The organism is Candidatus Methylomicrobium oryzae (assembly GCF_016745425.1).
Lineage (GTDB): Bacteria > Pseudomonadota > Gammaproteobacteria > Methylococcales > Methylomonadaceae > Methylomicrobium > Methylomicrobium oryzae.
In genome coordinates this window covers 167723-225393 of the sequence record NZ_JAERVK010000001.1, presented here as the reverse complement: position 1 = coordinate 225393, position 57671 = coordinate 167723, and the positions used below count along the sequence as shown (strand labels likewise).

The 57671-nt window shown below is 56.1% G+C and carries 46 protein-coding genes and 1 riboswitch (1 of these 47 cut by a window edge); of the genes, 17 read left to right on the top strand and 29 right to left on the bottom strand.

Features of this window, described 5'->3' with window-relative positions:
* The 8 genes from JJL52_RS01110 to JJL52_RS01075 all read right to left on the bottom strand — a co-directional run.
* Positions 1 to 351: the 5' end (the start) of a DmsC/YnfH family molybdoenzyme membrane anchor subunit gene (locus JJL52_RS01110; RefSeq protein ID WP_202050540.1), read on the bottom strand. 1548 nt of this gene lie to the left of the window's left edge; only the first 351 of its 1899 coding nucleotides appear in the window; the start codon lies at positions 349 to 351; the stop codon falls past the left edge of the window.
* Between the two features lie 12 nt (positions 352 to 363).
* A complete protein-coding gene (locus tag JJL52_RS01105; protein WP_202050539.1) occupies positions 364 to 2559 on the bottom strand; it encodes a molybdopterin oxidoreductase family protein in 2196 nt (731 codons plus the stop codon).
* An 83-nt stretch (positions 2560 to 2642) separates the two neighbouring features.
* Positions 2643 to 3554, bottom strand: coding sequence for a PhzF family phenazine biosynthesis protein (locus JJL52_RS01100; protein ID WP_202050538.1), 912 nt, complete (start codon positions 3552 to 3554; stop codon positions 2643 to 2645).
* A 3-nt stretch (positions 3555 to 3557) separates the two neighbouring features.
* Positions 3558 to 3890, bottom strand: coding sequence for a nitrite reductase small subunit NirD (gene nirD, locus JJL52_RS01095; RefSeq protein WP_202050537.1), 333 nt, complete (start codon positions 3888 to 3890; stop codon positions 3558 to 3560).
* Positions 3887 to 6454 carry a nitrite reductase large subunit NirB gene (gene nirB / locus JJL52_RS01090; RefSeq protein WP_202050536.1) on the bottom strand — a complete coding sequence of 856 codons (2568 nt, stop codon included), beginning with the start codon at positions 6452 to 6454 and terminating at the stop codon, positions 3887 to 3889. The genes nirD and nirB overlap by 4 nt, the downstream gene beginning before the upstream one ends.
* Positions 6455 to 6835: 381 nt before the next feature.
* A complete protein-coding gene (locus JJL52_RS01085; protein WP_202050535.1) occupies positions 6836 to 8572 on the bottom strand; it encodes a bifunctional protein-serine/threonine kinase/phosphatase in 1737 nt (578 codons plus the stop codon).
* Between the two features lie 22 nt (positions 8573 to 8594).
* On the bottom strand, positions 8595 to 10073 hold the full coding sequence (locus JJL52_RS01080; protein ID WP_202050534.1) for a NarK family nitrate/nitrite MFS transporter: 1479 nt from the start codon (positions 10071 to 10073) through the stop codon (positions 8595 to 8597).
* A 79-nt stretch (positions 10074 to 10152) separates the two neighbouring features.
* Positions 10153 to 10587 (bottom strand): hypothetical protein, encoded by a 435-nt coding sequence (locus JJL52_RS01075; protein WP_202050533.1) that lies wholly within the window; start codon positions 10585 to 10587, stop codon positions 10153 to 10155.
* Between the two features lie 20 nt (positions 10588 to 10607).
* Here JJL52_RS01075 and JJL52_RS01070 point away from each other — a divergent pair, with 20 nt between their 5' ends.
* A complete protein-coding gene (locus JJL52_RS01070; protein WP_202050532.1) occupies positions 10608 to 11024 on the top strand; it encodes a glycine zipper family protein in 417 nt (138 codons plus the stop codon).
* A 165-nt stretch (positions 11025 to 11189) separates the two neighbouring features.
* Here JJL52_RS01070 and JJL52_RS01065 read toward each other — a convergent pair whose 3' ends face one another.
* The 5 genes from JJL52_RS01065 to JJL52_RS01045 form a co-directional block, all read right to left on the bottom strand.
* The gene (locus JJL52_RS01065; protein WP_236993964.1) at positions 11190 to 13310 is read right to left on the bottom strand and encodes a putative bifunctional diguanylate cyclase/phosphodiesterase; all 2121 of its coding nucleotides are present in this window, start codon (positions 13308 to 13310) and stop codon (positions 11190 to 11192) included.
* A gap of 164 nt (positions 13311 to 13474) precedes the next feature.
* Entirely contained in the window at positions 13475 to 13810 is a 336-nt protein-coding gene (locus tag JJL52_RS01060; protein ID WP_202050530.1) for a hypothetical protein, read from the bottom strand.
* A 628-nt stretch (positions 13811 to 14438) separates the two neighbouring features.
* On the bottom strand, positions 14439 to 15410 hold the full coding sequence (gene hflC, locus JJL52_RS01055; RefSeq protein ID WP_202050529.1) for a protease modulator HflC: 972 nt from the start codon (positions 15408 to 15410) through the stop codon (positions 14439 to 14441).
* Positions 15407 to 16387, bottom strand: a complete 981-nt coding sequence (gene hflK, locus JJL52_RS01050; RefSeq protein WP_202050528.1) for an FtsH protease activity modulator HflK — start codon at positions 16385 to 16387, stop codon at positions 15407 to 15409. Before hflK ends, hflC begins: the two co-directional genes overlap by 4 nt.
* A gap of 469 nt (positions 16388 to 16856) precedes the next feature.
* Positions 16857 to 17141, bottom strand: a complete 285-nt coding sequence (locus JJL52_RS01045; protein WP_202050527.1) for a hypothetical protein — start codon at positions 17139 to 17141, stop codon at positions 16857 to 16859.
* Between the two features lie 458 nt (positions 17142 to 17599).
* Here JJL52_RS01045 and JJL52_RS01040 point away from each other — a divergent pair, with 458 nt between their 5' ends.
* Positions 17600 to 18367 carry a GntR family transcriptional regulator gene (locus JJL52_RS01040; RefSeq protein ID WP_202050526.1) on the top strand — a complete coding sequence of 256 codons (768 nt, stop codon included), beginning with the start codon at positions 17600 to 17602 and terminating at the stop codon, positions 18365 to 18367.
* Here the strand turns inward: JJL52_RS01040 and JJL52_RS01035 are convergent.
* The 4 genes from JJL52_RS01035 to queF form a co-directional block, all read right to left on the bottom strand.
* Positions 18351 to 19292 carry a PfkB family carbohydrate kinase gene (locus JJL52_RS01035; protein WP_202050525.1) on the bottom strand — a complete coding sequence of 314 codons (942 nt, stop codon included), beginning with the start codon at positions 19290 to 19292 and terminating at the stop codon, positions 18351 to 18353. The two genes, JJL52_RS01040 and JJL52_RS01035, sit on opposite strands and share 17 nt — an antisense overlap.
* A gap of 75 nt (positions 19293 to 19367) precedes the next feature.
* Entirely contained in the window at positions 19368 to 19715 is a 348-nt protein-coding gene (locus tag JJL52_RS01030) for a hypothetical protein (RefSeq protein WP_202050524.1), read from the bottom strand.
* Positions 19716 to 20068: 353 nt separating this feature from the next.
* Positions 20069 to 20923 (bottom strand): archaetidylserine decarboxylase, encoded by an 855-nt coding sequence (gene asd / locus JJL52_RS01025; RefSeq protein ID WP_202050523.1) that lies wholly within the window; start codon positions 20921 to 20923, stop codon positions 20069 to 20071.
* A 7-nt stretch (positions 20924 to 20930) separates the two neighbouring features.
* Positions 20931 to 21320, bottom strand: a complete 390-nt coding sequence (gene queF, locus JJL52_RS01020) for a preQ(1) synthase (RefSeq protein WP_202050522.1) — start codon at positions 21318 to 21320, stop codon at positions 20931 to 20933.
* A 698-nt stretch (positions 21321 to 22018) separates the two neighbouring features.
* Here queF and JJL52_RS01015 point away from each other — a divergent pair.
* The gene (locus JJL52_RS01015; protein WP_202050521.1) at positions 22019 to 26674 is read left to right on the top strand and encodes an EAL domain-containing protein; all 4656 of its coding nucleotides are present in this window, start codon (positions 22019 to 22021) and stop codon (positions 26672 to 26674) included.
* Here JJL52_RS01015 and yoaA read toward each other — a convergent pair.
* Positions 26667 to 28586 (bottom strand): DNA repair helicase YoaA, encoded by a 1920-nt coding sequence (gene yoaA, locus JJL52_RS01010; RefSeq protein ID WP_202050520.1) that lies wholly within the window; start codon positions 28584 to 28586, stop codon positions 26667 to 26669. The two genes, JJL52_RS01015 and yoaA, sit on opposite strands and share 8 nt — an antisense overlap.
* A 242-nt stretch (positions 28587 to 28828) precedes the next feature.
* Between yoaA and galE the strand changes: the two genes are divergently transcribed.
* From galE to JJL52_RS00995, 3 genes are all read left to right on the top strand, one after another.
* Complete coding sequence (galE, locus tag JJL52_RS01005; RefSeq protein WP_202050519.1) at positions 28829 to 29845, top strand: UDP-glucose 4-epimerase GalE; 1017 nt, start codon at positions 28829 to 28831, stop codon at positions 29843 to 29845.
* 5 nt (positions 29846 to 29850) lie between these two features.
* Positions 29851 to 30258 carry a VanZ family protein gene (locus tag JJL52_RS01000; protein WP_202050518.1) on the top strand — a complete coding sequence of 136 codons (408 nt, stop codon included), beginning with the start codon at positions 29851 to 29853 and terminating at the stop codon, positions 30256 to 30258.
* A gap of 240 nt (positions 30259 to 30498) precedes the next feature.
* Positions 30499 to 31281 carry a M90 family metallopeptidase gene (locus JJL52_RS00995; RefSeq protein WP_202050517.1) on the top strand — a complete coding sequence of 261 codons (783 nt, stop codon included), beginning with the start codon at positions 30499 to 30501 and terminating at the stop codon, positions 31279 to 31281.
* 34 nt (positions 31282 to 31315) lie between these two features.
* Here JJL52_RS00995 and parE read toward each other — a convergent pair whose 3' ends face one another.
* The 4 genes from parE to JJL52_RS00975 form a co-directional block, all read right to left on the bottom strand.
* Entirely contained in the window at positions 31316 to 33208 is a 1893-nt protein-coding gene (parE, locus tag JJL52_RS00990; RefSeq protein WP_202050516.1) for a DNA topoisomerase IV subunit B, read from the bottom strand.
* A gap of 63 nt (positions 33209 to 33271) precedes the next feature.
* Complete coding sequence (locus JJL52_RS00985; protein WP_202050515.1) at positions 33272 to 33739, bottom strand: MEKHLA domain-containing protein; 468 nt, start codon at positions 33737 to 33739, stop codon at positions 33272 to 33274.
* Positions 33740 to 33859: 120 nt separating this feature from the next.
* A complete protein-coding gene (locus tag JJL52_RS00980; RefSeq protein WP_202050514.1) occupies positions 33860 to 34672 on the bottom strand; it encodes a flagellar motor protein MotB in 813 nt (270 codons plus the stop codon).
* On the bottom strand, positions 34669 to 35436 hold the full coding sequence (locus tag JJL52_RS00975; RefSeq protein WP_202050513.1) for a flagellar motor protein: 768 nt from the start codon (positions 35434 to 35436) through the stop codon (positions 34669 to 34671). The genes JJL52_RS00980 and JJL52_RS00975 overlap by 4 nt, the downstream gene beginning before the upstream one ends.
* Positions 35437 to 35711: 275 nt before the next feature.
* On the opposite strand from JJL52_RS00975, the gene JJL52_RS00970 reads away from it, so the two are divergent.
* The gene (locus JJL52_RS00970) at positions 35712 to 36170 is read left to right on the top strand and encodes an EVE domain-containing protein (RefSeq protein ID WP_202050512.1); all 459 of its coding nucleotides are present in this window, start codon (positions 35712 to 35714) and stop codon (positions 36168 to 36170) included.
* Between the two features lie 111 nt (positions 36171 to 36281).
* The gene (gene rpiA / locus JJL52_RS00965; protein ID WP_202050511.1) at positions 36282 to 36935 is read left to right on the top strand and encodes a ribose-5-phosphate isomerase RpiA; all 654 of its coding nucleotides are present in this window, start codon (positions 36282 to 36284) and stop codon (positions 36933 to 36935) included.
* 109 nt (positions 36936 to 37044) lie between these two features.
* Here the strand turns inward: rpiA and JJL52_RS00960 are convergent, their stop codons facing one another.
* Together JJL52_RS00960 and JJL52_RS00955 are read right to left on the bottom strand one after the other, a co-directional pair.
* Complete coding sequence (locus tag JJL52_RS00960) at positions 37045 to 38163, bottom strand: ribonucleotide-diphosphate reductase subunit beta (RefSeq protein WP_202050510.1); 1119 nt, start codon at positions 38161 to 38163, stop codon at positions 37045 to 37047.
* A complete protein-coding gene (locus tag JJL52_RS00955; RefSeq protein WP_202050509.1) occupies positions 38160 to 40967 on the bottom strand; it encodes a ribonucleoside-diphosphate reductase subunit alpha in 2808 nt (935 codons plus the stop codon). The genes JJL52_RS00960 and JJL52_RS00955 overlap by 4 nt, the downstream gene beginning before the upstream one ends.
* Before the next feature lie 117 nt (positions 40968 to 41084).
* Positions 41085 to 41306: riboswitch (cobalamin riboswitch) on the bottom strand.
* Positions 41307 to 41616: 310 nt separating this feature from the next.
* Here JJL52_RS00955 and JJL52_RS00950 point away from each other — a divergent pair.
* Together JJL52_RS00950 and JJL52_RS00945 are read left to right on the top strand one after the other, a co-directional pair.
* Positions 41617 to 41832 (top strand): PIN domain-containing protein, encoded by a 216-nt coding sequence (locus JJL52_RS00950; protein ID WP_202050508.1) that lies wholly within the window; start codon positions 41617 to 41619, stop codon positions 41830 to 41832.
* A 177-nt stretch (positions 41833 to 42009) separates the two neighbouring features.
* The gene (locus JJL52_RS00945) at positions 42010 to 42201 is read left to right on the top strand and encodes a helix-hairpin-helix domain-containing protein (RefSeq protein ID WP_236993963.1); all 192 of its coding nucleotides are present in this window, start codon (positions 42010 to 42012) and stop codon (positions 42199 to 42201) included.
* An 89-nt stretch (positions 42202 to 42290) separates the two neighbouring features.
* On the opposite strand, the gene JJL52_RS00940 is transcribed toward JJL52_RS00945, so the two are convergent.
* Entirely contained in the window at positions 42291 to 43289 is a 999-nt protein-coding gene (locus tag JJL52_RS00940; protein ID WP_236993962.1) for a LysR family transcriptional regulator, read from the bottom strand.
* A 139-nt stretch (positions 43290 to 43428) separates the two neighbouring features.
* On the opposite strand from JJL52_RS00940, the gene JJL52_RS00935 reads away from it, so the two are divergent.
* Positions 43429 to 43797 (top strand): hypothetical protein, encoded by a 369-nt coding sequence (locus JJL52_RS00935; RefSeq protein ID WP_202050507.1) that lies wholly within the window; start codon positions 43429 to 43431, stop codon positions 43795 to 43797.
* A gap of 429 nt (positions 43798 to 44226) precedes the next feature.
* Positions 44227 to 45393: a fatty acid desaturase family protein gene (locus JJL52_RS00930; RefSeq protein WP_202050506.1), complete on the top strand. Its 1167-nt coding sequence runs from the start codon at positions 44227 to 44229 to the stop codon at positions 45391 to 45393.
* Positions 45394 to 45791: 398 nt separating this feature from the next.
* Here the strand turns inward: JJL52_RS00930 and JJL52_RS00925 are convergent, their stop codons facing one another.
* Complete coding sequence (locus JJL52_RS00925; protein WP_236993961.1) at positions 45792 to 46676, bottom strand: LysR family transcriptional regulator; 885 nt, start codon at positions 46674 to 46676, stop codon at positions 45792 to 45794.
* Between the two features lie 123 nt (positions 46677 to 46799).
* On the opposite strand from JJL52_RS00925, the gene metE reads away from it, so the two are divergent.
* The 3 genes from metE to JJL52_RS00910 all read left to right on the top strand — a co-directional run bounded on the left by metE (position 46800) and on the right by JJL52_RS00910 (position 50262).
* Positions 46800 to 49094, top strand: a complete 2295-nt coding sequence (metE, locus tag JJL52_RS00920; RefSeq protein ID WP_202050504.1) for a 5-methyltetrahydropteroyltriglutamate--homocysteine S-methyltransferase — start codon at positions 46800 to 46802, stop codon at positions 49092 to 49094.
* A 118-nt stretch (positions 49095 to 49212) separates the two neighbouring features.
* Positions 49213 to 49959, top strand: coding sequence for a methylenetetrahydrofolate reductase (locus JJL52_RS00915; protein ID WP_202050503.1), 747 nt, complete (start codon positions 49213 to 49215; stop codon positions 49957 to 49959).
* 90 nt (positions 49960 to 50049) lie between these two features.
* On the top strand, positions 50050 to 50262 hold the full coding sequence (locus JJL52_RS00910) for a hypothetical protein (protein WP_236993960.1): 213 nt from the start codon (positions 50050 to 50052) through the stop codon (positions 50260 to 50262).
* On the opposite strand, the gene apbC is transcribed toward JJL52_RS00910, so the two are convergent.
* A complete protein-coding gene (gene apbC, locus JJL52_RS00905) occupies positions 50250 to 51341 on the bottom strand; it encodes an iron-sulfur cluster carrier protein ApbC (protein WP_202050502.1) in 1092 nt (363 codons plus the stop codon). The two genes, JJL52_RS00910 and apbC, sit on opposite strands and share 13 nt — an antisense overlap.
* Before the next feature lie 181 nt (positions 51342 to 51522).
* Here apbC and metG point away from each other — a divergent pair, with 181 nt between their 5' ends.
* Positions 51523 to 53544: a methionine--tRNA ligase gene (gene metG / locus JJL52_RS00900; protein ID WP_202050501.1), complete on the top strand. Its 2022-nt coding sequence runs from the start codon at positions 51523 to 51525 to the stop codon at positions 53542 to 53544.
* A gap of 74 nt (positions 53545 to 53618) precedes the next feature.
* On the opposite strand, the gene JJL52_RS00895 is transcribed toward metG, so the two are convergent.
* The gene (locus tag JJL52_RS00895) at positions 53619 to 55760 is read right to left on the bottom strand and encodes a cytochrome-c peroxidase (protein WP_202050500.1); all 2142 of its coding nucleotides are present in this window, start codon (positions 55758 to 55760) and stop codon (positions 53619 to 53621) included.
* 77 nt (positions 55761 to 55837) lie between these two features.
* Entirely contained in the window at positions 55838 to 56557 is a 720-nt protein-coding gene (corA, locus tag JJL52_RS00890; RefSeq protein WP_202050499.1) for a copper(I)-binding protein CorA, read from the bottom strand.
* 549 nt (positions 56558 to 57106) lie between these two features.
* Here corA and JJL52_RS00885 point away from each other — a divergent pair.
* Positions 57107 to 57646, top strand: a complete 540-nt coding sequence (locus tag JJL52_RS00885) for a hypothetical protein (protein ID WP_202050498.1) — start codon at positions 57107 to 57109, stop codon at positions 57644 to 57646.
* The last annotated feature ends 25 nt before the right edge of the window (positions 57647 to 57671 follow it).

Genomic DNA, 57671 nt, shown 5'->3' with positions numbered 1-57671 from the left:
ATGATTGCAGGCCATCGAGATGTTGATGCGCTGGTAGTCGGGATAAGTCCCTCCCTCGACGAAGCCGACCGACCGGTAGGCCAAATGGATCGGCACCTCGTTCTTCTCGCTGCAGGCCGATTCGCAGGCATGGCAGCCGATGCAGTTGTCCGCGTTGAAATAGAAGCCGTGTTGCTTGTAGCGGTTCGGGTTGTAGCCGATCGATGCATCGTTGTTGATCTTCAGGCTTTGGTTTCTCAACGCGCTGCCCGGTTCGGTCAGTTCGATACTTTGGCCGTAGCGGCTTTTTTCCGAAATGTTCTTAGGGTTCAGAAATGCGTATTTCGGCTCGTCGTTGCGTACTTCAAACATAGTCAACCCCGATTAATATTCGCGCGCTTCTTTATTGATCCGCGCGGCCAGTTCCTGGTCGACGTGTTCGATCCTGACCGCCTGCTGCTTGAAGGCGGGCTGGCGCGAATGCGGGTCCAGAAGCCCCAAAGTCAGGCGGTTCGCGCAGTCGAAAAAGTGGAACGGGATGAACACCATGTTGCGCGGCACGCGCTGGGTCAGCATCGCCATCACGACCGCATCGCCGCGGCGCGAGACGACTCTTACATAGGCCTGGTGCTTGACGCCCATTTCGGCCGCCGCATCCGGATTCATTTCCATGAATGGGATCGGGCTGAACTTGTTATTGTTGCCGATCTTGCCGGTCTTCGTGCGGGTATGCCAATGCTCGACCAACCGCCCCGAATTGAGCCAGAACGGATATTCCTCGTCCGGCACTTCGTTGTTGTTCACGAACGGCAGCGGAATCAGCTTGGCCTTGCCCTCCTTATAGCGGAAGGAGGCGGTTTCGGTATAAAGCCGCTGATTGCCCTTGGCGATGCCCTGTTTCGCGTGCGCTTCGGTATAAGGCCACTGAATCCCGCGCTGCGCCTCGATCAGCTCGTGCGACATGCCGGAAATATCGACCAGCCGGCCTTTCGAAAGCTGCTTCATTTCCTCGAACACCTCGCTCGGTTTTTCCGGAAACTTGATCTTTTGCCCCTGTTCGAAACGCTTGGCTAGTTCGTTGAAAATCTGCAGGTCCGATTTCGAATCGGCATAGGGCTTGCGCACCTGGCGAGTCAGATTGACCCGGCGCTCGGTATTCGTGAAGACGCCTTCCTTCTCGGCCCAGGTCGCGGCGGGCAGATAGATGTGCGCATATTTCGCGCTTTCGACGTCCTGATAGGAATCCTGCACGACCAGGCATTCGAGTTTTTCGAGCGTCTTCCGAATCCGCGCGGTGTTCGGCATCGAGGTGATCGGGTTCGTTGCGACCAGCCACAGCCCCTTGATCTGGCCGGTCTCGATCGCGGGGAAGATATCGGTTTCGGTCAGGCCGCGCTGTTTCGGGAAAAATTCCGGATCGATGCCCCAGAATTTCGCGATTTCCTCGCGTTCTTCGGACTTTTCGAGCACCCGGTAGCCCGGCAAACCGGAGCAGGACGACCATTCGCGCGTGCCCATCGCATTGCATTGCCCGGTGATCGACAGGCTGGTGCCACCCGGTTTGCCGATATTGCCGGTCACCAGGTTCAGGTTATTGATTCCGACCACCCCGTCCGAGCCGTGCGTGCTCTGGTTGATCCCCATCGTCCAAATGCTCATCGCCCTCGGGGCCTTCGCGTACAACCGCGCGACAGTCCGGATCGTATCCTCGTCGATCCCACAGATTTTCGAGGCGGTGATCGGGTCGTAGTTTCGGACCTCTTTCGCGAGATCCTCAATGCCGGTCGTGTTCGCCTCGATGTAGGCGCGGTCCTCCAGCCCTTCGGCCAGAATCACGTGGATCAGCGCATTCTGCAGCACCACGTCGGTGCCCGGCGTGATCGGCAGGTGGATGTCCGCGAACTGCGCCAGCATGGTCACGCGCGGGTCGACCACGATCAGCGGAAACTTGCGTTTTTCGAGTGCTTCCTTCAACCGCCAATAAATGATCGGATGCTGTTCGGGCAGATTCGAGCCCCAGGCAATCAGACAGTGGGTATGCTCAAAGTCTTCATAGCAGCCGGGCGGGCCGTCCGAGCCGAACGAGCGCTTGTAGCCGGACACCGCCGAAGCCATGCACAGGGTCGTGTTGCCGTCGTAATTGTTGCTGCCGATCACCCCGCGCGCGAGCTTGCCGAGCGTATAGAACTCTTCGGTCAGCAACTGCCCGGTCGAGACGACCGCAAACGCATCGCGGCCGTAAGCCGCCTGGATGCGCTTGATTTCGGACGCCATCTTGTCCAGCGCATCGTCCCAGCTTGCCTTTCGGAACGGCTCGAACGGCGCGTTGCGCACCAACGGGCGTTCGCCCCGGCCTTGGGCCTCGAATAACTGGTATTCGAAAATGCCTTTCAGGCACAATTTGCCGCGGTTCACGTCCGCACCGCCGACGCCGCGCGTCGCGACCGCGGCTCCCTCCGCATTGCTGCCGACTTCGATCGAACAGCCGGTCGAACAGTAGCCGCAGGTCGTGTAAGTCCATTTGACGACACCCTTGTCGACCATTTTGATCGGATTCTTTTTGTTGCGTCCAAATAGCATAAAATCGCCAACCCTGATGTGTATGTCATTATTATTATTTTTTAAGGCCTCTCATCCGTGTGCCGAGGCCCGCAGCGATTGCGTCAATCCGGTAAAAATACCGTACCCTGAGCAAATATCGCCGCGCTGCCCCCGACCCGGAGGGTCAATTGCGCCTTGCCTTTGTGATCCATTTCGATGTTCAGTAGGCTGCGGCGCGAGTCCGCATCGCCGCGGTCCACCGCGAAAGTATGGGTGCCTTTGCGCGTATGTTCGAACGAGCACAGATAGGAGGCAAAGGCCGGCACCGCTGCGCCGACCGGCGGGTCGTCGTCGTGACCGATGTGCGGCCCGAGCAGGCGCAGGTTGAAATCGGAATCGGAATACGGCGTTTTCGGTGCGAACAACAGGATTTCCTGCGCGGCGGTCTGGGGCGCGGCGGACCGGCTCCAGGCCGCGTAATCGAAGCGCGCCTTGCGCACCGTTTCGTACTTCCAGACCGGCACGATCAGATACGGCATCCCGCAGGCGACCAATCGCGCCGAATATTTGATGCGGTCGAGATCGGCCTGCGGAATCGACAGCACGGACGCCAGTTCCTCGTCGTTCGGCGCAAAGCGGTCGACGATCGAGGAAACTTTGTTGGTGAACTGCACGAACGCCGGCTTACCGTTTTCGGCGGTAATGTTCACCTCGACCGGCCCCGCATTCTGTTCGAACACAACCGGCGTGACCGGCGCGTCCAGCGTAATGTCCCCGCACAGGCCCAGCACGTAGGCGGCCGCAATGATCGGATGGCCGGCGAAATCGACCTCGGCCTTCGGCGAAAACATCCGCAATCGGCGCAGATCGCCGCCGGGATGGAACACGAATACGGTTTCCCAGAGATTCAACTCGTTGGCGATTTTCTGCATCGTCCGGTCGTCAAGCCCGTCCGCGTGCGGGAACACCGCGATTTGCGCACCGTTGAAAACCTCGCGGGTAAAGACGTCGGCAATATAGTATTGATAATTCATGCGTTAGCCTCCGACGCCGACTTCGACCCGGCCGTTTTCGATCCGGATGGGATAAACGGGTACCGATACCGCCGCATCCTCCACACAGACACCGGTTTCCAGGTTGAAATGCTGTTTATACAAGGGCGAGGCAACCACCGGCTGACCGCTGAGATCGCCGATCATCCCGCGCGACAGCACATTCGCCCGGCCGATCGGGTCGTAGTTGCCGACAGCAAACAGCGCCTTTTCTTTCGGCAGGTAAAAAATCGCCACCTGCCGCCCTTCCACCAGTGCGCAAATGCCCGAGTCGGGCTGCAGATCGTCCGCGCCGCACACATCGATCCATTCGGTCATTCCACCTCTCCCGTTACGGTTTCTTTTTCGGTTTCTACATTCAATTTGAAATGCTTGCGTTCGTTCTCGAGCGCCGGCCGGAACTGGCCGCGCTCTTCGACGAACAGCACGTTATCGTCCTGCGCGTCGCTGTTGATGAAGTGGCGGAAGCGCTTCAGGCGGGTTTCGTCGTTGATCGTGGTCTTCCACTCGCATTGGTAGGTGTCGATCACATACTTCATCTGCTGTTCGAGCTGTTCGCAGATGCCCAGCCTGTCGTCGATGATCACCGACTTCAGATAGTCGAGGCCGCCCTCCATGTTTTCCATCCACACCGAAGTCCGCTGCAGGCGGTCGGCGGTGCGCACATAAAAGATCAGGAAGCGGTCGATCAGCTGGATCAGGGTTTCCTTGTCGAGCCCGGTCGCGAACAGGTCGGCATGCCGCGGCTTCATCCCGCCGTTGCCGCAGACGTACAGGTTCCAGCCGGTTTCGGTCGCGATGACGCCAACGTCCTTGCCTTGCGCTTCCGCGCATTCGCGGGTGCAACCGGACACCGCAAACTTTAGTTTGTGCGGCGAACGCAGCCCCTTGTAGCGGTTTTCGAGCTCGATCGCGAGGCCGACGCTGTCGTCGACGCCGTAGCGGCACCAGGTACTGCCGACACAGGATTTGACCGTGCGCAGCGACTTGCCGTAGGCATGGCCGGATTCGAAACCGGCGTCGATCAGGTCCTTCCAGATCGACGGCAGCTGATCCACGCGCGCACCGAATAAATCGACACGCTGGCCGCCGGTGATCTTAGTGTAAAGCTGGTAATTTTTGGCGACCTGACCCAGCGCGATCAACATGTCCGGCTTGATCTCGCCGCCGGTGATGCGCGGCACGACCGAATAGGTGCCGTCTTTCTGCATGTTCGCCAGGAAAGTATCGTTGGTATCCTGCAGGCCGACATGCTCGTTCTTCAAGATGTAGTCGTTCCAGTAGGAGGACAGGATCGACCCGACCGCCGGCTTGCAGATGTCGCAGCCCCGGCCCTTGCCGTATTTTTCGAGCAGTTCGTCGAAAGTCCGGATCTGCTTGACCATAATAAGGTTGTATAGATCCTGGCGGGTATAAGGAAAGTGTTCGCAAAGGTCGGTGTTGACCTCATAGCCGTGCTTGGCCAGCTCCGAGTTCAATACCGATTTCAACAGCGCCGCGCAGCCGCCGCAGCCGGTCGAGGCCTTGGTTTCGGCTTTCAGGCCGGCGATCGTGGTGCAGCCGCCGTCGATCGACTGGCAGATGTCGCCTTTGGTCACGTTGTAGCAGGAGCAGATCGTCGCGGACATCGGCAACGCGTCCGGCCCCAGGCCGACCGATTCGTCGGAGCGGCTCGGCAGGATCAGCGCATCCGGATTTTCGGGCAGATCGATTCCGTTCAGGCAGTATTGCAGCAGGGTGCCGTAACCGGAGGCATCACCGACCAGCACCGCGCCGAGCAGCTTTTTCCTGTCCTGGCTGACCACGAGCCGTTTGTAGACTTCGCTGGCCCCGTTCTGATAGGTATAGACCATCGCCCCCGGCGTCTTTGCATGCGCGTCGCCAATGCTCGCGACGTCGACACCCATCAGCTTCAATTTAGTGCTCATATCCGCGCCGGTGAAGCTGCCTTCGCCGCCGGTCAGGTCGGCGACGACGGTCCGCGCCATCGCATAGCCGGGGGCGACCAGGCCGTAGATCATCCCGTTCCAGAGCGCGCATTCGCCGATCGCATAGATGTCCGGATCGGAGGTTCTGCACTGATTGTCGATCGCGATGCCGCCGCGCGGCCCCATCTCCAGCCCCGAGGCACGCGCCAGTTCGTCGCGCGGGCGGATGCCGGCCGAGAACAGAATCAGGTCGGTTTCGAGCTCGGTGCCGTCCGCGAAGCACATCTTGTGCCGGCAACCGTCGCCGTCCTTGATCACGCTGGTGTTCTTGCCGGTATGCACGGCCACCCCGAGGGCTTCGATCTTTTGCCGGAGCATCGCGCCACCGGCCTCGTCCAACTGCACCGCCATCAGCCGCGGCGCAAACTCGACCACATGCGTTTCGAGGCCCAGATCGGTCAGCGCCTTGGCCGCCTCCAGGCCGAGCAGACCGCCGCCGATCACCACCCCGACCTTGCCGTCCTTTGCGGAAGCGGTGATCGCCTCCAGATCCTCGATCGTGCGGTACACGAAACAGTGAGGACGCTCGTGTCCCGGTACCGGAGGCACGAACGGATAGGAACCGGTCGCCAGGACCAGCTTATCGTAGTCAATGATGGCCCCTTTCGCGGAAGTGACCGTTTTGGCGGCTCGGTCGATATGCGCGGCTTTATCGCCAAGGTGCAGGGTAATGCCGCTCCGCTCGAAGAAGCCTTCTTCGACCAGGGATAAATCTTCGGCCGTCTTGCCGCTGAAGAACGAAGAAAGGTGTACCCGGTCGTAAGCCGCTCTCGGTTCTTCACAAAAAGTTACGATGTCATAATCGGTATGCTTGCCGCTGGAAACCAGGCCGGCCAGAAAATTCTGCCCTACCATACCGTTGCCGATCACGACGATGGTTTGCTTTGTACTCATGGCACCCTCAATCAACAGGTTAATGCTCAGTCAACAAGAATCAGCAAAATACGCGCCACTTTTTACATACATTTGTTTTTTATGTGTATTTTATTAATCCTATAATTTTGATAAAGAATTCCTGCGCAAAAATGCACGATAACAGTGCATCGATTCGGCGATCTCCCGCCTCGCACACCGTTATAGTGCGCGTCAATCGCCTTTAGTGCGAAAGCCGCCATCACCTAAACCTCTGAAGGCAGGCCCATCCGAAAAAATTCAGGGTTGAAAAAATCGGTATGAACATAGGGTGGATAAGCAAAGCGCATCCACCGGCACAGAATGGTGGATGCGCTTTGCTTATCCACCCTACTTCTGAGCCTAGGCAAATTGATGCGTTAGTCAGTGCGCCTTCAGCAGGGAATACAAGGTCACCAAGTTGGTGACAAGCAAAACGATAGCCAGCGTTTTCCAGGCCAGCAAAGGATTTCGCTGCATCAGCGGCAGGGCTTCCTCGGCGGTCAGAAAATTCGGGTTCGGGGTGGAAAGGTCGTAAAGAAATTCGGAAAGATCGTCGTAGCGGAATTCGTGCCGTATCGCCGTCGCTTTTTTCAGCGCGCCGTCGATCCAGAGCGGCACCATCGGATTACATTGGATGCTCGGCACGTAGCGGAGCTTATCCAGATTCGTTTTGTTCGGTTTTTCCGGCATCGACCGGCCGAACGGCAGCGCGCCGTTGATCATTTCGTAGGCGATCACACCGAGGGAAAACAGATCGGACTTGATCGTGCCACGCAGGCCCAGGTGATATTCTGGCGCGGTATAGTTCAGCGTGCCGAGCAGGTTTTCGGCACTGCCGTGATCGAGCGGAGTGATTTCGGCGATGCCGGCGATCTTGACCGAACCGAAATCGATGATCTTGACCGTGCCGTGCCGGTCGAACATGATGTTTTCCGGCTTCAGGTCCTGATGCAGCATTTCCATCCGGTGAAACGCCCGCAGGCCCTGCGCGATCTGTTCGACGATTTTCCTGACCTCCCTGATCTCGGGCTGCGGATTTGCCCGTATCCATTCGGCCAAGGTCGGCCCTTCGAGAAATTCGGTCACATAATACAGGCAGCTTTTATCGCGGTCGGAGCCGAGCGTTTTGACCACGTGCTCGCTGTGGATGCGCTTGCCGGCCCATTCCTCGTGCAGGAAATGCTCGATGTAATGGGTGTCGTCCTCATACAGCACAGAGGGCGTTTTCAAGATCACCCGGACGCCGGTTTCGGTATCGAAAGCGCGGTAAATCTGCGTGCGCTTGCTCGCGTGCATTTCCTCCTCGATCCGGTAGCCGTCCAGAATCATGCCGAGCTTCAAAGGCGGCGGAAAGGGTCGCTGGCTGCGATCGCGCAAAATCTCGTCTTCCCTGAGCAGCGGCAAGCCTTCGATCCGGAGCAACTGGCAGGTCAGGTTGTCGTCGCTCCGGTTGTCCGCGGCCTTCTTGATGATGTGGTTCGCGACGGCAGTCAAATCGCCGCCCTCCGCCAGCAATTCTTTTAAGGATTTCTCGTCGATAAAATCGTGTACACCGTCGGTCGTCATCAGAAACAGATCGCCGCGCTTGAGCGGCAGAGCCTGATAATCGACTTCCAGGCGCGGCTCGATCCCCATCGCCCGATTCAGGTAGTTGCGTTCGCTGCCAGCCCAGACCCGGTGATCGCGGGTCAATTGCTCCAGATTCCCGTCCCGCAGTCGGTAGATCCGCGAATCGCCGACGTGAAAAATATGCGCAGTGTTCGACTTCAACACGATCGCGCTGAGCGTGCTGACCATCCCGTGCGTCGCATCGAAACGTCGCTGGCCCTGGCTGTGCAGCCAGGAATTGGTGGCGGAAAGGATTTTCTGCCCGGCATATTTGACCGACCAGGAATCGGGCGTGCTGTAATAATCGTCCAGAAACGCCGCGACGCAGCAATGGCTCGCCTCCCTGCCCGCATCGCAGCCGCTCATCCCGTCCGCAATCGCCGCCGCGATGCCCTTATAAGTCAACTGATGATCTTCGGGAATCAGCGAACCAGCAAAATCCTGATTCTCCTCTTTGATGCCCCGATCGCTGGCATAGGCAACGCTGACGGTGAGTCTATTTGCCGGCATAGGTTTTTAAAGGCTGCATTCGTTAATTGACCTCGATCATCTCGATCGTGCCGTCTTCCAGCACCTCGGCCATATGCCCCTTCGGCTCGTCGATGAACTGGACCGCAATCAGCACGAAGAATGCGACCGCACCGATCACCAGGAAAAACTCGGCCGGCGTCACGAACGACAGCACGGTCAGAAACACGACACCGCCGACATTACCGTAGGCACCGACCATCCCGGCAATCTGGCCGGTCATCCGCCGTTTAATCAGCGGCACCATCGCGAAGACTGCGCCGCAACCGGCCTGCACGAAAAAGGAACAGGCCAGCGTTACGCCCACCGCCACCGACACCGGCCAGCTCGAATTGATTTGCGACATGCACAAGAAGCCGATCAAAACGCCCAAAGCCACGATCGTCAACGACAGTTTACGCCCGAAACGGTCGCTGAACCAGCCGCCGCCCGGCCGCGCGACCATGTTCATAAATGCGAAACTGCCCCCCAGAAGGCCCGCCTGCACCATCGTGACCCCCTGCGTTTCGTGAAAGGTATTGAAGAAGAACAGCGGCAGCATCGACACGACCGCCAGTTCGGAACCGAACGTGATCAGATAAGAGAGGTTCAGGATCGCAACCTGCTTGAACTTGTAGCGGTGGATTTCCTCGATCGGTTCGAACACGTGATCCTTGTTTACCTGAAAAATCTTATAAACGTTATATAAGAATAGAACCCAGATGAACGCATGAGTGGCATAGGCGATGGTTCCGGGCAGCATGTTCACGCCGGCCGGCGACAGCTTCCAGGTCAGCAGCGACAAGGCCGCATACAACGGAACCGTCATCACGATATAAAAAATCAGGTCGCCGACGCTAGTCACTTCCATCGCACCGGATTTTTTCGGCTTAAAATAAGTGGAGCCTTTCGGCGTGTCGGAGACGCTGAAATAATAAATGAAGGCATACACCAGCGCGATCATACCGGTGCTGGCAACCGCATAGCGCCAGCCTTCGTCGCCGCCGAACAGCAGAGCGATCACCGGCAGCGACCCCGAAGCCGCCGCCGAACCGAAGTTGCCCCAACCGCCGTACACGCCCTCGGCAATGCCGATCTGCCGGGCCGGAAACCATTCGCCGACCATCCGGATCCCGATCACGAAGCCTGCACCGATGAAGCCTAACAGAAAGCGGGCCAGCGCCAGCTGCTCAAAGCTCTCCGCGAACGCGAACATAAAGCACGGAATGCTGCCCAGCCCCAGCAAAATCGAATAAGTACGCTTGGGCCCGAACTTGTCGACCAGGATCCCGATCGCGATACGCGCCGGAATCGTCAAAGCGACGTTCAGGATCAGAATCGTCTTGATCTGGGAGTCGGTCAGATTCAGCGTCTTGCCGATCGCCAGCATCAGCGGCGCATGATTGAACCAGACCACGAAGCTGATGAAAAACGCCAGCCAGGTCATATGAAGAATCTTCATTCTTCCCGAAAAGGACAATAGATTAAAGTTTGGGTTCGCCATGATGAATTCTCTGCAGAAATCGAAGAAGTGCCCCTGCACAAGCATGATGCATGCCAATCCGCTCGAATCGGTTTCGCCCCTAAATGATTGATTTATCTTGGATCAACCGATTGATCCTTGCACCAAGATGAAAGCCTCGCAAAACATGAAGCACCAAAGCAATGCTCGGCGCTCTGTAATGGTGCGAGTTTATGAACGGCAATGGACATTCGCGGCTTGCGCCGGAGAGATTGGGATAAAGATTGTGCATCGCGCACCGGTTTATCACCGGAAGAGAGCATGGGCGGGGCATCTTGCCCGCCTTGCAATGCAAGCCGTCTCCGGCCTGCCAGAGGAAAACGAACAATAAAAGGCAGCCTCCTGCTGCAGTAGCCGGATTGAGCCCGCTGTCCCGGCTGAACCGAACTCGGCACAGCCCGGTCCCATGGGAAAAGAGGACAAGGATGGTTGCCCATGAATTCAAAGCCGCCCGGAAGTCACCCAACCCGGCGTATTCGGTCTTCTCGTCCTTCATTGCCGATACAGGAGATTCGCATGTTCAAGATTTTACCGACGTTCGTGATCGCATTGCTGACGGCAGGCTGCGCGTCGACAAAACCGGTTCTGTATCCCAACGATCATTTCAGCAGAGTCGGGCAGGAAACCGCCGAACGCGATATCGAAAATTGCATGCGGCTTGCAGAGTCCGCCGGCGCCGATTCAGCCGGCAGCAGCGTGGGACAAGGAGCGGCCCAGACTGCGGGAGGCGCGGCGGTTGGCGCGGCCTCCGGCGCCGTGGGAGGCGCAGTCGTGGGTGCGGCAGGCTCCGGCTCGGCGATTGGCGCAGCCAGCGGCGCCACGGCCGGACTGTTGCACTGGCTATTCAGCAAGCCTCAACGCAGTCCGGCCTTCGAAAATTTCGTGGACCGGTGTCTTCAAGAGCGCGGGTATCAACCTGTCGGATGGGATTAATCGTTCGTTATACCGCTTCATACCCGATGAAGAACGGGACCGACTGCGTATTCCCTGACCAATCGTTCGGTGGAATATAAGTTGAGTCTGGAAAAAATATCCTTTTTCCAGGTTCTGTTGAAATATTGCAGCGTACCCATTTGAATAGGATAGGGCTCAGAAGGCTTACGATGACGAAAGCTTACCCTGTAAAAAAAACGCGACTTGATCGGCCGGCAGAGGTTTGCTGAAATAAAAACCCTGGACGGAATGACAGCGTAACTCACGCAAGAACTCGAGCTGCGCTTCCGTTTCCACCCCTTCCGCCACGACTTCGAGTTTCAGTTGCTGCGCCATGACGGTAATGGCGGCCACAATCGCTTTGTCGTTGGGATCCGTGGAAATGTCGTTAATAAACGATTTGTCGATTTTGAGCGTATCGAGAGGGAATTGTTTGAGATAGCTGAGCGATGAATAACCGGTGCCGAAATCGTCGAGCGATAAACGTACGCCTTTCCTTTTTAAGACATTAAGCAATTCCATGGCCGTCTCCAATTGATGCATGAGTGTTCCCTCGGTGATTTCCAATTCCAGCAAATCGGGTGGCAAGTCGGTTTCTTCCAATGCATCCTGAATAGCTTCCAGCAGCGGATGCTGATTGTGCCGCTGATGCTGAACCTGATGGAATTGGCGGCTCGACAAATTGACGGCCACCCGCACAGGCCATCCCTGTTGCTGCCAACTGCGGGCCTGAGTGCAGGCCGCTTTCAAGACCCAGGCGCTTATCGGCACGATTAAACCGGTTTCCTCCGCGACCGGAATAAAATCATCGGGCGGAATCAACCCCAATTCCGGATCCATCCAACGAATCAAGGCTTCCATTCCAATAATCCTGCCCGTATCGATGGCAATCTGAGGCTGGTAATAAAGCACGAACTCGCTCTGTTCCAGAGCCCGGCGCAAATGCTTTTCCAGCTTCATGTAATTCCGGGCCGAACTGTTCATGGCCGGGGTAAAGTACTGGTAATTGTTTTTCCCCAGTTTCTTTGCGTGATACATGGCCGTATCGGCATCGGCCAAAAGCCCCTCCGTATCCTGGGAGTTAACCGGATAGATGCTGATTCCGATACTGACGCCGACAAAAATTTTATGTTGATCGATCACCAAAGGCTCCGCGAACCCTTCCAAAATTTTATCCGCAACCTTGGCCGCATCCAGGACATCGGAAATTTTGGGCAGCATCACGATGAATTCGTCGCCTCCTAGGCGAGCCGCGGTATCATCCTCGCGCAAACAAGACTTGATCCGCTGCGCCACCTTTTTCAGCAAGCTGTCCCCGAACGTATGGCCCTGGGTATCGTTGACCATCTTGAAATTGTCCAGATCCAGGAATAAGACGGCGACACTGCCGTCATTGCGGTGTGCATGCAAAATGGCCTGTTTTATTCTGTCCATGAACAACACCCGATTGGGAAGATCGGTCAGGATATCGTAATGCGCAATATAATCGAGCCGCTGCTGCGTCCGCTTGAGTTCTTCCATTTCACGCGCATTATCCAGAACCAGCGACAGCGAATGGGCAAAACTGAAAGCAATTTCTTCGTCTCTCTCACTGAAGGCCCGGCCGTCAATCCTATCGCTCAGGTAGAGCCGGCCATACACGTGCCCCCGCTGCGCAATGGGCACCGCCAATAACGATTTCATCGGGGGATGGTGCGCCGGAAAGCCGATGCGGCGCGGATCAAGCGCCATATCCGCCAAACGCACTGAGATATTTTCCCGTATCACGATGCCGAGCAGCCCTTTTCCTTCCGGCAACTTGCCGATAGCCCGTGCCTGCTCGGCACTGATACCCGTATAAATGAAATGTTTGAGCTGCCCGGACTCATCCAAAATCCCAATGGCGCCGTAGCGGCATTCCAAAAGAGAGGCGAGCGCTTCGATTCCCGTCTGTAACAAACCGCTCTCGACCGATGAATGGGCCAATACACTCAACAGACGGCGCGAAGCCTCATGGAGCTCGGCCAGTTTCTCCGCCCAGCAGAGCGTCTGCTGATGCTCGATCTCCAGCATTTCCTTCAATTGCCGAGATTCGGACAACAACTCCTGCTCTCTCTGCAAAAGCATTTCTTGAATACTCTGCCGAGTCACCGCCCCGATAAATCGCTGCAGTTCAAGGACCGCCAGCGCATCTACCTCGTGCCGTTCCATGAATTCAAGCGCGTAGAGCACATCCTTGTCCGGCGGGATCGACAATAGAGCTCTATGTCCGACAAGGTCGGCAAAAATCCATTCGGGATGTCGCAAAACATCATACCCGGTAGCCAAACCGCAAAAACTCCCCTCATCGACGCATTCCCTAAAAACGGCAAATAAAGATTGGCCTGTCATTGGTTTGTGCCCAGGGCGCTCTTCTTCCAGTACGCGAACCACGCAAGGGCTCAAACAATCACCCACAGTTAACTGTTTCATTAATGATCGGACGACAAAAAGACGTTGACTTCAACAAGCGCATGCAACACTTCATCCGGTCCCATCATGGGCTTCATTCGGGCCACCACGAAATCGATGAGTTCTTCCCTGGATAAACGGCGCAATATCGATTGGCGCACCAAAATATCCGAAATCACCTCGTCATCCAGCTCAATATGTTCGAAAGGCGTCTTGACCAGCAATTCGATGGCTCTCCGCATGGCGATGCAACCGATCGGCGAGTTTCTGCCTAAAACCAGCATATCTTTTAAAGGAGGAATGGCGTATTCACCTACATGGACCGAAATGCGTACTCTTCTATCGTTAGTTGTCATGCGACATATCCAGCAAAAAAAGAATCAAAATTTTAATTTTCAATTCCAGGGAGTTATTGTGATTAAAACCGTAAAAGCCTTCTCTCTAACCCCATTGTCTAAATGGGGCCTTATGAGTTTTGGTAGGTAAAAAAGCTTCTCGGCTTACCGCCCTATTCTCTCATTTTTTATACGGGTATTGTCAACTCTGATTTACGCGCTATACACCCCGCTTTAATGGTCTGATTGAATCTGAGAAATTACTCGACATATATGGAATACCGTCAAATTTCCTTTATTTTTAATTTTGATTAGAATATTACTTGTTTTTCGCAACCCACTGAATATTAATTAATTATTTTTATTAAGATATTTTTCACTAATTATTTTCTTAAGTATATATATAATCCAATTCCTCAAAGGCAATTAAAGAGATAGCGATTGGATATAAAATGAATACTTCAACTATCCATTTAGCATGCGCCTTCCAATGCCGAACGAAAAAAGCTTAAGAATTAAAGAGTTTTGTTCGCCCATGCCTTGAACTCGAGCTAATCCAAAATAATGGCATTAATGCATTTCCCGTAAAGAATTAAAAATTCTGCAGTTCCCCTTTCCTTTCGTCCACTACATTAAGGTTGACCAATACTTAAGGCTTTTTCTGTTCGATGCGTTTGAGTAATTCAAACAGGTCACTGCCGGTCGACAGCACAATCGTCGCATCGCCGTTCAAAATCTTGCGATAGGTTTCCATGCTTTTCGAAAACTTGAAAAACTCCGCTGCTTCAGGTTTTTGGGTGTAAGCCTGGGCATAAATTTCGGTCGCCTTGGCGTCCGCTTCGCCGTGAATCTCCTGGACTCTTTTATAAGCGGCAGACTCGATTTCGTTGATGTCGCGCTCTTTTTTACCGTTGATCCGGGCCGCTTCGCCTTCCCCTTCGGAACGGAAGCGCTGGGCGATTTGCAGGCGCTCGCTGATCATGCGCTGATAAATGCGCTCCAGGACTTGCTGGTTGTAATTGATCCGTTTGAAACGCACGTCGAGCAATTCGATGCCGAACTCGGCCAGCTTCGGCTGGGCGGCCCGGAAGATTCCCTGTTCGATCTGCAACCGCCCGACTCGGATCGGGCGCAGCATGCCCAGTAGAGTACTTTCGCCCGCCGCGCCCGTCAGGGTTTCGTCCTGCATCGGCTTGCGCCCCTTGTCGGTGCGCACGACTTCGATCAACTCATGCCGGGCGATTGCGGTGCGCGTTTCGCTGCCGAGGATATCCTCGAGCCGGGACTGCGCGCTGCGTTCGTCGCGAAGGCGCAGGTAATAGCGCATCGGGTCGGTAATCCGCCAGCGCGCGAACGTGTCGACCTGGATGTAGGTTTTATCCTTCGTGGACATTTCCACCATCGGCCCGTCCCAGGCCAGGTAGCGCTTGTCGAAACGGTTCACGTCCTGGACGAACGGCAGCTTGAAATGCAGCCCGGGCTCGGTGATCGGATCGCCTATGGGCCTGCCGAACTGGGTGATGATTACCTGTTCGGCCTGGTTGACCGTATAGGCCGAAAGAAACAGCAGAACCAGCGCGGTCGCTGCGCCGGTTAAAAGCCATGTTTTGGAATTGATCATTTCGCCCCCTCCATCGGTACGGCAGGGAAAGGCAGCATCGGCAGGATCTGCTGCACGCTGTCGTCGACAATGATTTGCTGCCGGGCCTGGGGCAAAACCTGACCCAGGGTCTCCAGATAGATGCGGGTCCGGGTAACTTCCGGCGCCTTGATATACTGTTCAAGCACCGCCGTGAACGCCCTGGCATCGCCTTCGGCCTCATTGATCCGTTTAAAGCGGTAGCCTTCGGCGGCCTGAATGCGCTGATCGGCCTCCCCGCGCGCCCGCGGCACCGCCTTGTTGTATTCGCCGTTGGCGATATTGATCATGTTTTCGCGGTCCTGCTGGGCCCGGTTCACTTCATTGAACGAAGGCTGCACCGGTACCGGCGGGTTCACGTTTTTCAGCTGGACCTGATTGATCGTAACCCCGAGATTGTAGCGTCCGGCCAATTCGCGGAGGCGCATCAGCACATTGTCCTCGATTTCCTGGCGTCCGATCGTGATGATCTCGTCGACGGTCCGGTCCCCGACCACCTCGCGCATCGTGGCTTCGGAGATATCGCGCAGCGTCAGTCCGGGCTGGCGCACCGAGAACAGGTAATGTTCCGGCTCGGTGATCCGGTATTGCACAATCCACTCGACCAGCGCCGCATTCAGGTCGCCCGTCACCATCGACTTTTCGAGTTCCGGCTCGCCGCCTGCCTGGTCGGGATTGGTGTAGTTGCGGGAGGAAAAGCCGAATTCGAGTTTTTGCTGGCGCTGGGTCGGCACCTCGACGACGGAGTCGATGCCGAACGGAATCTTGAAATGCAGCCCCGGCGGCACCTTTTTGATGTATTCGCCGAACCGCAGGACGATCCCTTCGGATTCGGCCGGAATCGTAAAAAAAGACGACCAGAGCCCGATCAATGCCAAGAAAATCAATCCCAGAAACGGCAGCGAAACCGGCAATTTGGGTTCCGGGATGCGCTCCCAGACAGTGTTCGAATAATCCATGACGCCCCTCTCAATAAAATCAGCGTCCGGCTGGTGAACCGCAATGGAGTACGCTCGGACCTGAAACTTAAATTAGGCAATACCGATGTTCTAAAGCCGATTAACATTACACCCTAACGGTCGTGGTCGGCAACAAGATTTACTTTTTGCCGGCAAGCATTTGGGCACAATGACAGCCTAATCGTTAGCCGGATGTACCGGTACTTCGGACAAGGCGGAGAAGGAAAAATCGCAGGGGTTCTGCTCGCCCGCAAGCAACAATCGACGCGCGCAGAGATGATGAATAGGGATTGCTATCGGCAAACGGCCGGGCGGAGGCAAAAGCATCCGAGCCTTATACCCCGCCGGGCCGGAAGAGAAGTTCGTTGTGCCTGTCTATTTATTATGCTTTCCCATTGTCGGGAAATTTTCTGCCGAATGCTCGGCTAAAAAAAGCGACTCGGCCGGCTGAACGTTGACCGAGTCGCCGCTAACGTCCGTGTCCATTGGCGGTACGGGGACTATCGCCTGCACCGTTGGCCTTATACGGAACGCCGCTCTGCAGCAGGCTGATATCCTGCCTGGCCAGAGTCAAGTCCGCCTGCAACTTTTGGACGGTCGCGTGATCATTACCGATTTGAGCACGCAGCTGCTCGACCTGGACAGCCATCTGGCTGCATTCCAGGCTCATACAGCCCGATTCCGCCGCTGCCGCCGCGGATACGAGCAGGCCGCCCCCCAGTATCATAATGCTTAAGATTTTGCTGGAAAACATCTTGCTGATTCTCCTTCGATTATCGCTATGGTTATATTATGGTATTGTTGCACAAAGATGAATCATGGTTGTATTTGGTATTTTTCCTCCCTTCCTGTTTTTTGATAAAGAACCCTCTCAATCCCTCTAAATGGCTGCCGGCGGGCTGCAGCCGACAAACCTGCCGGGAAGTATACAAAATATCCATAAAAAATCCAAATAGAAATACTATATAAATACCATTAATAATTTATGGGATGCTTTTCGCAAAAAATGTAATTAAAATGAAAGTCCTATGCCTTTGGGAGTAAATTGTTCTTGGGCAAAAATCTTTGGATTCGTGGCATTGATCGGTATCAAAACGAGATCGGCTGTTTTTTAAAATTGCCCGAAGATGGCATAATGACTTTAAAAATAGTCCTTCCACTTTTTTGCTTCTTTTGAAATAAGCAAGCGCAGAAACCATGACCGAGCCAAACATGACAAGCGAAAAAGACCCTGTGACGGAATTAATCAACCGTTTGCAGCTTAACGAGCAAAGCTCGGAACCTTACTATTTGCAGCTCAAGCGCCAGTTGAACGCAATGATCGAAGGCGGCGACCTCAAATCGGGCGTGAACCTCCCTTCCGAACGGACGCTCGCGGAAGCGATGCAGATCAGCCGGACCACGGTCAAACGCTGCTACGACGAGTTGCGCTCCAATCATTTGCTGAGCACGCACGGACGCGGCGGTACGGTCGTGCAGGCGCCGCCGCGGGTAAATCCGACGATGGGACGGCTGAAAGGATTCACCGAGGAAATGCGCGAACAGGGCAAAGTCGCCTCAACCCGCGTGCTGCACTGCGATGTGATCACCGAGCGGATGATCGCCTGCATATTCAAAAGGCCGTCCGTGGCGCCGTTCCTGCGTTTGGTGCGGGTCAGGCTGGCCGACGGCGTGCCGATGACCCGCGAAGTCGCCTGGTACGACCTATCCGCGGCGCCGGCGCTGGAGGACTGGGACACCGGCGGTTCGATTTATGCTTTTTTACAGGAAAAATGCAATATCACGCTGGTGCGCGCCGACCAGACCATCGAAGCGGTCATGAGCACAGCGGAAGAATCGGCAGTGTTCGGTTTCGAGCAGCCGAGCCCCTGCCTGTTATTGAAGCGCCATACCTATTCATCGACCGATCAATTGATCGAATATGTCGAGGGCACTTTCCGGGGCGACGCCTACGTTTATAAGGTCACCCTCGGGACTTGATAAAACCTCGCAGGTCTTCGCGCGTAGGTAAGGCTTCCAGGACCCCGACCCGGGAAGCGACCCAGGCGCCGGCCGCATTCGCATACTGCAGCGCGGATTCCAGGGGGGCGCGATTGCCGTAAGCGCAGCAAAAGGCACTCGCAAACGCGTCGCCCGCGCCGGTGCTGTCGACGGCCTTAATGGCGAAAGCCGGCGCCGGATGAACCGAACCGTTGCGATCGAATGCAAGGGCTCCTTTCTCGCCGAGCGTCACGACCAGCAGCGACCCGCTCCAGCGCTTCCATAAAGTGTCCGCCCTGTCCGCAATCAGCACGGCAGAATCCTGCGGCGAGCCGGTCAGCGGCACAGCCGACTCCAGTAAATGCCCGGCTTCGAGCTCATTTACGATCAGGATCCGGGTAAGGTCGAACAAGTCTTGCGGCAGATCCTGCCAGGGCGAGGCATTCAATACGGTATCGACCCCGCTCCGGCGGGCGAGGCGGAAAAAAGCGGTTACGGCGGCGATTGAAGTCTCGAGCTGCCCGTAGGCCAAGTCCGCGGATGCGATCGCGGCGGTGGCGCTCGCGATGTGCGCTTCCCCGACCAGCAAATTCGGGCCCGGATAAATCGCAATCGCATTTTGCCCGTCCGCCGCAATCAGACCGGCGCCGTACCCCGATTGCGGCGCCAGACGCCAGACATGGCCGGCGGCAAGCTTTTCTTTCGCCAGCAGGGACAGCAACGCCTCGCCGGCCGCGTCCCGGCCGATGCCCAACAGCACATCCACGTCCGCACCCAGCCTTTTTGCGCCGATCGCAACATTCAACCCCTTGCCACCGGCCTCTACTGACAGGGACGATGCCGCGAAGGTTTCTCCGGGTTTCGGCAGCCTGTCCACATACCAGCAACAGGCCTGGATGAAACTGCCCAGCACGACTAACCGCACGGCTGCTCCGCTTCGGCCGGATTGAAAAATCGGGGAGTCTCTATGATCCCCGATTTAAATGGATTAAGAGAAATGCTATGCGCTTGCCTCATAATCGGTCAGTAGCCCGACAACGATAATCGTTGCGCCGATCACAAAATAAAAAATACGGGCCGCGCCTTCAAATCCCAACAGAAAAGGCAGCAACAACAGCACGGGACCGACAATCCTTTCGATCCAGCCGTGTATGCGGAAAGGAACGAGCTTGCGGACGCTTAAAGGAAAATCGGTGATCAGGGTCATCGCCAGATGAATGAGCGCCAGCGCATAGGCCAATGCCCCGGCCAGGCCGGTCAAACCCAACAACGAGGGCGCGAGCAGAAATACGGCAACAGTGAAATAATCGAGATAGCCGTGGACGAGCGGGTTGATGATCGGTTTCATGATGTGCCTCCTCTTGTGATTATTAGCAAACATGCATGGGCTTGCCGTGATCCTGCCGCCGAACAGGGCGGCTCCGGCAATCGAGCCGATGCGAGCAATCATCCGGAAAATCCCTACAGCCCGCATCCCTTCGTCAAAGCGCCTGTGTCTTAAAGTTCGGACGCCCCTAAATGAAAATCTTGATCGAAACAGGGAGATAGTCTTTCGGCCCGAAATGCTCGGCGACAGTATATTGAATCGGCAATTAAACGCCAACCGAATTATTTTTATTAAAATCAACCGGTTTAGCTTCAAAAGCCGAATTGATCAAAAAAGCGCCATTCAGGCGCTTTTTTTAACGGAGGGCATTTCGATTACCGCATTCTGCCGATCATTTCTCCGAGTCTGACCGGTAGGCCGGCGGTCAGGTCCTCACGCCATGCGGCGCAGTCCTTGCCGAACAGCACAATAATCGTCGACCCCATATTGAAACGACCCATTTCTTCGCCGATCCGCAAAATCGGCGCATCTTCGTCGTAACGCCAGGTTTGTACGGCGCTGACGGTCGGCGGCGTCACCACGCCGTGCCAGACCGTTTCGACGCTGGAGACGAAAATCGCGCCGACCAGCACCAAAGCCATCGGCCCGATCTCGGTGTCGAAGATCGCCGCGACGCGCTCGTTGCGCGCAAACAGGCCCGGCACTACGTTCGCGGTGGCGGTATTTACGCTGAACAGGCGGCCCGGAATGTGTGCCATCTCGCGCAGAGTACCGGTCAAAGGCATGTGGAGCCGATGATAATCCTTCGGCGACAGGTAAATGGTTGTAAATACGCCGTCCTGAAACGGTGCCGCCCGTTCTTCGCTGCCGCCGAGCAAATCCACGGCCGTAAAGCTTTTGCCTTTGGCTTGAAAGATCCTGCCGCCGGTAATCGCTCCAGCCTGGCTGACCGCGCCGTCCGCAGGACAGGCGATCGCGCCTTCTGCGCCGGTCAACGGCCGGATGCCGGGTTTCAATTCGCGGGTGAAAAAATGGTTGAAGCTTTTATACGACTCGATATTCGGCTCGAGCGCTTCGTCCATGTTCACGCCGTAATGGCGGATGATCTGGCGGATAAAAAAATTCTTCCAGGCCGCATGTTCCGAATGGGTCAGACGGCTCATCAGTCCCGATAAAGTATGCTGCGGCAGCAGATATTGCGGCAGCGTGGTCAGCAGGTCTTTGATCATATTATCTTCAAGGCAGGTGGACCGACTGCGGCGCTTGCCAGTCCGGATTGCGATGCTCGGCCACGACGGTCGTGTAAATGCCGCCCCGGACATTGAACTCGGCGCGCACGCGCAGGAAATTCGGCTGAATCGCAGCAACGATGTCGTTCAGAATTTGATTGGTCACCGCCTCGTGAAAGGCGCCCTGATCGCGAAACGACCAGATATACAATTTCAGCGATTTCAGCTCGACACAGGCCGCTGCCGGCACATATTCGAGGCGGATCGTCGCAAAATCGGGCTGCCCGGTCTTCGGGCACAAGCAGGTGAATTCGGGGATATCGATACGGATCGTATAGTCCCGGCCTGGCTCGGGGTTTACGAAGGTTTCGAGGTCTCTGCTGGGTTGTGTACTCATTTTGTAAAATGCCGGTTGAATCAATAACCCGTTATTTTACCAGTATCCGGGCCAAAATGGCTGCCCTCGCGATCGCCCGAGCGGAAATCGCTTGATTGACCGGACAGCAAACCCGGTTCACCGATCAAATGCCGAACGCAAAACGGTATCAACGCAGTTCGAGAATGTCCGCCTAGCCGTACAGGGAGCAGGCCAGGCGCGAGTGAACTTTTACCAGACCGCGCTTTCTGAATAAACGTAATCCGGCTTCGGGAAGGACGACAATCTCAAGGCGCGCCTCATACCGGCAAGCGAGTTGGTCAGCGTGCGCGTTCTTACTTTTCCCTTATAAATTTTCCGAATCGAAAGAGAAAATTGGCTATCCCAAAAGATTAAATTACTATAGACGGCCAGGCACTTTATCAAAAACGCATAAATACCGTCGCTTTTCACTTCCTTGCCGGGCTTCGGAGGCTGACAATCGGCGAACATGAAAATGGCATGTTTCGTATGGCTTACGTTTTACCCGGACCTGTAACGCCACGAACGCGATTCCAACGAGCTATAGATTTTTGAAAAATTTTCCTTTCCGAAATACGCCCCATGCAGCCAAGTCGAGCACCGACCGGAATTCACGATTCACTTTAAAACAGTCTGCGCGGCGCATAAGCGCCTCCCGACCCCGCTCCTCCAGATTATCCGATTTTAACAGCCGATCAATGCCATACGTCATAAAGATCAACATCTGGCTTGCATTCGGCTATTTCGTGGGCGGCTATCTAGGCACCTTGCTGTCGATACCGCCCAGCCACGCCAGCCCGGTCTGGCCGGCGGCGGGAATCGCTTTTGCCGGCATGTTCACCTACGGATACAAAGTCGCTCCGGGGCTCCTGGTCGGCTCGTTTGCCGCTCAGGCTTTTTCCTTTATCGATGCGGTCTATCCGGGCAGCGTGAGATTCTCCCTGTCCGTCGCCAGTATCGCCAGCGCGGGCTCCGTTCTGCAGGCAGCCCTGGGCGTCTGGCTGACCCGCCGTTATGTTGGTGCCGACAACCCCTTGACCAGGGACCGCAGCATCCTGCGTTTCATTGCGCTCGGCGGGCCGGTCAGCTGCATATTGTCCGCCTCGCTCGGCACCGTCACCCTGTTTCTGCACAACGCCATTAAGCCCGAAGATCTGCCGTTAAGCTGGCTGACCTGGTGGATAGGCGATACGATCGGGGTCTTGATTTTCACGCCTTTGCTCCTGAGCTTCATCGGCGTGCTGCGCAATCGCAAAAACTTGCGCCTCAATTGGATCGCCTTGCCATTGTCCATCCTGTCGCTGTTGGTGATCGTGATCCTGCATTTCGGCAAGTACCAGGAACAAAAGCGCATCGGTTCACTGTTCGACGAACAATGCAGCCTGCTGCACAACGCCCTGCAAAACGAATTCAACCGCTCTCTCGAGACCAATGGGGATGTTTTCCAGGTGCCGCGGAAAATCGGAATCGTTAAAGAACAATTCGCCGATTTACAGCTGCTGATAAGAATAACCGACAGCGGCAAAGAGCTGATCAGCGAAACGGCGGCCATGCCGAATCTGTCCCCGGACTTTCCCAAGCTGGAAAAGTCCATGCCCCTGCGGATGGCCGACCGAACCTGGATCGTCACCTACTCCGCAACACCCGAATTTTATGCCGAACAGCTCAACTGGAATATGTGGTGGCTGATTCTGAGCTGTTTTCTATTTACCGGCCTCACCGGAATCGGTTTACTGATGCTGACCGGGCGCACGATGCAAACGGAAGAGGTGGTCAAAATCCGTACCCGCGAACTCCAAAGAAAAATCAGGGAACATAAATACAGCGAGGACAAAATTCAACGCCTGACCCAGCTGTATGCCGCCTTGAGCCATTGCAACCAGGCCATCGTGCGCTGCACTCATGCGATCGAACTGTATCGGCAAATCTGCCGCGATTCGGTCGAGTTCGGGGGTATGAAAATGGTGTGGATAGGCCTGACCGACACCGAAAAACAACGCGTGACCCCGGTAGCCTGGGCCGGCGACGGGATCGAGTATCTTCAGGAAATCAATATGGATCTGACGCAGGGATCGCCGTTCCGCAACGGGCCGTCCGGAACCGCGATACTCGAAGACCGGCCGGTCTGGTGTCAGGATTTTTCCCGCGACCCATCCACTCTGCCCTGGCATGAAGTGGCTTCCCGTTACGGGTGGGGATCGAAAGCGGCGCTGCCGATTCACCGGAACGGGGTGGTCCTGGGCGTTTTCTGCCTGTATGCGAGCAAGACGCATGCGTTCGACGAAGACGTACAGGATCTCCTACTCAAAATGGCCGGGGACATCAGTTTCGCTCTCGACAATTTCGAAAGGGAAGAGAAACGGACCCAAGCCGAACGCTCGCTGCAGAAAAACGAGCAATTCCTGCGCACAATCATCGAAACCGAACCCGAATGCGTCAAAGTGGTCGACAAAAACGGCGACTTGCTCGAGATGAACGCGGCTGGCCTGAAGATGCTTGAAGCCGATTCGCTCGAACAGGTGCGGCAGCATAAACTGCCCGACTTCATTCTGCCGGAATACCGTGAGGCCTTTGTCGCCCTGCACAAACGCGTGATGAAAGGCGGGCAAGGCTCCCTCGAGTTCGAAATCATCGGGCTCAAAGGCGCGCGCCGCTGGCTCGAAACCTATGCCGCGCCGTTGCCCGACCGCCACAACAACGTCGTGATGCTGCTCGGCGTTACCCACGATATTACCCAGCGCAAACTCGCCGAACAGGCCCTGCAGGAATCGGAAGCCCGCCTGATGCTTGCGATCAAGGGCTCTAACGATGCGCCTTGGGACTGGGATCTGGAAAAAAACCGCCTGTACTACTCGCCCCAGTGGTGGCGCATGCTGGGCTACGAAACGGACGAACTGCAGAGCGACGCCAAGCTCTGGCAAAGTCTGGTTCATCCCGACGACCTCGAGTTCATCCAGGACGATTTACGCAAGGCGCTGAACACCGGGCAAAGCATGCATGCGATCGAATTCCGCCTGCGCCATAAGGAGGGCCATTACGTGCCGATCCTGGAACGCAGCTTCATTTCGCGCAACAAGGAAGGCAAGGTCGTGCGCATCTCGGGCACCAACATGGATCTGACCGAACGCCGCCAGGAGCAAAACCTGGAGGAACTGCGCGGATTCATGCTCGAATGCATCACCAGCAGCATGCCGTTGGCCGAAATCCTGGAAACCATCACACACAAAGCCGAGAACCTGATGTCTGACGCCTGCTGTGCGATCCTCCTGCTTGACGATAAAGGGCACTGCCTGAATCCGGCCGCCGCGCCCAGCCTGCCCGATTTCTACAAGAGCGGCATCGACAGCCTTCCTGTGGGAGACGACACCGGCTGCTGCGGCTATGCGGCCGACAAAGGCGAAAGCGCGGTGGCCTACGATGTGATGACCGATCCCCGCTGCGTTCGGATCAAAGATCTGCTCGCACGGGCCGACTTGAAATCCTGGTGGTCGGAGCCGATACAAGGCCCGGACGGCAAGGTATTGGGTACCTTTGCGGTTTACCACCGCAAGGCGGCCGTACCGGACGCATATCAGCGTAAACTGATCGAAACGGTGGCCCATTACGCCGCGCTGACGATCGACCGCAAACGCGCCGAGACGCAGCTCAAACTGGCCGCCAAAGTGTTCGAACAAAGCCAGGAAGGTTTCATGATCACCGACGCCCGCCGCCGCATCCTGAAAGTCAATCCGGCCTTTACCGCGATTACCGGCTACACCGAACAGGAAGCCCTCGGCAAAAGTGCCGGCATCCTGTCGTCGGGACGCCACGACCGCGAGTTTTACCGGAACCTCTGGGAAACCATCCGCACCCAGAATTTTTGGCAGGGGGAAATCTGGAACCGGCGCAAGAATGGCGAAGTTTATCCCGAATTATTGAACGTCAGCGTCGCACGCGACCATTCGGGCAACGTCACCGAGTATGTCGGCGTCTTCGCCGATATTACCCAGCTCAAAGCCTCCGAAGCGCAACTGGAGTTTCTTGCGCACCACGACACGCTGACATCGCTCCCGAACCGGCTGCGCCTGTTCTTCCGCCTCGAGCACAGCATCGAAACCGCCAAACGCGAAGGCGCGCAACTCGCCCTCTTGATGCTCGACCTGGACCGCTTCAAGGACGTCAACGACAGCTTCGGCCATCTGGTCGGCGACCAACTTCTGCAATTGGTCGCCAACCGGCTGGTCAACCGGGTGCGGGACATCGATACGGTGGCCCGGCTGGGCGGCGACGAATTTACGGTGGTGTTGGAAAATATCGCGCATCCGGAAGATGCCGCCCGGATCGCCCAGGCGATCATCGACGACCTCAGCGAACCCTGGTCGATCCCGAACGCCGGCGAAGTGCTGATCGGCGCCAGCGTCGGGATCAGCCTGTATCCCCAGCACGGGCATACGCCCGAATTACTGCTGCAGCAGGCCGACGCGGCGCTGTATGAAGCGAAGGAAGGGGGCCGCAACCGTTTCTCCTTCTTCTCCAACGAGTTCACCGAGGCCGCACGCCGCCGCATCGAGATGGAAGCGCGCCTGCGCCGGGCATTGGTGCAGAACGAACTGCTCGTTTATTACCAGCCGCAGATCGACATCGCGACCGGCGAGATCGTCGGCGCCGAAGCACTGGCCCGCTGGAAGGATCCGGTCGAAGGGATGATCTCGCCGAACCATTTCATTCCCGTCGCCGAACAGACCGGCCTGATTCAGGCGGTCGGCGCCTGGGTACTGAAAGAAACCTGCCGCCAGGGCAAGGAATGGCTGGATAACGGCTTCAAACCGATTTCGCTGGCGGTGAATGTTTCGCAGCATCAAATCCGCCAAAGCGACATCAACGGCCTCGTAGCGGAGGTGCTGCGGGAAACCGGTTTTCCTGCCCAGTACCTGGAAATGGAACTGACCGAAAGCGGATTGATGGAGCGCCAGACCGACGTGATCAGGATACTGAAGAATTTGCGCGTGCAGGGCGTGCGCCTGGCGATCGACGACTTCGGCACCGGCTATTCGTCTCTGGCCTATCTGAAGCGTTTCCCGTTGAATGTGCTGAAGATCGACAAGAATTTTATCGACGACATTCCGGATCAGCAGGACGATATGGAAATCGCGTCCACGATCATTGCGATGGGGCACATTCTCGGTTTCAAGGTGCTGGCCGAGGGCGTCGAAACGCCGGCACAGCTCGCCTTTCTGAAAGAAAAAGGCTGCGATCTCTATCAGGGCTTTCTGGTCAGCCACCCCTTGCCGGCTGCGGAATTCGGCGCCCTGCTCGCCTCCCGGGAAGTAGCCGATGCCCTGCTCGAAACATGCCGGCAGGCGGCGGTCAGGTAGCTTTTTCCCGTTCGAAAAATGCCTGCACCTCCGCAATGTCGCGGGTGCGCCGCATCGCCGGCACACTGTCCAGAAAGATTTGCCCGTAGGAGCGCTTTAAGAGGCGCGGGTCGCAGACCATCAGGACGCCCCGGTCGGTCACGTCACGGATCAAACGGCCGATGCCCTGGCGGAGCGCGATCACCGCCGCCGGCAACTGGTATTCGAAAAACGGATTGCGCCCCTGCCGCCGCATCGCCTCCATCCGCGCCTTCAGCACCGGGTCGCCGGGCGATGCGAACGGCAATTTATCGATGATCACGCACGACAGGGCTTCGCCGCGCACATCGATGCCCTCCCAGAAGCTGGACGTGCCGAGCAGCACCGCATTCCGGGTGTTCTTAAATTGATCCAACAGCGCGCCTTTCGGCCGCGTGCCCTGAATCAAGAGCGGATAGGGAATTTTGTCGGCCAGCAGTTCGGCCGCTTCTTTCAGGGCGCGATGGCTGGTAAACAGAAAAAACGCCCGCCCCCGACTGGCCTGCAGCACCGGCACCACAAAATCGAGGATCAACGCGGTAAAATCCGGATTCTCGGGTTTCGGCAGGCCCTTCGGATGATAAAACAGCGACTGGCTTTCATAGTCGAACGGACTGTCCCAGCGGGCATTTTCGGCATCGCCGATGCCGAGCCCGTTTGCGAAATGCGTGAAGCGCTGAGCTACGCTCAAGGTCGCCGAAGTAAAAACCCATACCGCCTGGCTCGCTTGCATGAAATGCCTGAATTCGGCGGCGATATCGAGCGGCGTCCGGCTCAGAGTAACCGTCTTACGGTGCGTTTCATACCAGCGAATCCACTTGCCGCCGGCGTCTTCGGAAACGGTCTTCAATTGCTGTGTGAGCTCTTCGGCCCGTTTGAAACACAGTTCCAGTCCTTTGCTTTTGACCGAGGCCAATTCGAGCTGGTCGGTCAAGTTCTGCAATTGGCTCTGGACGTCCGCCAACTCACCCAAAACTCTCGGATTGTTCTCGATCTCCCGCCATTCGCCGCGTTTCAGCTCGATCCCGAACGCCAGGCGCAGGTCCTTGCTGCCGTGTTCGAGTTCTTCGCAGGCGGCGCGCAAGGCCGGCATATCGGTCGCGTCCTTGAAATACTCGGCCAGCGCGTCGCGGGCCAAATCGTTCAATTGCTTGCTGCTGACGTTGATGCCCAAAAAATCGGACGCGGTATCGGCCAGCTGATGCGCCTCGTCCACGATGATTACGTCAGCCTTCGGCAGCAGCTCGCCGAAGCCGCCGCCCCGAATCGACCAGTCCGCGCATAAGAGGTGATGATTCACGACCAGAATTTCGGCCTCCTGCGCAGCTTTCCGGGCCTTGACCAGGAAGCAGTCGGCATAATGGGGACAATCCTGGCCCAGGCAATTCTCGACGGTCGAAGTGGCCTGATACCAGACCGGATTCGCCTCGGTCACCTCGGACATTTCCGCGATATCGCCGGTCTTCGTGCGCTTCGCCCAGGACTTGATCTTGCTCAGCGCATCGGCGTCTTCCTTACTGAATCCGAACGCGGAATTGAGCGAATTCTCCAGCCGGTAGGTGCACAGATAATTGCTGCGGCCTTTCAGCAGCGCGGCCATAAAAGGCGTCTTGATCGCCTTGCGGATCAACGGCAAATCCTTGTTGAACAACTGATCCTGCAGGTTTTTGGTGCCGGTCGAAACGATCACTTTGCTGCCCGACAAAACCGCCGGCGCCAGATACGCAAAAGTCTTGCCGGTACCGGTGCCGGCCTCTGCGATCAGATGCTGCCCGGACCGGATCGCCTCCGCGATCGCCTTCGCCATTTCGATTTGCGGCGCGCGCGGCCGGTAGCCCTTGATCGCTTTTGCCAAACCGCCTTCGCTGCTGAAAAATAATTCTAATTCGGTCACTCGATTTTAGGGGATCGGGCTGAAGGGTTCATAAAAAGAAAAAACAGCTTATATTCTAATGCCGAAAGCCCCCGCAACGGGGCTTTTTTGCTTTCAGCCGCCTGTTTGTAAATAACTCCAGTATCCATTCGCTATCTTTCTAATATCCTTTTTTGCGGGTATCCCTATTTTTTCGGTAAATATAAACTGTAACTCAATAAAACGATAAGTCGTCGAAATCGCTGCAGAACATGGAAAAGCCAATGCAGATAAATACCATCCTCGTTACCGGCGGTGCCGGCTATATCGGCTCCCATACCTGCGTCGAACTGCTCGAGGCGGGTCATCGAATCGTCGTGATCGACAACTTCCGGAACAGCAAACCTTCGGTATTGAAACGGGTCGAGGACATTACCGGCAAATCCGTGGTCTGCGTCAAGATGGATATCCGCGACAGGCCGGCGATGGAAACGGTCTTTGCCGAGCATGCGATCGATGCGGTGATCCATTTCGCCGGGCTGAAAGCGGTGGGCGAATCGGTCGCCGATCCCACACAATATTATGAAAATAATGTTTCCGGCAGCCTGGTCCTGATGCAGACGATGGCGAAATTCGGTGTTCACACCGTGGTATTCAGCTCTTCCGCCACCGTTTACGGCGAACCGCCCTCAGTTCCGATCCGTGAGGATTTTCCGCTAATGCCGATGAATCCCTACGGGCGTACCAAACGCATGGTCGAGGACATGCTACGCGATCTGGCGGCCTCCGACGCCCGTTGGCGCATTGCGCTGCTGCGTTATTTCAACCCGACCGGCGCGCATCAGAGCGGTCTGATCGGCGAGGATCCGGGCGGCATTCCGAACAATCTGATGCCTTATATCGCCCAGGTCGCCGAGGGACGGCGCGAAAAGCTCTCGGTATTCGGCAACGATTATGAGACCGTCGACGGCACCGGCGTCAGGGATTACATTCATGTGGTCGATCTGGCGCAGGGACATGTCAAGGCACTGGAAAAACTGGCTCGGCAAACCGGCGTGCTGACGTATAACCTGGGCACCGGCCAGGGCTACAGCGTGCTTGAGATGATCGATGCCTTCGAAAAAGCCAGCGGATGCCTGGTGCCTTATCGGTTTGCGCCGCGGCGTCCCGGCGATGTCGCGGTCTGTTACGCCGACCCGACGCTGGCAGAGCGCGAACTGGGCTGGCGGGCCGATCGCGGCCTCGAACAGATGTGCCGCGACGTCTGGCGCTGGCAATCTTCCGGAAGCAATAAAATCTGATTATGATGCCTGTTCTGACGCTTCTTGCCTCGTACTATCAAAAACACTCGGTGACGGTCTTGCTGCTGTTAAGACGGCTGTCGCTGCTGCTCGCTTCGATATTGCTGCTGTTATTCATTTGGGGCGGCAATCGACCGGAAGCGATAGGCCTGTTCAAAGCGCCGTGGGATAAGCTGGTGCATCTGTCCTGGTTTGCGGTATTGGCCGGCCTGCTGGATTTCGGACTGAATCTGCGTATCCGTTTTCCGGTCGTTTTGTTCTGTGCGGGCGTGGGCGTGTGGGATGAGGGAAGGCAATTGACCCTTCCCGGACGGTCGGCCGATGTGGGCGATTTGATCTTCGACGGCCTGGGGATTTTGATCGGGATTCTGATCGCTCGCCAGATCGGAAAAAAACTCCTGCTCCATCCATAAATACCCTTATCCGCGTTAAGATAGTAAGTCTCGTGATACATTTTGCCGGCTTGGGTTACCCCCCAGACCGCTATAGGGTACGCTGTGCGTACCTTTCATCCCTCCAATGGTACGCACAGCGTACCCTACGACTAAAAAAAGAGACGAAGCGAGCTGTGCAACTCCATTAGGCAACCTGATCCCGGCTTGCCTTAAACACATTGCCCTGAACCCAAGTTATTTATTTTCCGAAGCCACTCGATGAATTGGTTAAAACGCGCACGCCTCTACCGTATTCTGCGCCGCCATTCGATCCCGCACGCTCTCTGGCGGGAAACCATCCGCAATTACGCTCCGCTGCGCGAACTGAGCGCGGTCGATAAAGCGCGCCTGCGCGAGTTGGCGACCTTGTTCCTTTACGAAAAAGAGTTCAGCGGGGCTCAAAGACTGACGCTTACCGATGCGATGCGCCTCCGGATTGCGGCGCTCGCCTGCCTGCCGGTGTTGGAACTCGGATTCGGCTGTTTGGCGGGCTGGCGGGAAGTGATCGTTTATCCGGCCGATTTCCGGGTCAGGCATGAGGAAACGGACGAAGCGGGCGTCGTCCATCCTCAGGAACTGCATCTATGCGGGGAAGCCTGGTCGCACGGGCCGTTGATCCTTTCCTGGGACGAGATCGAGCGGGAACTCGAGGAGCCTGAAGCCGGGCGCAATGTCGTAATCCATGAGATTGCCCATAAACTCGACATGCTGAACGGGCCGGCCGACGGCTACCCGCCCCTGCACTACCGGATGCCGGTCGCATCATGGTCCGCCGCGTTCAGCGCAGCCTACGCACAGTTCGTCCGGCGGGTCGATCACGGACACCGCACCTTGATCGACCCTTACGCGGCCGACAGTCCGGCCGAGTTCTTCGCCGTGGTCAGCGAGTATTTTTTCTGCGCGCCGGAAATCCTGCAGGCGGAGTTTGCGGCCGTTTACGCGCAGTTGAGCCTCTATTACCGGCAGAATCCCCTGCGGCGAAAAGAACAACCCGGGCAATAAAAGGATTCCCCGGCCCCAAGCGAATATCGGCCTTTTACTTGATATCCGCCAGATTGCCCTTGGTTTCGAGCCAGATTTTCCGCTCCGGCGCGCGTTTCTTGGCCAACAGCAGATCGAACTGGCCGCCGGTATCGTCGCCGTCGGCGACGGTCAATTGCACGAGCCGGCGCGTATCCGGATTCATCGTGGTTTCGCGAAGCTGCGACGGATTCATTTCGCCGAGGCCTTTGAACCGCTGCACGTTGATCTGGCCTTTCAGCTTTTCGGCCTTGATCCGGTCCATCACCCCCTGACGCTCGGATTCGTCGAGCGCGTAGAATACCCGCTTGCCGACATCGATCCGGTACAAAGGCGGCATTGCGACGAACACATGCCCGGCCCGGACCAGCGCATTGAAGTGCTGGAAAAACAGCGCGCTGATCAAAGTCGCGATATGGTTGCCGTCGGAGTCGGCATCGGCCAGAATGCAGACCTTGCCGTAGCGCAGGTTGGCCAAATCGTTCGAGCCCGGCTCGATGCCGAGGGCGACCGCGATGTCGTGCACTTCCTGCGAAGCCATCACCAGGTTCGAATCGACTTCCCAGGTGTTCAGGATCTTGCCGCGCAACGGCATGATCGCCTGAAAGTCGCGGTCCCGCGCCTGCTTGGCCGAACCGCCGGCCGAATCGCCTTCGACCAGGAACAGTTCGGTCCGGCTAATGTCCTGCGCGGAGCAGTCGGCCAGTTTGCCCGGCAAGGCCGGACCTTGGGTGATTTTTTTCCGGATGATTTTCTTGCTGGCGCGAAGGCGCTTTTGCGCGCTGGCGATGATTACTTCGGCGATTTTCTCGCCTTCGGCGGGATGCTGGTTCAGCCACAGGCTGAAGCTGTCCTTCGCGACGCCGGAGACGAACGCGACGCATTCGCGCGAACTGAGCCGCTCCTTGGTCTGGCCGGAAAACTGCGGATCCTCCAGCTTGACCGAGAGCACGAAATGACAGTTTTCCCAGACATCCTCCGGCGCGACCTTCACGCCGCGCGGCAGGATGTTCCGGATATCGCAGAACTCGCGCATCGCTTCGGTCAGGCCGGCCCGAAGTCCGTTCACGTGCGTGCCGCCCTGGGCGGTGGGCACCAGGTTCACATAGCTTTCGGCGAGTATTTCCTCGGGATTTTCCAATGCCCAGACGATGCCCCATTCGACCGCTTCGTGGTCGGCCGCCATGCCGCCCATGAACGGCTGCTCCGGCAGAAAGTCGATATCGCCGATCCGGTCGAGCAGGTAGTCTTTCAGGCCGTGCTCGTAACGCCAAACGATTTCTTCTTCAGGCTGCTCGACCTTCAAGCTGACCGTCAGCCCCGGGCACAGCACCGCCTTCGCGCGCAGATTCTGCTTCAGCCGGGTGACCGAAACCTTGCTCGAATCGAAATATTTTTCGTTGGGCAGGAAAGTCACCGTCGTACCGGTGTTATTCCGGCCCACCGTGCCGGTTTCGGCCAACTCGCTCCGTTTCTCGCCATCGGCGAATTCCATACGGTACAGCTTGCCGCTCCGCTTGACTTCGACTTCAAGCTTGGCCGACAACGCGTTCACGACCGAAACGCCGACGCCGTGCAATCCGCCCGAGAACTGGTAATTCTTGTTCGAAAACTTGCCGCCGGCGTGCAGTTGCGTCAGGATCACCTCGACGCCGGGAATGCCTTGCTCCGGATGGATGTCGACCGGCATGCCGCGGCCGTTGTCGCTGACCCGCACCGAACCGTCCTTGTACAGGATCACCTCGATCGTATCCGCGTGGCCGGCCAGCGCTTCGTCCACACTGTTGTCGACAACTTCCTGAACCAGGTGATTCGGCCGCGTCGTATCGGTATACATGCCGGGACGTTTGCGTACCGGCTCCAGGCCGCTCAAGACCTCGATGGCCGCGGCATTATATTCATTGCTCATGATGATTTCAGTTCAAAATCCGGGATGCTCGTTTCGCCGGAAACGGGGCACCCGCTTGAAAATTCAGAGAGATTCCCATGCAAAAAAACAGGCAGCCTGCCCGCGGTACTGCCGGCCGGCATCGATCAAGTTCCAGACCGCGCCGTCATGGACTTCGAAACGCTTGCCGGTTTTCGAAGCCCGGACGCCCTGCAAGGGATAGACGAAGCCGTGCGACTTGACCGAAGCGAGCAATTTTTCGCGTTCGGCCCACTCGGCCTGCGCGGCCGAAAAGCGGGACGGCATACGGGTAAATTCCTCCCAGCTCATCTCGAAAAGCGCCAAGGCCTGCAGATTGGCGTAATTGAAGACCGGATCCGGCGCGGTATCGTGCGATATCACCGCAATCGGCGCATGAAACAAAGTCTCGGCAAAATTGGGATCGGCACAGATGGCGGGAATCAGCTCTCTGCCGAGCAGAGCCCGATAGCTCTGGATGATCAGGCCGGCATGGCTGGCCTGATAGCGGTTTTTTTCGGAAGGATAATCCATTATTTCTTTAGCCCGTTCACTGATATGCGCCCAACAAACCTGATATTGTAGGGCCCGGGTCCGGCAACAATCAAGGGGAATCCGAAAGCCGCTTGTCCCTCTTGCTGCGCGGCATCGTCGTCAAGGCGCAGCCTGAGCGGAGAAATTCCGGTCCTGGCCACCGGCAGCCGGTTTATTCGCGTTGATCAAGTGCAAGCGGTCGCGCGAATAATCCTGCGAAATAATCAGCAGCGAGACTCTGCGGTTTTTGAAACGGCCCTCCTCGATTTTATTATCCGCAACCGGGTGAAACTCGCTATAACCTATGGCCGACAAGCGAGGCGGGTTGATGCCGTTCTTGATGAGCTCCCTGACGACGGTCGTGGCTCTGGCCGACGATAATTCCCAATTTGAAGGAAACTTGGACGTACCGATCGGCAGATTATCGGTATGCCCTTCGACCTGAATCTGATTCGGCAGCGGTTTCAGAATTTCCGCAACTTTTTTGAGTACCGGCAGCGAGTTTGCCGACAAGTCTGCCGAGCCGCTCAAAAACAGCAATTCGCTATTCATCTGCAACTCTATCCAAGAGTTGCCCTTGTTGACAGCAACCAAGTTATCCTTGACCTGTTCGTTCAACTGTTGCGTCAATTGATCGGAGGCTTGCTGCAACTGCCTGCTATCGGCCACCCACTCTTCGTCGAGTTCGATCGGACTCACATGATCGACTCTTTCTTTTAGCGCCTCTTCCAATATGACGACCTGGCGCTTTTTTTCCAGAAAAGCCGTCCTTATGGATTGGGAAACCGCCTGATACTGGCTTTCGTTGCTTGCCGAAAGCGCATACATGACAACGAAGAATGCGAACAGAAGCGTTACAAAATCGGCATAGGACACCAGCCAGCGATCATGATGAATAACTTCGTTCGCCTTATTCCTGCGCCTCTTCCTCATAAACTGCTGCTATCACTCTCGAACTCAAATAGATAAGCGCTTAATTTCAGCTTGATATTGCGCGGATTTTCGCCTTGCGAAATCGCAATCAACCCGGCCGCAATCATTTCTCTTGCCTGGGAAGAGGCATAGACATACGTTTTAATTTTATTTGCCATCGGCAAAAAAAACAGATTGGCGGAACCGACGCCATACACCGTAGCCACAAACGCGGTCGCGATGCCTGCGCCCAGCATCTTCGGATCGGACAGATTTTCCAAAACATGAATCAGCCCCATCACGGCCGCCAACATACCGATGGTAGGGGCATACCCGCCCATTGCCTCCAGCATTTTCGCCGCCTGTAGATCGATATCCTCGCGGCTGTCGATATCCAGTTCCAAAATATTGCGGATGCTTTCCGGTTCGTTGCCGTCGACCAGCAACTGCAGACCCTTTTTGATAAACGGATCGGGCTCGGCCTCTATCTCTTCCTCTAATCCCAGCAACCCCAGCTTGCGCGCCGAATGGCTCCACTCGACGATCTTGTCGATCTCGACCGAAAGATTCTTTTTCTTCGGAAAAAACACCCACATGCTCAACTTCAAGCTGCGAATGAAGATGAGGGGGGGAAACTGCAATAACGTCGCACCGATCGTACCGCCGAACACGATAATAAAAGCCGGCCCGTTAACGAGCGAACTGAGACTGGCACCCTCCAAAAAATTACCGAATAACAGCGCACTGATGCCGATCAGCAGGCCGATGACGCTTAAAATATCCATGATGGTTGCTTTATTCGCTCAATTTCGCAATTTATATCGCTTGCCGTGGTAAAAGCCGCGCCCTTTCAGTCACTATCGCTACTATACAACAGATGAACAAGCCCTAGCCAACAAGCCGGTCCGAAATCCCTTTTCTTCGAACGGGCTCTCCACGCACGTATAAATTGAAGTATAGCCAAGTTCAACCGGCGCGCTGTAGACGCCGCCGGCTAAAGGCGATATAACGGGACCGGCAACGCAGAAAATTTTTTCCGAATCATAAGGAGCATTTCAGAATGCAATATTGGCTGATGAAGTCCGAACCCGATACTTTCAGCATCGACGATCTCTGCCGAAAGCCCGGCAAAATAGAACACTGGGACGGCGTACGCAATTACCAGGCGCGAAACATGATGCGCGACCTGATAAAGCTTGGCGATCAGGTTTTCTTTTACCATTCGAACTGCCCCGAGCCCGGCATCGTGGGTATCATGGAAGTGTCCCGGGAAGGTTATCCCGATTTCAAGGCCTTCGATCCCGGCGATCCGCATTTCGATCCTAAAAGCACGCCGGACAATCCGCGCTGGTTCATGGTCGACGTCAGATACGTCAGGCATCTGCCGCGCACGATCACGCTGAAAGAACTGAAAGAACGCTCCGAACTCGCCGATCTCGCCCTGGTCAGGCGCGGCAACCGATTGTCGATCATGCCGGTGGCGAAAGAACAGTGGGATTTCGTCCTATCGCTTCTGTAAACAGTGTATCCCAAACCCGCCGCCGATTTTAAAAAATCGGCTGAACAATGCCGGTTTATGCGGTATGATCACTCAATTTAAGCCACTTACATCAAGCACAACAGGAAACTTATGACTCAAGACGAATTAAAACAAAAAGTCGCCGCGGCCGCCTTGGATTATGTCAAGGACATTCCGCTGATCGGCGTCGGCACGGGTTCGACGGTCAATTATTTCATCGAAATGCTGGCCGACTATAAAAGCACAATCGAAGGTGCGGTTTCCAGCTCTGTCGGCACCACCGAGCGGCTGAAGAAAGTCGGCATTCCGGTGCTCGACCTGAACGAAGTCGGCACGCTGGACATTTACATCGACGGCGCCGACGAAATCAACCCGCGCAAGCAGTTGATCAAAGGCGGCGGCGGCGCGCTGACCCGCGAAAAAATCATCGCGGCGGCCAGCAAAAAATTCGTCTGCATTGCCGACGGCTCTAAATGCGTCGATGTACTGGGCAAATTCCCGCTGCCGATCGAAGTGATTCCGATGGCGAGAAGCTATGTCGCCCGCGAAATGGTCAAAATGGGCGGCCAGCCGGTCTGGCGCGAAAACTTCGTGACCGACAACCACAACCACATCCTGGACGTGCACAATCTGGACATTCTGGACCCGATCGAGCTGGAAAAAACCATCAATGACATTACCGGCGTGGTTTGCGTCGGCTTGTTCGCGATGCGTCCGGCCGACGTCATTCTGGTCAGCCAGGGCGACGAGATCAAGAGCTGGTAAGGCGCAAAGCCGGCCTTTCGGCCCGCCGTAAAAAAGCCGCGCCTGTTTCGGATGCGGCTTTTTTTATTCAACCGGCAAACCCATCACTTCGCTTAAACCGGGAGCTATTCTATTCCCAAACCAGCGCCCCGCCTGTCTGATATTCGGTAACGCGGGTTTCGAAAAAATTCTTCTCTTTGCGCAAATTGGCCTGCTCGTCCAGCCACGGCAAGACGTTGGCGGCGCCGGAAAACGGTTCGGCCATACCTAACTGGCGGGCGCGGCGATTGGCGACGTAGCGGAATTGCTCGATATGCAGGCCGGCGTTGTAGCCGAGTATCGGTTCGCGCAGGATATAGCCGGCGTAGGCTGCTTCGGCGGCTTCGGCTTCGTCCCACATCCGGCGCAACGCTTGCGGATCGAGTTGCAGATTTTCCTCCTCCAGTAACTGCCGCACCACGCGGATGCCGAATGCGCAGTGCAGCACCTCGTCGCGCATGATGTACTGCAATTGTTCGGCGGCGCCCTTCATCAAGCCGCGCCGCTGCAACGCAAACATCGGACTGAAGCCGTTGTAAAACCAGCAGCCTTCGAACACCGCAGCGAAGAACAGATACGCCATGGCAAATTCGTGCAGCGCGTCGCGGTCGGTCAACGGCCGGCCGGATTGCAACACGCCGTGCAGGCGGCGGTTGGCCAGCGCGATTTTGCCGTGGATTTCCGGCACCACCCGGTAACGGTTGTAAATCTCGCGCTGGTCGAGCCCCAAGGTTTCGATGCAGTGCTGGTAGGCCCAGGTGTGCAGCGCTTCTTCGTACACCTGCCGCGCCTGGTAAATCTGCAATTCCGGGGCGCTCATCTTTTCCATCACCGCCAAACCGATGTTGCGCATCGCCAGGATGTCGGAGGTGGTCAGATAGGCCAGCACGTTTTCGAACACATGGCGCTCGGCCGGCGTCAGCTTGTACGGGTAATCGTGCACGTCCTGCGCCATCGAGATTTCCAGCGGCGTCCAATGATTGCGGTTGGCGTTCAGGAAAAACGACCAGGCCCACGGGTATTTGAACGGCGCCAGTTGGTTGATGTCGGCCTGGCCGTTGACGACCCGCTTTTGTTCTGCATCGATCGGCGGCAATACGGGAGCCGGTTGTTGCGCTGCCATCGTCCCGGTCAAATCGACAGGCGAAGTTGCAGCAAAGGCCGCTGCGGTCGGAATATCCCAATCATCGAATTGTAAAGCCGATTTCATTGGCAGGCCTCGCAATCCGGATCGGTGATCGAGCAAGCTTTGGCGGCCGGCTCGCTACCATCACCCGTTTTTTCCATCGCCGTCGCGCCCAAGGTACGTAAATAATAGGTGGTCTTCAAACCGCGTTGCCACGCCAAGCGGTACAAGCGGTCCAGTTTGCTGCCGGTCGGCGCGGCGACATACAAGTTCAGCGATTGCGACTGGTCTATCCACTTCTGCCGGCGGGCGGCGGCTTCGATCAGCCATTCCGGCTCGATTTCGAAGGCGGTCGCATAGCGTGCCTTGATGGCTTCCGGCACCCGCTCGCTGGCCGCCAGCGAGCCGTCGAAGTATTTCAGATCGGCCACCATCACCGCGTCCCACAAATCCAGCGCTTTCAGCTCGCGCACCAACGCGGCGTTGACCACGGTGAACTCGCCGGACAGGTTGGATTTGACGTACAGGTTCTGATAGACCGGCTCAATGGACGCCGATACGCCGACGATATTGGCAATCGTCGCGGTCGGCGCAATCGCCACGCAATGGGAATTGCGCATGCCGACCTCGGTAATGCGTTCGCGCAAGCTCTGCCAATCCAGTTGGCCACCAGCCGGGACGCCCAAATCGCCGCGCGTTTCGGACAAGCGTTCCAACGTGTCCGGCGGCAATAAACCCTGCTGCCATAAACTGCCGTTAAAGCTGCTGTAGCGGCCTCGTTGCTCGGCTAAATCGGCCGAAGCCCGATAAGCGAAATAGCAGAGCATTTCCGCCGAACGGTCGGCAAAGTCCAGCGCTTCCGGGCTGGCGTAGCTGACGCCCAGTTTATGCAGGCAGTCGGAGAAGCCCATCATGCCCAACCCGACCGGGCGATGGCGCAGGTTGGCGTTGCGTGCTTTGACGGTCGCATAGAAATTGATGTCGACGACATTGTCCAGCATCCGCATCGCGGTGGCGATCGTGCGCTGCAGTTTGTCGGCGTCCAATTGCCAGGCACCGTCGCGTTCGATCAGATGCGCGGACAGATTCACCGAGCCCAAATTGCAGACCGCGGTTTCGTCGGCAGCGGTGTTCAGCGTGATCTCGGTACACAGGTTGGAACTGTGGATCACCCCGGCGTGCTGCTGCGGCGAGCGCAGATTGCAGGCGTCCTTGAAGGTAATCCAGGGATGGCCGGTTTCGAACAGCATGGTCAGCATCTTGCGCCAAAGCTGCACCGCGCCGATGCGCTTGAACAATTGGATTTCGCCACGCTCGGCCTTGGTTTCGTAAGCCTGGTAAGCCTCGGCGAAGGCGTCTCCATATAAGTCGTGCAGATCGGGCACGTCGACCGGCGAAAACAAGGTCCAGTCGCCATTGTCCCGCACCCGCTGCATGAACAAGTCCGACACCCAGGCGGCGGTGTTCATATCGTGGGCGCGGCGGCGCTCGTCGCCGGTGTTCTTGCGCAGCTCCAGAAATTCCTCGAAATCCAGGTGCCAGTTTTCCAGATAGGCGCACACCGCGCCCTTGCGCTTGCCGCCTTGGTTGACGGCGACGGCGGTATCGTTGACCACTTTCAAGAACGGAATCACGCCTTGGCTGTGGCCGTTGGTGCCTTTGATCCGGCTGCCCAGCGCCCGCACCGGCGTCCAGTCGTTGCCCAGGCCGCCGGCGTATTTTTGCAGCAGCGCGTTTTCCTTGATGCTTTGGTAAATGCCGTCCAGATCGTCGGACACCGTGGTCAAATAACACGACGACAATTGCGGATGGCGGGTGCCGCTGTTGAATAGGGTCGGCGTCGAGCACATGAAGTCGAAGCTCGACAGCAGCCGGTAAAATTCGATCGCGCGCGCTTCCCGGTCGATCTCGTTCAGTGCCAAGCCCATCGCGACCCGCATGAAAAAGCATTGCGGCAATTCGATACGCCGACCTTCGACGTTCAAAAAATAGCGGTCGTAGAGGGTTTGCAGACCCAGATAATCGAACTGCAGATCGCGTTCGGCCAGCAAGACTTGACCCAGGCGCGGCAGATCGAACTCCAGCAGGCGTTTATCCAGCAATTCGGCGGCGACGCCGGCGGCAACGAACTCGGCGAAACAATCGGCATAGCGCTCGGCCATGTCGGCGTGCGCCAGCGGCAGACCGGTAACTTCCCGGCGCAGATTGCTCAACAGCAGGCGGGCCGCCACCTTGGCGTAATCCGGTTCGGCTTCGATCAACGTGCGCGCGGCTAAAATCAAGGCCTGACGCACTGTCGCCAACGGCATGCCATCGTACAGATTGGGCAGCGTTTGCGCCCAGACCCGCTCGGCATCGACGTCGCTCAAGCCGGTGCAGGCCTCGCGGCACAAAGCGATGAACGCGGCGGTATCCAGCGGCAGGCGTTGGCCGTCGTCGTCAACGTGCAAAGTCGGCGCCGCGTTTTCAAGCGGTTGCCGGGCGGCGCGCTGCTCGGCGTGCTTTTCCCGGTACAGCACGTAAGCGCGGGCCACGTCGTGGGCGCCGGAACGCATCAACGCCAGTTCCACCCGGTCCTGAATATCCTCGATATGTACGGTGCCGCCGCCGGGTAGGCGCCGTGTCAAGGCGTCGACGACGCTGGCAGTGAGTTGCGCGACTTGCTCGCGTATCCGTGCCGAATTGACGCTGTGCTGGCCTTCGACGGCCAAAAAGGCCTTGGTAATGGCGATGGCGATTTTTTCCGGCTGAAACGCGGCGACAGCGCGGTTGCGGCGGATCACTTCCAGTCCGTAATCCGGTCGGCGCGGCGGAGGCGATGTTGAGAAAGTACCGATTTCGGCAGTGTTTGGGGAATGGCTGGCAGGATGAACGGCGGCGGCTTCCATGTGATTCTCCACGGAGTGGAACGGGGAAACAAAGCCGCAACGGCGCGCGTAAGGTAGAGCTTATATCGCCAAAACCGCAACGCTGGCCATCGTCTTCGGAGACACCCCGCTCCTGGTTGACTGAAGGTTTCGAGGGCAGGTCTCCTGGCTTTCGGGTCGCCGTCTCGGTTCGGCCTTCCCGGACTCGCGTCCAGTGGCACGGGTTGAACCTCGACTCGCCGATTACAGTTGCGGGGGCAGCTCCGGCTTGCCGACAGTGAGGATGTCATTCATTCCCAAACCATCGACCGGATTCCCTTTTAATCCCCTTCGGGGGGAACCGTCTTGGCGATGCAGTGTAGATTCGTCAAGGTGATCTGTCAAGGCCGAAATACTATATAAGCGGTTTATACCTTGAAATTTGCACAATATATAGCATCCCCAATCGGCACGACCACTCCTACCCAACGAGCGATTTCGGTCGGCATGGCTTACGGCGTTACAGCAAGTAGATAATAATACATACGCATTGTACACACACAGGAGGTAATGACATGACCACCTTGACCACCCGCATCTTCAAAAACGGCAACAGCCCTATCTAATCAAAAACAAACCGCCTTCCATAGCTGAACGTATCAACAATCTGTCCAAGAATAGCGCGCTGTGCATGTCGTTTGTCACCTATGCCGAGTTGCTGGAAGGCGCCGGGCGTAGCCAGCGCAAGGAAAAGATCTTGGGACAATTGGAACAATTGTTGAGAATCGTGCCGGTCGAATATGTAGTTGACGGTGCTTTATGCCGGCACTATGCAATTAGGCAATTAAAGATTAATACTGGAAACGGCTGCAAGCCGTATTTCGTCACATCAACAAAAATCGCTTGAAAATTAAAGTTTCATACTGAAAACGTGGTTTCGTTGCATACCCGATCAACCACAGGTGTTTATGTCGTTGATTTTGCGATGGTATGAAACATTATTGCCTAGCCAGTATGAGACTTTATTACCCGGTATGATTCTTTATTGCCTTCCTACAAACCGCCGCCCTTTTTCTCCAATCGCATGGCGTCGGTACCTCGCATTCGGTGCGAATTTACAAAACCTTATGGTGAGCAGGCAATCGAGAAAGTGCGCGAAAATCCCTATCGCTTGGCATTAGATATTCACGGCATCGGCTTTAAGATGGCTGATATGCTGGCTCATCAGAAGTTGGGCATCGGCCCGCAATCCCTTCGCGGCCACGCGGGGCTCTGAAGCTTTCACCTGTGCTCGCTCAGGATGACGGAACACCCAAGGCGGTATGGCGTTCTGCTGGAATCACAGACCGGAGCTGCTGCCTTTGACTAACCGTTCGGCGGCGAAGTATTCCGCCCTAGGATGGTATCCGTCAGGCAGGATTGGGGACATCGTAGGGCCAATTGATCGCGAAGGATTTCAGCGATCCGCAAGGCGCCAGGACCTGTTGCATCGCGGTCGGCGAAGATCAAGTACAGAGTCGACCAGCGTTCCGACCCCTCCTCCAGCGGGAGCGGTTTTAACTTTCCGGTGTCGAGTTCCAGACGGATGAGATCCTCAGCATACCAAGCATAACCTAACCCTAGGCAAGCGGCACGAATCGAGGTAGCCTGCTGGCCCACGGTCCAGCGCTGCTCATTGAGCCAGCTGACTGTGCGCGTTCGCTCACGGCCAGTGTCACGAACCACCAGATGCCTGTGCTGACGCAAATCCGCCATCGTAAGCGGCCGTCTCAACTGATGTAGTGGATGGTCAGGGTGGGCGCTGGCGATGAAGCGCACTCGTATGAGTGGATCGCCGACAAATCCCGCCGGCACCGTCGGACCGATACCCAGTTCGACAAGGCCCTCCTGCAACGCTTCATCGGTGCCACTCAGCACCGTCTCGATAAGCTCGATGCGCGTTTCGGGATGTTCATCGGAAAAGCGCGCCAAGGCTTCCAACAACAGCCAAGTGGGGAAAATGGTGTCCACGGCCAGTCGCAATTCTGGCTCCCAACCTGCCGCCAGGCTGGCCGCCACGTGTTCCAGACGCACGGCTTCCTCCATGAGTGTCTTTCCTCGTCGATACAACACTTGACCGACGCTGGTCAGCACTGCCTTTCGGCCCTGTATTTCGAAGACTTTAATGCCCAGCGACTGTTCCAGTTTATGCACCGCATAAGTCATCGTGGATTGGCTCTTGTGGAGTTGGTCAGCAGCCTGCGCATAGCCGCCCGCATCCACAACTGACACAAGCGCTCGCCACTGGTCCAGCGAAATTTTATGGTTTGAGGTCATATTGATCGATGAATTCGATAGGTATGAGCGAATTTTCGCGCTTTTCAATACTGAAAATCAATAGTTTAATACAATCTCCGATGTTTGAAGGAGACACTTACACTTTATGAAGAGCAGACAACAAGGAAGTCAAACGTCATACCTGAAAGATATTTTAATACCCCATTATTTTTATAGAGATTAAATCATGTCATTGAAGAAAGTATTTATCGCATTCGCTCTGTTTTTCGCCATGCTGGGCTTTTCCGGCGCAACTTTCGCCGAAGCCAAAGTTAACGTGTCTGACACGTTGAAAGAAGTCGATGCCAAAATCCAAATCGCTTTAGAGGCCGTTCCTGCAGGCAATGCACAACAACTGGCTACTTTAATCAAAGACGCTAACGAAAAAGCTAAAGAACTGGACGCCAACTACAAATTTGACTTTGAACGCACCAAAGTGCAACAACTCCTGAAAAAAGCTCGCGATGCCGCGAAAAAATCGGATTTTCCAGGTGCTGCGCAAGAATTGAAAGCAGCTCGCGAAGGATTTGCCAATCTGAAATCTTTCCTTAACTGACACAAGGGCTCGCCACTGATCCAGCGAAATTTTATGGTTTGAGGTCATATTGATCGATGAATTCGATAGGTATGAGCGAATTTTCGCGCTTTTCAATCCTGATAATTAATAGTTTAATGCAATCCCCGATGTTTGAAGGAGACGCTTACACTTTATGTGGTGGTCACTCCGTCGGTTACCTCCTCATTAGCCGTTTGATCAGCCATTTGAATGGGTGACACCGTAGCAGTCGAAGTCGATCCTTCTCAGGACTTTTTGATTATAACTTCACTTCGGGATAAAGGGATCGGTCTCGGAATCTTTGATTCTGAGATCAAAACCATCCAGCCTCTCTACTTCTGGTCGAGGGGCTTTTTTTTGTTTCCGTAATCAAACATTGCATAAATGAAATGAATATTTTCCAATTGAACTTCAGCGAGGCTACCTAATTTGAGCTTGAATAGTTACCAGACCGTCAACCGAGAACAGCTAGCCAAAGATATTAAACAGCTGTATCTGCAAGCGCAGGCCGACATGGGACCGGAAGATTTTCGCCATATGAAGCGGATGGAGCGCTGGGGCCAAGCCTGTTCATTGTTGGGGTATGCGACCGCATGGATAGCTCCCAATCTCGTGTCCGCGCTGCTGATCAGTCAGGGTAGTTTTACCCGTTGGACTCAAGTTGCGCATCCGATCCAGCATCGCGGTTACGACAAAATCGACAGCGCCAGTGCGCGTTACCAAAGCAAAGGCTTCGCTAAAGGCTGCCGCCGTTTTCTGGATTGGCCGGACTGGATGACGCCGGCGGGTTGGCACCACGAACACGACGTCCTGCATCACTACCGCCTTGGCGAGACGGCCGATCCCAACAATGCCCAGCACAACATGGAATGGCTGCGACAGTCGAAATTACCGATGTGGTTACGCTACGCGATCGTGGCATTTTTCTCGGGCGTTTGGAAGCTTAGCTATTACACCCCACGCACCCACAAAGAATTACGCCTTAACGAATATCGGCACCAGCATCAGCCCGCACCCACGATGACCCGCATCGACGCCTGGAGTTTATTTACTCCCCAGGGCCGAGGCTTGTGGTTAAAAAGCATTCTGCCCTATGTCGCTTACCGCTTTGTATTGCTGCCGGCGCTATTTCTGCCATTAGGAAGTGTTGCCGTGACCAGTGTGTTATTGAATTCCGTATTGGCGGAAATTTTGACCAACATCCACAGCTTTGTGGTGATGATTCCCAACCATGCCGGCGATGATGTGATGAGCTTCGATGAAAAGGCGCACAGCAAGGGCGAGTTTTACCTGCGCCAAATACTCGGCTCGGTCAACTATCCGACCGGCTCCAATGCCAACGACTTCCTCTATGGTTGGCTGAACTACCAGATCGAACATCATCTATGGCCGGATTTGCCACTCAGCCAGTATCAGAAGTTGCAACCGCAGGCTAAGGCCCTCTGCGAGAAGCACAGTATTCCGTATTGCCAGGATTCGTTATTCAAAAGGCTGCGCAAAGCCGTCGACATTATGGTAGGTAAAACCTCAATGTTGAAACCGGCGGAGGCGGGGGCTTGGAACTGCGATATTTCAAGCCCGCGTAGCTCCGATTAGCGATAGCGTAATCGGAGTGATTTTGACTTCAAATTGGGCGATTACTTCGTTAATCGCCCCTACATCTTCTATGACGGCTTTCAGTTTAGTACCAGCCAATAGACATTAGCTCTCGACCGGCAACAACGGGTCGTTAAATACCGAGCAGATGTTCGAATTACCAATGACCGCTGTCAGATGATTGCCGACGCTCGGCCAAATTAACCGTAAAAAACCACGCGCCTCGCCGATATTGAAAACGTCGATATTTTAATTTATATGATTCTTTTCTCGATTGATGCGGTTCGTGTCTCACCGCATCCTACCGGGCTGCTAAATCAAACCCTGCAAAATCTTTTGAAATCAACTCAAGAGGGCGCAGAAAAATCGAAGCCTGCATAGCCCTGATGGATTCGTATTTAACGATGTGCTTCGACTTCCACTGCCGTTGCGGCATGCTCCACCAGCCAACGCAAATACTCCAACCCGACATCTTCATGCCGGCAGGCCAAGTACATGGTTTTGCCGATGGGCAGACCGGCGAAGCGTAAGCCGGTCAGTCCGAGTTTGGCGTGCTTGTCGGCCAACAGCCATTCCGGCAGCAGGCAGACGCCGCGGCCGGCGGCGGCCAATTGCAGCATGATATCGGTTTCCTCGACCGTGATGTGAGCGGCGGGCTCGATGCCGGCGGGTTGCAGTACCTTGCGGAACATGTCCAGACGGTCGCGCGCCACCGGGTAGGTCAGCACGGTTTCGCCGCGCAAATCGGCCGGTGTTATTTCGCCGCGCTGAGCTAGCGGATGGCCGTCGGCGACGATCAACACCAACTCGAAATCGAACAGCGGCTGGTAACTCAGCAAACCGTTATCGACCGGATCGGAAGTTAACACCGCATCCAGTTTGTATTGGCGGATGGCCTCGAACGACTCGAAGCGGTAGCGCGAGGTAACTTCCACGGTCAGTTTCGGCCAGGCCCGCAAGTAAGGTTGCAGGATGTTGCGAAACCACTCGTAGCAGGCATGGCATTCGATGCCTAGGGTCAACTTGCCGGTTTGACCTGCGGCCAGTTGGGAGAGTTGGCGTTCGGCGGAATCGACCGTCGCGATGACCGATTCGGCGACCTCCGATAGATAACGCCCTGCCTGGCTGAGTACCAGCGAGCGCCCCTGTTTGTACCAGAGCGTCACGCCCAGGCGTTGCTCCAGGTTTTTGATTTGATGCGACAGCGCCGATTGGGTCAGATTCAGGGTATCGGCCGCCGCGCACAGCGTGCCGTGGCGTTTCAGCGCCAGGAGTATGCGCAAGTGTATCAACTCCATATCGATGAATAAGCCTCATGAATAGATGAGAAATCATCGATTATCTTCATTAATAACTCTGATTACAATACCTTCATGTGTAAAACATTCAACAAAAGGTATTTATTCATGACAAAAATTCACAATTTAGGCTTTCCGCGCATTGGCGCGATGCGCGAGCTGAAGTTCGCTTTGGAAGCTTACTGGCAAGGCCAATCCTCGCGCGACGAACTGAAGGCGCTCGGCAAGCAATTGCGCCGGCACCACTGGCAGATGCAATCCGGACTGGATTGGGTGCCGGTCGGCGACTTCGCCTTTTACGACCAGGTGCTGGACATGAGCTTCACGCTGGGCAATCTGCCCGAACGCGTGCAAAATTTCCATGGCGACGCGCTGGACAACTACTTCCGCGTAGCCCGCGGCCGTTCGGCGCAGCCCGCGAACGAACCCGCTCGGTGCTGCGGCGAAGTAGCCGCCGGCGAAATGACCAAGTGGTTCGATACCAACTACCATTACATCGTGCCCGAGTTCACCGCGGCCACCGAATTCAAGCTCGACGCCTCCCGCCTGCTGGAGCAACTGGCGGAAGCCAAGGCGCAGGGAATCGCCGCCAAGCCGGTCATTATCGGCCCGGTGACCTACCTGTGGCTGGGCAAGGCCAAGGACGATTCCGACAAGCTCGCGCTGCTGCCCAAACTGCTGCCGGTCTATGCGGAACTGCTGGAAACCTTAGCGGCAGAAGGCGTCGAATGGGTACAAATCGACGAACCGATTCTCGTCACCGAACTGGAAGCGGCCTGGCAAAACGCGTTCAATACGGCTTACCAGCACTTGCAGGCCTGCCCCATCAAACTGCTGCTGGCCACCTATTTCGGCCAACTGGCGGAAAACCGGCAACTCGCCGCTAGCCTGCCGGTGGCCGGCCTGCACGTGGACGCCATCAACGGCCGCGATGACGTCGAGCCGCTAATCGAGCAGCTGCCGGCGGATAAGGTCTTGTCGCTTGGGGTCATCAATGGCCGCAACATCTGGAAAGCCGACCTCAACGCCGCGCTCGACTGGATCGAACCGCTGGCTCGGCGCCTGGGCGGGCGCTTGTGGCTCGCGCCGTCGTGCTCGTTGCTGCACGTGCCGGTCGACTTGGACAGCGAGCAGCAACTCGACGCCGAAACCAAACCCTGGCTCGCCTTCGCCAAACAAAAGCTCGATGAGCTGCGCGTGTTGGGCGTTGCCCTGAACCGGGGGCGCGATGCGGTCAAAGCCGAACTGGAAGCCAACCGCGCAGCTATCGAAGCGAGGCGCAATTCACCGCGCGTAAACAATCCTAAGGTCAAGGCCGCGCTGGCAGGCATCACTCCGCAACTGGCGCAGCGCAACAGCCCCTATGCCCAACGCGCGGTCAAGCAGGCCGCATTGTTGAAATTGCCCAAGTTCCCCACGACCACTATCGGTTCTTTCCCGCAAACCGCGGAAATTCGCCAGGCGCGCAGCAACTTCAAGTCCGGAAAATTGGATGAAGCCGGTTACAAAACCGCCATGCAGGCCGAGATTGCCCGCTGCGTGGGCGAACAGGAGGCGTTGGGCTTAGACGTATTCGTCCACGGCGAAGCCGAGCGCAACGACATGGTGGAATATTTCGGCGAGCAGCTCGACGGCTACGCGTTCAGCCGGTTCGGCTGGGTGCAGTCCTACGGTTCGCGCTGCGTCAAGCCGCCCATCCTGTTCGGCGACATCAGCCGTCCGCAGGCGATGACCGTCGACTGGATCAAATACGCCCAGTCGCTGACCGACAAACCGATGAAAGCCATGTTGACCGGCCCCGTGACCGTCCTAAACTGGTCGTTCGTCCGCGACGACCAGCCCCGCTCAGTCACCTGCAAGCAACTGGCATTGGCCATCCGCGCGGAAACGCTGGATCTGGAAAGTGCCGGTATCGGCATAATACAAATCGACGAGGCGGCCCTGCGCGAAGGGCTGCCGCTGCGCAAGTCGCAATGGCGGGAATACCTGGACTGGGCGGTGGAATCGTTCCGCATCGCCGCCAACGGCGTTTCGGACGAGACCCAAATCCACACCCACATGTGCTATTCCGAGTTCAACGACATCATCGCCGCGATCGCCGGCATGGACGCCGATGTCATCACCATCGAAACTTCACGCTCCGACATGGAGTTGCTGGACGCCTTCGACCACTTCAAATACCCGAACGAGATCGGTCCCGGCGTGTACGACATCCATTCGCCCAATATCCCGAGCGAACAGCACATCGTTGCGTTGATGCGCAAAGCCGCCGAACGGATCCCCGCCGAACGGCTGTGGGTCAACCCGGACTGCGGTTTAAAAACCCGCCAGTGGAATGAGGTGATACCGGCGCTGGCCCACATGGTGGCCGCCGCCAAAACCTTGCGCACCCTGGCGGGCTGAGCCGCGTCGTTTCCGCTGTCAACCGCCCCGGCCTATTGCCGGGGCTTTCCGAGGATGCGTTTTATTCGGCTTTTCCTTGACCGATTCGTAAAAAAACTAACAACACACGCTGTCCGTGATGAACATCTCGTTCGAAATCGTACCCAGAACGTGGGAAGCCTTTGAAAAACAATATGCTTTTGTTCAAAGCCTGGGCAGAGGCATCAACATCGTTAACGTGCCCGATATTCAGCGTTTCGATATTCGCAGCTGGGAACTTGCGGCACGCATCGACCGGCGGAAACACCGCTTTATTCCGCATTTTCGAGCCATTGATTTTAAAATTGAAAGCGGAGAACTGTATCGGATCATCGAGCAATACGAACTCGAAGACGTGTTGCTGGTCACCGGCGATCCGCCTGAAGGTTTGAAACGCACTTACTGCAATACCGACGTGGTAGACCTGATCCGGGCGGTACGCCGCCGTTTTCCGAAACTGAATATCTATGCCGGATTCGACCCTCACCGGCAGGGCTTGCAAAACGAGTGCGACTATATTCAACGCAAGGCGGATGCGGGTGCGAATAGCTTTTTTTCGCAACCCTTCTACGATGATCGTCTGATCGAGATTTTTGCCGAACACATGGACGGTTTGGAAACCTATATCGGCATCAGTCCGGTGATTACGGAAGCCTCGCAGAATTATTGGGAAGTGAAAAATCACGTTAAATTCCCGAAAAATTTCCGCCCCGAATACGGCTGGAACGTCGACTTCGCCAATAACGTCATAGCCTTGGCGGCTGAAAAGGGTTGGAACGTTTACTTCATGCCCATCCGGGTGGATTTAAATCAATATTTTGAACGTATCAACCTCTTCAAAGAGTGATAAATGCCAAATTACGAGGGAGGCCGGAGGCCCTGCACGATCTGCCCGAATTTTTCGGAAAAGCCCGGCGGCGCCCGGACCTAAGCCACCATGAGCTGCGCATTTTCGCCGAAATTGCCGGCGCCTCACATCGATGTCGCCGCCATCGTCCGCCGCGCCGAGGCTTACCGGAGCGAAGGCGCGGACGTCACCGATTTGAGGTGTTTGCCGTCGACCCCGTTTCCGCATTTGGCCGATGCCATCAAGGCTCTAAGGAGCGAGTTCGTAAACCGGAGTCTTCAAACAGCCACTCAAGTGTTCTGAATCACGATATTCGGAAACCGCGTGCTGAAATCCTTTGCCTTCAACGCCAGTTTCGCCGCCATTTTGCGCGCGATCTCCCGGTAAATCGCGGCCGCGCGGCTGTCCGGTTCGGCCACGACGGTCGGCCGGCCGGAATCGGCAAACTGACGGATGTGGATGTCCAGCGGCAAGGCGCCCAGAAAATCGACATGGTTGGTTTCGGCCATCAGGGCGCCGCCGCCTTCACCGAAAATCGCCTCCGCATGCCCGCACTGGCTACAGATATGCACGCTCATGTTTTCGACGATGCCCAGTACCGGCACGTTGACCTTCTCGAACATGCCGAGTCCGCGCTGCGCATCGATCAAAGCGATGTCCTGCGGGGTGGTCACGATCACCGCGCCGCTGACCGGAATCTGCTGCGCCAGCGTCAATTGGATGTCGCCGGTGCCGGGCGGCAGGTCGACGATCAGGTAATCCAGCTTGTCCCAGGCCGTATCGCGCAATAACTGCTGCAGCGCATTCGTCGCCATCGGCCCGCGCCAGATCATCGGCTGGCCGGCATCGATCAGGTAGCCGATCGACATCGTTTGAATCCCGAAGGAAATCTTCGGCTGCATCGTCTTGTTGTCGTGGCTGACCGGATAGCCGGATACGCCCAGCATCGTCGGAATGCTGGGGCCGTAGATGTCGGCGTCGAGAATCCCGACATTCGCACCTTCCGCGGCCAGCGCCAGCGCCAAATTGACGGCCGTCGTCGATTTGCCGACCCCGCCCTTGCCGGAGGCCACCGCAATGATGTTCTTGATCTGGCTGTGCGGCTTCAGAGTTTGCTGCACCTGGTGCGCGATGATCTTCACGCCGGCTTCGACGGTGATCTTGCCGATGCCGGGCATCGCCTTCAGATGCGCCTCGACCGACGCTTTCAGTTCCGGCAGATAGGTTTTGGCGGGATAGCCGAGTTCCAGTCTGACTTCTATATCCGCGCCGTCGATCGCAATCGATTTGACCGACTTGGCGGCGACCAGATCCAGTCCGTGATTCGGATCAATAACACTTCTCAAGCGGTTTTCGACATCAACCTTTTCGATGCTAGCCATTTTTTCGTTCCGGATAATGAATGAAGAAGTCGAGACAATTTCCAGGCAATAACCTATTAAATTACTCGGAATATAACCCATTTTACAACACTTCCGACATACGCCGCCATATTCGAAAGATGCGCGTGAATTGTGCGATAATACCAGACTTGTTTGTCTTCGTATTCACCTGTGATTGACCATGTCGGATAGAAAAATACTCGTCACCAGCGCTCTGCCTTACGCCAACGGCCCGATTCATCTCGGACATCTGGTCGAATATATCCAGACCGACATCTGGGTGCGGTTCCAGAAGCAGCGCGGCGAGCAATGCTGCTATGTCTGCGCGGACGACACCCACGGCACGCCGATCATGTTGCGTGCGGACAAGGAAGGCATTTCGCCGGAAGATTTGATCGCGCGGGTCGGTAAGGAACATCTGGCCGATTTCACCGAATTCGGCGTCGCCTTCGACAGCTACCACAGCACCCATTCCGAGGAAAACCGGACATTTTCCGCATTGATTTACCAGCGCCTGAAGGAAGCCGGCCATATCCGCTCGCGCACGATCACCCAGGCTTACGATCCGGTCAAAAACATGTTCCTGCCGGACCGCTTCATCAAGGGCGAATGCCCGAAATGCGGCACGCCCGACCAGTACGGCGACAACTGCGAGGCCTGCGGCGCGACCTATTCGCCGACCGAACTGAAAAACGCGGTCTCGGCGATATCCGGCGCCAAGCCGATCGAAAAGGATTCGGTCCACTACTTCTTCAATCTGAACGATTTCGAAGGGATGCTGAGCGACTGGGTCAACGACGGCGACCACCTCCAGCCGGAAGTCCGCAACAAAATGGCCGAATGGATCGAAGGCGGCCTCCAGCAATGGGATATTTCGCGCGATGCGCCGTATTTCGGCTTCGAAATCCCGGATGCGCCCGGCAAATATTTCTATGTCTGGCTCGATGCCCCGATCGGCTACATGGCCAGCTTTAAAAACCTGTGCAACAACCGGGGCATCGATTTCGACGAATTCTGGGCCGAAGACAGCGATGCCGAGCTGTACCATTTCATCGGCAAAGACATCATCTATTTCCACGCCCTGTTCTGGCCGGCGATGTTGCACGGTGCCAAGTTCAGAACGCCCAGCGCGATCTTCGCGCACGGCTTTTTGACCGTGAACGGCGAAAAGATGTCCAAATCGCGCGGCACCTTTATTACCGCGCGTACCTACCTGGACCACCTGAATCCGGAATACCTGCGCTACTATTTCGCCGCGAAACTCAGCGCCGGCGTCGACGACATTGATCTAAACTTTGACGATTTCACCCAGCGCGTAAATTCAGACCTGGTCGGCAAGGTCGTCAATATCGCCAGCCGCTGTGCCGGTTTCATCGCCAAACGTTTCGACGGCAAACTGGCCGCGCAATGCGCGGAGTCCGGCTTGTGGCAGGACTTCATCGACGCGAACGAGACGATCGCGCAGCATTACGAAACCCGCGAATTCGGCAAGGCGATGCGCGAAATCATGGCGCTTGCGGACAAGGCCAACCAGTACATCGACGAAAAGAAACCCTGGGTAATCGCGAAAGAAGAAGGCAAAGACGAAGAACTGCACGCGGTCTGCTCGATGGGCGTAAACCTGTTCCGCCTGCTTGCCGCCTACTTGCGCCCGGTACTGCCTTCGCTCGCGGCCAATGCCGAGGAGTTCCTGAACATCGGCCCGCAACCTTGGCCGAATCTGGCAGGTCCCTTGCTGGACCATGCGATCAATCCGTTCAAGCCGCTGATGACTCGCGTCGAAGCGGACAAGATCGCCGCAATCGTCGAGGCCTCGAGAGAAAATCTCGAAAAAACCCCAAGCCATCCGAAAGCCAAGACCTGCGAGCCGATCGCGGAAGCCATCGCTTATGACGAGTTCGCGAAGGTCGACCTGCGCATCGCGAAAATCGTTAAAGCCGAGCATGTCGAAGGCTCGGACAAACTGCTGCAACTGACCGTCGACATCGGCGACGAGACCCGCAATATCTTCGCCGGCATCAAATCGGCCTATGCGCCGACGGACCTGGAAGGCAAACTGACCGTTGTGGTTGCAAACCTAGCGCCGCGCAAGATGCGCTTCGGCGTTTCGGAAGGCATGGTTCTGGCCGCGGGGCCGGGCGGCAAGGATTTGTGGGTGTTGAGCCCGGATGCGGGCGCACAGCCGGGCATGCGGGTAAAATAATAAAAAGCCCGCCATACCGGCGGCCCTAGGGGAAAAGCCGATTGCCGGTATGGGGGCTTAACTCGGTACAGCCTTTAAGGCTGCAAATAACTGTCGAAAGCCTGCAACGGCCCGTCTTCGGCGGTACGGCCGTTGCGGCCGACCGCCGGCACCTGGAGAAAACTGTCCCCAGCCAGTCCTGATCCCGGCGGATTCTCCCCATCTTCGTGCCCGTGCGGAACCTGAAGCGCGGGATGGTCGAACGGGGCGCGTTCCCAGCGCACACGTTCGTCGGTCAGAGTCTTCAGAAAGGCCACCAGATCGGACTTATCCTGCGCCGACATGCCCTGGAAAAACACCAGGGTCGTCGAATGGCGCGGATTAGTCAGATTTCCCCCGCGATTATAAAATTCGACGACCTCTTCCAGCGATTTCATTCCGCCATTGTGCATGTACGGCCCAGTCAGTTCCACATTACGCAGCGTCGGAATTTTAAACGCGGCACCGACCCCGTCGGAAAGCCGGCCTTGACCGGATTTTGCCAGTTCCTCGGCAACGATTTCAGGGGTAGGAATTTTGGCTTGTTTTTTTCCAGGCCCCTTGCAAACGCTTTTACCCAGTTTATCATTGATCAACTGGCCCGATAGATAATCCTCCGTAAACGGATCAACCATGTCGCAAGTGGCTACAATGACCGGATCGAGCATTTTTTTGGCATTGCCGGCGAGAACGTCGATGAATTGTTTAGTGAACGACAGCGGATTGCCGAACGGGTCAGTCCCGCCCAGTCCGATGTCGTAAGCAGTCGGCGCAACGCTGGTAATGGCGAAACCGATATCGAACAAACTGCTGTCGGTACCGAAACCGCCGGCTTGCTCGCCCAGCACGTCGCGGTTCACCAGCTTGAGATATTTGGGTTTCTTGGCGGTGTTCGAGAAAATCTGCGGGCTTGCCGCCGACGAAAACGTCGGGCCGGAATGGCAATTGTTGCAATGGGCGTCATTGAACACTTGAAAGCCGCGTTGCTGCGCCTCCGTAAATCCGGCCGGGAAACCGGTGTCGTCGTCGACCTGCTGGTCGAACAACGCATCGTCGGAAATCAAGGTATTCTCGTATTGTTGGATAGCTAAGCCAAAGAACATCGCAAAATTAACTTCCATTTGCGAATAAAATTGCCCCGAATCCTTCACCAGCTCGATGGCAGCGGCACTCCTCCAATATTTCTTGTTAAACGCCTTTTTGATCAATTCGTCGTAGGTTAACGTCAAACCGGTACCGGACGGGTCGCGCAGACCGGCAAGCACGCTGTCTTCGGGATGCACGGCTTGCGACTCCAAGGCCCTGCGCTGCAACAATTTTCGGCCGATGTCGGCAAAGCTGCGCCCCTTGCATGACATTTCCACCATATCTACAGGAGGACCGACGGCCTGGGATGCCAGCGAGGCGTTTTCCAGCGCCAGCGACACCGCTTTAACCGATTGCTTGCCTTTCGCAAGCCAAATTTTGGCGCCGGTATCCCGCAATCCGAACGGCGATTGGCCATTGAATACGTTGTTGGCGCGGCCGTCCCAAAAATTGCGGAAGTTAAAAGCGGCGTTGATCACCGTCGGCGCGTTGCGCTTGGTGGCCTGGCGGGTATTCAGACTCCCCGCATGGAAGACCTCGCTCAACTCGGAATCGCATTGATCGTTATTAATGCCCGCATTAATGCCCGTCGCATTGACCGCCACAAATTGCTGCAGTGGCTCTCCAGAAGAACCGACCACGTCGTCGGTCGATGCCGTCAACGTGGCGATGTCGTTCACATCGGCAAAGCGGAAAAACGGAAAATCGCCGGCTTTCAATTCATAGTTCGGCCCGGCGGCATTGCCCGACGACAATTCGAAAGTTTTCGCGGTACTGTCGGCATTGGCGGTGTGCGCCTGGCCGGGATTCAACTGGTTGATATGGCGAATATCCGCTCCGGCATGAAAATGGCATGAAGCACATGCGGTTCCGCTGCTGCCGACGTTTCCATCCCAAAACAGGGCCTTGCCGAGCTGCACGGCGGCCTGTTGATCGACGACGATTGCCGATTTCCCAACCAATTTAGGCGTCTCCGGGACTTTAAAGCCTTTCAGCACTTGATCGGATAGAGCGCCGTGGGCAAGTACGGCATCGGCTATGGTCCATAGCAGAATTAAAGCATAACCACGTGGAACAATATCGGATAAAACTTTTTGGATGAAACAGGACATGATTATTCAAAAAATAAAAAAGGAGGAGACCTCTCGGCCGCCTCCCTGTGGCGAGGTAATACCTTCGTACAATCCGATTACGGGATACTGACTTCTACATGGACAGTATGCGCAGCCGCGGGGCCGGCGCCGTTGGAACCCGGGCCGGCACCGTAGGCCGTCGAATCGATATCCGGATTGATCGCCCCAACAACGAATTGATACCAGCCGTTTTCAGGAGGGGTAAAGGTAATCGCCAGCTTTCCTGGAACACCGTCCATCACCCGGTACAACTGAGACTGGTCGTACTCAGCCGGCAAGGCGTCCGGCAGGAGCGTATTTTCATCGGTGTCGGTCATTCCGTCACGGTCAAACCCGTTGGTAATAAACTTCATGATGATATTGCCGACCTTGACCGGGTTGTTCTCGGCATCGGTGGCTTCGGCGTTCGGCTCGTAAATATCGCCGAATTGCTTGTACGCGTGGCCGTTCATATAAGGAAGCATCTTTGGATTTTTGGCTCCCGCCCGGTACCATACCGTGATTGCGGGGTGCAACCCGCTCACTTCCGTAGTCAGAGCGACAGTAACCGGCTTGCCTTTCTTCAGCTTGACGAATCCCCAGTTCGAGTGATGGGTCCAGCCCAGATAGCCCATACTGAGGTTGTACCAAGAATAGGCGCGGACAGCCATGTCCGTTGAAGCATTGTCTTTGTCAAAGAAAAACGTGCCGGTAGTATTTAGAGCTGTAGCCGCTTGAAGGTGGTTGGCGAAAAACAGGCCTGCAGCCACCAAAACCCCTTTTTTGATTGATCTCATTAATTTCTCCAAAAATTGTCAATGTAGGCGCATTCGCTTTTACAGAGCAGCAAAACAAGTGCTTCCATCGCACTTCTGGCACGAACTACACAGTACCAGCCCGGGTATTTCATAACCGACTGCCACTGAAACCAATACCAAACTTTTAAATTTATTGTTGTATTTCATGGTTATCCCTAAAAACGAATTAAACCGGTACCGCGCAGTTCCAGGATGCGTCGGCGCCTGAACCGGGAATTGCGAAAGCCGAAGTCAGCCACGACGCCTAAAACAGCATCATGCAGGGATACATTAAGCAGATATTATGCCATTATAATTTTCTAATGTTTTCAACCACATAATTCATAAGGAATATTGAAAATGTGTTATTTCACATAGGCTACTGTGTGAAATGGCTCACCATGAGCATGAGTCGATAGCACTGACCTTGGAATGCCCAGAGAATTTCAATACTTAGCTTTGCTCTAGGTTAGTTGACTCCCCAGAACCGCACGAGTAATATGGTTGACTCTGACAAAGAAGTTAAATGATTGATTTAGGGAGGAAGTTATGAAATCACTGCGCTTTACGGTTTTACCGATCCTTTTACTGTCTTTTTCATTTTCTGCCGGGGCGGTCAACCTAACAGGAACATGGACAGGCAAGTTCAGATGCTCCGGGTTCGACGGAGCAAACTTTTCCTTTGTGCAGCCTAACCGGGACCAGCCATCCCAAAGCCTGAAAATCAGCCAGCCCCAGAACGGAAACCGTTTATCCGCTCAATGGTTCGATGGTGAAGCTTTGGCGTCCACTTTCACCGGTTTCGTCATCGATAGTATTACCAAGCCGGCCACCCGGGGCCACGCCGCAATCGCCGACTGCGGGACAAAGGCGGATATTACTTCCGGTGTTTCCGAGATAGCCGACCTGAACGCGACCGTAAACCCAAACAGAGGCACCGGCTCGTTGACCGGCGTGTCCATCTACACCGATCAGACCAACGACCCCAACGCTCCCGAGGACAGACCCGAGGTCACGCGCTGCCAATGGATTTTCAGGTTGGCTGATACCGCCGATCCCGGCATTCCTGCGAACTGCCCGTCACAGTAGCGCGCTCACAATCCTTTAAAATGAA

Bases quoted from the DNA above. Each gene is read 5' to 3' on its own strand.
- JJL52_RS01105 (WP_202050539.1), bottom strand. From the start codon at position 2,559: ATGCTATTTGGACGCAACAAAAAGAATCCGATCAAAATGGTCGACAAG.
- JJL52_RS01100 (WP_202050538.1), bottom strand. From the start codon at position 3,554: ATGAATTATCAATACTATATTGCCGACGTCTTTACCCGCGAGGTTTTC.
- nirD (WP_202050537.1), bottom strand. From the start codon at position 3,890: ATGACCGAATGGATCGATGTGTGCGGCGCGGACGATCTGCAGCCCGAC.
- nirB (WP_202050536.1), bottom strand. From the start codon at position 6,454: ATGAGTACAAAGCAAACCATCGTCGTGATCGGCAACGGTATGGTAGGG.
- JJL52_RS01085 (WP_202050535.1), bottom strand. From the start codon at position 8,572: ATGCCGGCAAATAGACTCACCGTCAGCGTTGCCTATGCCAGCGATCGG.
- JJL52_RS01080 (WP_202050534.1), bottom strand. From the start codon at position 10,073: ATGGCGAACCCAAACTTTAATCTATTGTCCTTTTCGGGAAGAATGAAG.
- JJL52_RS01075 (WP_202050533.1), bottom strand. From the start codon at position 10,587: ATGAAGGACGAGAAGACCGAATACGCCGGGTTGGGTGACTTCCGGGCG.
- JJL52_RS01070 (WP_202050532.1), top strand. From the start codon at position 10,608: ATGTTCAAGATTTTACCGACGTTCGTGATCGCATTGCTGACGGCAGGC.
- JJL52_RS01060 (WP_202050530.1), bottom strand. From the start codon at position 13,810: ATGACAACTAACGATAGAAGAGTACGCATTTCGGTCCATGTAGGTGAA.
- hflC (WP_202050529.1), bottom strand. From the start codon at position 15,410: ATGATCAATTCCAAAACATGGCTTTTAACCGGCGCAGCGACCGCGCTG.
- hflK (WP_202050528.1), bottom strand. From the start codon at position 16,387: ATGGATTATTCGAACACTGTCTGGGAGCGCATCCCGGAACCCAAATTG.
- JJL52_RS01045 (WP_202050527.1), bottom strand. From the start codon at position 17,141: ATGTTTTCCAGCAAAATCTTAAGCATTATGATACTGGGGGGCGGCCTG.
- JJL52_RS01040 (WP_202050526.1), top strand. From the start codon at position 17,600: ATGACAAGCGAAAAAGACCCTGTGACGGAATTAATCAACCGTTTGCAG.
- JJL52_RS01030 (WP_202050524.1), bottom strand. From the start codon at position 19,715: ATGAAACCGATCATCAACCCGCTCGTCCACGGCTATCTCGATTATTTC.
- asd (WP_202050523.1), bottom strand. From the start codon at position 20,923: ATGATCAAAGACCTGCTGACCACGCTGCCGCAATATCTGCTGCCGCAG.
- queF (WP_202050522.1), bottom strand. From the start codon at position 21,320: ATGAGTACACAACCCAGCAGAGACCTCGAAACCTTCGTAAACCCCGAG.
- JJL52_RS01015 (WP_202050521.1), top strand. From the start codon at position 22,019: ATGCCATACGTCATAAAGATCAACATCTGGCTTGCATTCGGCTATTTC.
- galE (WP_202050519.1), top strand. From the start codon at position 28,829: ATGCAGATAAATACCATCCTCGTTACCGGCGGTGCCGGCTATATCGGC.
- JJL52_RS01000 (WP_202050518.1), top strand. From the start codon at position 29,851: ATGCCTGTTCTGACGCTTCTTGCCTCGTACTATCAAAAACACTCGGTG.
- JJL52_RS00995 (WP_202050517.1), top strand. From the start codon at position 30,499: ATGAATTGGTTAAAACGCGCACGCCTCTACCGTATTCTGCGCCGCCAT.
- parE (WP_202050516.1), bottom strand. From the start codon at position 33,208: ATGAGCAATGAATATAATGCCGCGGCCATCGAGGTCTTGAGCGGCCTG.
- JJL52_RS00985 (WP_202050515.1), bottom strand. From the start codon at position 33,739: ATGGATTATCCTTCCGAAAAAAACCGCTATCAGGCCAGCCATGCCGGC.
- JJL52_RS00980 (WP_202050514.1), bottom strand. From the start codon at position 34,672: ATGAGGAAGAGGCGCAGGAATAAGGCGAACGAAGTTATTCATCATGAT.
- JJL52_RS00975 (WP_202050513.1), bottom strand. From the start codon at position 35,436: ATGGATATTTTAAGCGTCATCGGCCTGCTGATCGGCATCAGTGCGCTG.
- JJL52_RS00970 (WP_202050512.1), top strand. From the start codon at position 35,712: ATGCAATATTGGCTGATGAAGTCCGAACCCGATACTTTCAGCATCGAC.
- rpiA (WP_202050511.1), top strand. From the start codon at position 36,282: ATGACTCAAGACGAATTAAAACAAAAAGTCGCCGCGGCCGCCTTGGAT.
- JJL52_RS00960 (WP_202050510.1), bottom strand. From the start codon at position 38,163: ATGAAATCGGCTTTACAATTCGATGATTGGGATATTCCGACCGCAGCG.
- JJL52_RS00955 (WP_202050509.1), bottom strand. From the start codon at position 40,967: ATGGAAGCCGCCGCCGTTCATCCTGCCAGCCATTCCCCAAACACTGCC.
- JJL52_RS00950 (WP_202050508.1), top strand. From the start codon at position 41,617: ATGTCGTTTGTCACCTATGCCGAGTTGCTGGAAGGCGCCGGGCGTAGC.
- JJL52_RS00945 (WP_236993963.1), top strand. From the start codon at position 42,010: ATGGCGTCGGTACCTCGCATTCGGTGCGAATTTACAAAACCTTATGGT.
- JJL52_RS00935 (WP_202050507.1), top strand. From the start codon at position 43,429: ATGTCATTGAAGAAAGTATTTATCGCATTCGCTCTGTTTTTCGCCATG.
- metE (WP_202050504.1), top strand. From the start codon at position 46,800: ATGACAAAAATTCACAATTTAGGCTTTCCGCGCATTGGCGCGATGCGC.
- JJL52_RS00915 (WP_202050503.1), top strand. From the start codon at position 49,213: ATGAACATCTCGTTCGAAATCGTACCCAGAACGTGGGAAGCCTTTGAA.
- JJL52_RS00910 (WP_236993960.1), top strand. From the start codon at position 50,050: ATGAGCTGCGCATTTTCGCCGAAATTGCCGGCGCCTCACATCGATGTC.
- apbC (WP_202050502.1), bottom strand. From the start codon at position 51,341: ATGGCTAGCATCGAAAAGGTTGATGTCGAAAACCGCTTGAGAAGTGTT.
- metG (WP_202050501.1), top strand. From the start codon at position 51,523: ATGTCGGATAGAAAAATACTCGTCACCAGCGCTCTGCCTTACGCCAAC.
- JJL52_RS00895 (WP_202050500.1), bottom strand. From the start codon at position 55,760: ATGTCCTGTTTCATCCAAAAAGTTTTATCCGATATTGTTCCACGTGGT.
- corA (WP_202050499.1), bottom strand. From the start codon at position 56,557: ATGAGATCAATCAAAAAAGGGGTTTTGGTGGCTGCAGGCCTGTTTTTC.
- JJL52_RS00885 (WP_202050498.1), top strand. From the start codon at position 57,107: ATGAAATCACTGCGCTTTACGGTTTTACCGATCCTTTTACTGTCTTTT.